The organism is Methylophilus sp. DMC14 (assembly GCF_056314085.1).
In genome coordinates this window covers 1-57,671 of the sequence record NZ_JBQUZA010000009.1, presented here as the reverse complement: position 1 = coordinate 57,671, position 57,671 = coordinate 1, and the positions used below count along the sequence as shown (strand labels likewise).

At 51.7% G+C, this 57,671-nt stretch carries 46 protein-coding genes (1 of these 46 running past the window's edge); 6 read left to right on the top strand and 40 right to left on the bottom strand.

Translation table 11 applies throughout. The features are described from left to right. From ACT53C_RS14190 to ACT53C_RS14155, 8 genes are all read right to left on the bottom strand, one after another. Positions 1–975, bottom strand: the 5' portion of a protein-coding gene (locus ACT53C_RS14190; RefSeq protein ID WP_476147011.1) for a vWA domain-containing protein. The gene continues 57 nt to the left of window position 1, outside the view; only the first 975 of its 1,032 coding nucleotides appear in the window; it begins with the start codon at positions 973–975; its stop codon lies off the left edge, out of view. A gap of 2 nt (positions 976–977) precedes the next feature. Next, complete coding sequence (locus ACT53C_RS14185) at positions 978–1,949, bottom strand: hypothetical protein (RefSeq protein WP_476147009.1); 972 nt, start codon at positions 1,947–1,949, stop codon at positions 978–980. Then, a complete protein-coding gene (locus ACT53C_RS14180) occupies positions 1,946–2,914 on the bottom strand; it encodes a DUF58 domain-containing protein (RefSeq protein ID WP_476147007.1) in 969 nt (322 codons plus the stop codon). Before ACT53C_RS14180 ends, ACT53C_RS14185 begins: the two co-directional genes overlap by 4 nt. Positions 2,915–2,973: 59 nt before the next feature. Beyond that, positions 2,974–3,993 carry an AAA family ATPase gene (locus tag ACT53C_RS14175; RefSeq protein ID WP_476147005.1) on the bottom strand — a complete coding sequence of 340 codons (1,020 nt, stop codon included), beginning with the start codon at positions 3,991–3,993 and terminating at the stop codon, positions 2,974–2,976. Positions 3,994–4,123: 130 nt separating this feature from the next. Continuing rightward, positions 4,124–4,399, bottom strand: coding sequence for a methanol dehydrogenase [cytochrome c] subunit (locus ACT53C_RS14170; RefSeq protein WP_194747393.1), 276 nt, complete (start codon positions 4,397–4,399; stop codon positions 4,124–4,126). Between the two features lie 83 nt (positions 4,400–4,482). Continuing rightward, positions 4,483–5,097, bottom strand: a complete 615-nt coding sequence (moxG, locus tag ACT53C_RS14165; protein ID WP_476147003.1) for a cytochrome c(L), periplasmic — start codon at positions 5,095–5,097, stop codon at positions 4,483–4,485. 37 nt (positions 5,098–5,134) lie between these two features. Continuing rightward, positions 5,135–5,977, bottom strand: coding sequence for a methanol oxidation system protein MoxJ (gene moxJ / locus ACT53C_RS14160; protein ID WP_476147001.1), 843 nt, complete (start codon positions 5,975–5,977; stop codon positions 5,135–5,137). 98 nt (positions 5,978–6,075) lie between these two features. After that, positions 6,076–7,872, bottom strand: coding sequence for a methanol/ethanol family PQQ-dependent dehydrogenase (locus tag ACT53C_RS14155; protein WP_194747397.1), 1,797 nt, complete (start codon positions 7,870–7,872; stop codon positions 6,076–6,078). 292 nt (positions 7,873–8,164) lie between these two features. Between ACT53C_RS14155 and ACT53C_RS14150 the strand changes: the two genes are divergently transcribed. The 5 genes from ACT53C_RS14150 to ACT53C_RS14130 are packed head-to-tail and all read left to right on the top strand — an operon-like array spanning position 8,165 to position 12,692. Next, positions 8,165–9,553, top strand: coding sequence for a sensor histidine kinase (locus tag ACT53C_RS14150; protein ID WP_228518681.1), 1,389 nt, complete (start codon positions 8,165–8,167; stop codon positions 9,551–9,553). Then, positions 9,540–9,893, top strand: a complete 354-nt coding sequence (locus ACT53C_RS14145) for a hypothetical protein (protein ID WP_275357165.1) — start codon at positions 9,540–9,542, stop codon at positions 9,891–9,893. The genes ACT53C_RS14150 and ACT53C_RS14145 overlap by 14 nt, the downstream gene beginning before the upstream one ends. 15 nt (positions 9,894–9,908) lie before the next feature. Beyond that, the gene (locus ACT53C_RS14140; protein ID WP_194747401.1) at positions 9,909–10,541 is read left to right on the top strand and encodes a response regulator; all 633 of its coding nucleotides are present in this window, start codon (positions 9,909–9,911) and stop codon (positions 10,539–10,541) included. Positions 10,542–10,555: 14 nt separating this feature from the next. Continuing rightward, positions 10,556–11,302 carry an ABC transporter permease gene (locus ACT53C_RS14135; protein ID WP_194747403.1) on the top strand — a complete coding sequence of 249 codons (747 nt, stop codon included), beginning with the start codon at positions 10,556–10,558 and terminating at the stop codon, positions 11,300–11,302. After that, positions 11,295–12,692, top strand: a complete 1,398-nt coding sequence (locus ACT53C_RS14130) for a DUF4350 domain-containing protein (protein ID WP_476146997.1) — start codon at positions 11,295–11,297, stop codon at positions 12,690–12,692. Before ACT53C_RS14135 ends, ACT53C_RS14130 begins: the two co-directional genes overlap by 8 nt. A 155-nt stretch (positions 12,693–12,847) precedes the next feature. On the opposite strand, the gene ACT53C_RS14125 is transcribed toward ACT53C_RS14130, so the two are convergent. The 18 genes from ACT53C_RS14125 to epsA all read right to left on the bottom strand — a co-directional run bounded on the left by ACT53C_RS14125 (position 12,848) and on the right by epsA (position 43,936). Further along, positions 12,848–13,390 carry a hypothetical protein gene (locus ACT53C_RS14125; RefSeq protein WP_476146996.1) on the bottom strand — a complete coding sequence of 181 codons (543 nt, stop codon included), beginning with the start codon at positions 13,388–13,390 and terminating at the stop codon, positions 12,848–12,850. A 208-nt stretch (positions 13,391–13,598) separates the two neighbouring features. Then, entirely contained in the window at positions 13,599–14,558 is a 960-nt protein-coding gene (locus ACT53C_RS14120; protein WP_476146994.1) for an EpsD family peptidyl-prolyl cis-trans isomerase, read from the bottom strand. A 119-nt stretch (positions 14,559–14,677) separates the two neighbouring features. Next, a complete protein-coding gene (locus ACT53C_RS14115; protein WP_476146992.1) occupies positions 14,678–15,364 on the bottom strand; it encodes a CAAX prenyl protease-related protein in 687 nt (228 codons plus the stop codon). Between the two features lie 49 nt (positions 15,365–15,413). Continuing rightward, positions 15,414–16,058, bottom strand: a complete 645-nt coding sequence (locus ACT53C_RS14110; RefSeq protein ID WP_476146990.1) for a hypothetical protein — start codon at positions 16,056–16,058, stop codon at positions 15,414–15,416. Positions 16,059–16,094: 36 nt separating this feature from the next. Further along, entirely contained in the window at positions 16,095–17,753 is a 1,659-nt protein-coding gene (locus tag ACT53C_RS14105) for a putative porin (RefSeq protein WP_476146988.1), read from the bottom strand. 53 nt (positions 17,754–17,806) lie between these two features. Further along, a complete protein-coding gene (locus ACT53C_RS14100; protein WP_476146986.1) occupies positions 17,807–18,505 on the bottom strand; it encodes an energy transducer TonB family protein in 699 nt (232 codons plus the stop codon). A 9-nt stretch (positions 18,506–18,514) separates the two neighbouring features. Continuing rightward, positions 18,515–18,919 carry an ExbD/TolR family protein gene (locus ACT53C_RS14095; RefSeq protein ID WP_194747416.1) on the bottom strand — a complete coding sequence of 135 codons (405 nt, stop codon included), beginning with the start codon at positions 18,917–18,919 and terminating at the stop codon, positions 18,515–18,517. A 3-nt stretch (positions 18,920–18,922) separates the two neighbouring features. Then, positions 18,923–19,333, bottom strand: a complete 411-nt coding sequence (locus tag ACT53C_RS14090; RefSeq protein ID WP_018986307.1) for an ExbD/TolR family protein — start codon at positions 19,331–19,333, stop codon at positions 18,923–18,925. Between the two features lie 10 nt (positions 19,334–19,343). Continuing rightward, the gene (locus ACT53C_RS14085) at positions 19,344–21,020 is read right to left on the bottom strand and encodes a DUF2341 domain-containing protein (RefSeq protein WP_476146983.1); all 1,677 of its coding nucleotides are present in this window, start codon (positions 21,018–21,020) and stop codon (positions 19,344–19,346) included. A gap of 154 nt (positions 21,021–21,174) precedes the next feature. Beyond that, a complete protein-coding gene (locus ACT53C_RS14080) occupies positions 21,175–21,684 on the bottom strand; it encodes a PEP-CTERM sorting domain-containing protein (protein WP_476146981.1) in 510 nt (169 codons plus the stop codon). 84 nt (positions 21,685–21,768) lie between these two features. Beyond that, entirely contained in the window at positions 21,769–24,066 is a 2,298-nt protein-coding gene (locus tag ACT53C_RS14075) for a 5'-nucleotidase C-terminal domain-containing protein (protein ID WP_476146979.1), read from the bottom strand. 69 nt (positions 24,067–24,135) lie between these two features. Then, the gene (locus tag ACT53C_RS14070) at positions 24,136–24,903 is read right to left on the bottom strand and encodes a PEP-CTERM sorting domain-containing protein (protein ID WP_476146977.1); all 768 of its coding nucleotides are present in this window, start codon (positions 24,901–24,903) and stop codon (positions 24,136–24,138) included. A 57-nt stretch (positions 24,904–24,960) separates the two neighbouring features. After that, entirely contained in the window at positions 24,961–28,044 is a 3,084-nt protein-coding gene (locus tag ACT53C_RS14065; protein ID WP_476146975.1) for an ExeM/NucH family extracellular endonuclease, read from the bottom strand. A 287-nt stretch (positions 28,045–28,331) separates the two neighbouring features. Further along, the gene (locus ACT53C_RS14060; protein ID WP_476146974.1) at positions 28,332–38,570 is read right to left on the bottom strand and encodes a filamentous haemagglutinin family protein; all 10,239 of its coding nucleotides are present in this window, start codon (positions 38,568–38,570) and stop codon (positions 28,332–28,334) included. A gap of 46 nt (positions 38,571–38,616) precedes the next feature. Beyond that, positions 38,617–40,254 (bottom strand): ShlB/FhaC/HecB family hemolysin secretion/activation protein, encoded by a 1,638-nt coding sequence (locus ACT53C_RS14055; RefSeq protein ID WP_476146972.1) that lies wholly within the window; start codon positions 40,252–40,254, stop codon positions 38,617–38,619. Between the two features lie 262 nt (positions 40,255–40,516). Beyond that, positions 40,517–41,929 carry a hypothetical protein gene (locus ACT53C_RS14050; RefSeq protein WP_476146970.1) on the bottom strand — a complete coding sequence of 471 codons (1,413 nt, stop codon included), beginning with the start codon at positions 41,927–41,929 and terminating at the stop codon, positions 40,517–40,519. Positions 41,930–42,032: 103 nt separating this feature from the next. Next, on the bottom strand, positions 42,033–42,833 hold the full coding sequence (locus ACT53C_RS14045; RefSeq protein WP_476146968.1) for a PEP-CTERM sorting domain-containing protein: 801 nt from the start codon (positions 42,831–42,833) through the stop codon (positions 42,033–42,035). 272 nt (positions 42,834–43,105) lie between these two features. Continuing rightward, complete coding sequence (epsA, locus tag ACT53C_RS14040; protein WP_476146966.1) at positions 43,106–43,936, bottom strand: XrtB/PEP-CTERM-associated transcriptional regulator EpsA; 831 nt, start codon at positions 43,934–43,936, stop codon at positions 43,106–43,108. A 354-nt stretch (positions 43,937–44,290) separates the two neighbouring features. On the opposite strand from epsA, the gene ACT53C_RS14035 reads away from it, so the two are divergent. Next, a complete protein-coding gene (locus ACT53C_RS14035) occupies positions 44,291–44,848 on the top strand; it encodes a lytic transglycosylase domain-containing protein (RefSeq protein ID WP_476146964.1) in 558 nt (185 codons plus the stop codon). On the opposite strand, the gene ACT53C_RS14030 is transcribed toward ACT53C_RS14035, so the two are convergent. The 14 genes from ACT53C_RS14030 to ispD all read right to left on the bottom strand — a co-directional run bounded on the left by ACT53C_RS14030 (position 44,845) and on the right by ispD (position 57,515). Beyond that, on the bottom strand, positions 44,845–45,372 hold the full coding sequence (locus ACT53C_RS14030; RefSeq protein WP_476146962.1) for a type II secretion system protein: 528 nt from the start codon (positions 45,370–45,372) through the stop codon (positions 44,845–44,847). The genes ACT53C_RS14035 and ACT53C_RS14030 overlap by 4 nt on opposite strands. A 23-nt stretch (positions 45,373–45,395) precedes the next feature. After that, positions 45,396–45,788: a type II secretion system protein gene (locus tag ACT53C_RS14025; protein ID WP_476146960.1), complete on the bottom strand. Its 393-nt coding sequence runs from the start codon at positions 45,786–45,788 to the stop codon at positions 45,396–45,398. After that, complete coding sequence (locus ACT53C_RS14020) at positions 45,775–46,281, bottom strand: type II secretion system protein (RefSeq protein ID WP_194747436.1); 507 nt, start codon at positions 46,279–46,281, stop codon at positions 45,775–45,777. Before ACT53C_RS14020 ends, ACT53C_RS14025 begins: the two co-directional genes overlap by 14 nt. Beyond that, complete coding sequence (locus tag ACT53C_RS14015) at positions 46,281–48,263, bottom strand: secretin N-terminal domain-containing protein (protein WP_476147027.1); 1,983 nt, start codon at positions 48,261–48,263, stop codon at positions 46,281–46,283. The genes ACT53C_RS14020 and ACT53C_RS14015 overlap by 1 nt, the downstream gene beginning before the upstream one ends. A gap of 104 nt (positions 48,264–48,367) precedes the next feature. Continuing rightward, complete coding sequence (locus tag ACT53C_RS14010; protein ID WP_476146958.1) at positions 48,368–49,006, bottom strand: hypothetical protein; 639 nt, start codon at positions 49,004–49,006, stop codon at positions 48,368–48,370. After that, a complete protein-coding gene (locus tag ACT53C_RS14005) occupies positions 48,996–49,613 on the bottom strand; it encodes a hypothetical protein (protein ID WP_476146956.1) in 618 nt (205 codons plus the stop codon). Before ACT53C_RS14005 ends, ACT53C_RS14010 begins: the two co-directional genes overlap by 11 nt. Then, entirely contained in the window at positions 49,610–50,188 is a 579-nt protein-coding gene (locus tag ACT53C_RS14000) for a PilN domain-containing protein (RefSeq protein ID WP_476146954.1), read from the bottom strand. Before ACT53C_RS14000 ends, ACT53C_RS14005 begins: the two co-directional genes overlap by 4 nt. Continuing rightward, positions 50,172–51,014, bottom strand: coding sequence for a hypothetical protein (locus tag ACT53C_RS13995; RefSeq protein WP_476146953.1), 843 nt, complete (start codon positions 51,012–51,014; stop codon positions 50,172–50,174). The genes ACT53C_RS14000 and ACT53C_RS13995 overlap by 17 nt, the downstream gene beginning before the upstream one ends. Next, the gene (locus tag ACT53C_RS13990; protein ID WP_275357210.1) at positions 50,995–52,707 is read right to left on the bottom strand and encodes a GspE/PulE family protein; all 1,713 of its coding nucleotides are present in this window, start codon (positions 52,705–52,707) and stop codon (positions 50,995–50,997) included. The genes ACT53C_RS13995 and ACT53C_RS13990 overlap by 20 nt, the downstream gene beginning before the upstream one ends. Next, positions 52,704–53,876 (bottom strand): type II secretion system F family protein, encoded by a 1,173-nt coding sequence (locus ACT53C_RS13985; RefSeq protein WP_476146951.1) that lies wholly within the window; start codon positions 53,874–53,876, stop codon positions 52,704–52,706. The genes ACT53C_RS13990 and ACT53C_RS13985 overlap by 4 nt, the downstream gene beginning before the upstream one ends. Positions 53,877–53,881: 5 nt before the next feature. After that, the gene (gspG, locus tag ACT53C_RS13980) at positions 53,882–54,304 is read right to left on the bottom strand and encodes a type II secretion system major pseudopilin GspG (RefSeq protein WP_275357213.1); all 423 of its coding nucleotides are present in this window, start codon (positions 54,302–54,304) and stop codon (positions 53,882–53,884) included. A gap of 187 nt (positions 54,305–54,491) precedes the next feature. After that, entirely contained in the window at positions 54,492–56,321 is a 1,830-nt protein-coding gene (locus ACT53C_RS13975) for an ABC transporter ATP-binding protein (RefSeq protein ID WP_476146948.1), read from the bottom strand. Between the two features lie 6 nt (positions 56,322–56,327). Continuing rightward, on the bottom strand, positions 56,328–56,810 hold the full coding sequence (ispF, locus tag ACT53C_RS13970) for a 2-C-methyl-D-erythritol 2,4-cyclodiphosphate synthase (protein ID WP_275357215.1): 483 nt from the start codon (positions 56,808–56,810) through the stop codon (positions 56,328–56,330). Positions 56,811–56,822: 12 nt separating this feature from the next. Continuing rightward, complete coding sequence (ispD, locus tag ACT53C_RS13965; protein ID WP_476146946.1) at positions 56,823–57,515, bottom strand: 2-C-methyl-D-erythritol 4-phosphate cytidylyltransferase; 693 nt, start codon at positions 57,513–57,515, stop codon at positions 56,823–56,825. Positions 57,516–57,671: the final 156 nt, after the last annotated feature.

Here is a 57,671-nt window from a genome sequence, read left to right as displayed (position 1 = left end):
CAGCCAGGCCAGGCCATAGGCGTATTGGCTCAAGTCTTGCCGTGCAATCGGTTCCAGGTAACGGGTTGGTTTGTTTTTAAGCTTGGCGATATCGCGCACGGCCGCCATCACCGCCTGCGGATTTTCTGCCTCATACACGTGATAAGGCACATTCAGCGTCTGGAAATAGTCATGCAAGGCCACCTCGGGATAGGCGTCAATATTCTCGCCTTCGGCCAGGCTTTGCTTGAGGGTGACGCCGTTTTCAGAGCGCAGGTAAATCCAGTACAAGGACGCCTGCTGCCGCATAAACATGGCTCGCAGCATGTCCTGGGTTTTGCCATCCAGGTGCGCACCGCCATCCGAGACCAGCACAATGGCACGCGCGCCGGTCACCGGCTGGTCGGCAAAATAATCCAGCGCCATACCGAGCCCCCGTGCCACCGCCGTAAAGCCCATGCCACCGGCTTCGGTCGCGTCGAGTGCGGCTTGCACAAACGCCCGGTCATTACCCAAAGGCGCCGCCAGAATCGGGGAGGTACTAAAGGTCACCATGCCCATCAGATCTTCATGGCCCTGCTTGACCAATGACTTCAACACCTCACGCGCCACCTGCATTTTCGGTTGCCGCGCCTGGGCATCGCCTTTGTTCACAAACGGCTCGTTCATGCTGGCGCTGCGGTCCAGCACAATCATCACATGTGCGCCGCGGCCGATCTTTTCGATGGATTGCGATTTAAGGAACGGGCCACTCAAGGCAATGGCCAGTGCCAGCAGCAAAGTACTTAAACTAATTTTCCAGCTACGTTCCAGCCAGACAGAGAGCGGGTCTTCGGGCAAACCTTGCAAGGCCGGATGCTTGAAATGCCGTTGACCACGCAGGCACCAGGGCAATACGGCCAATGGCAGCAGTAGTAATGGCCATAACTGTGTGAGCCCCCAGGTCTCGCCCCAGCCTGACGCGTTAATCAGGGATTGCTCCCAGGCCTGCCACATGCTTAAGCCACCTCCAGTTGACTCAAGTCTCTGGCTAACTGGGTCAGCAAGGGGATAGAAGCAGTGACCGGCCGCCCAGCAAAAAACGCCTGCTGCACATCGGCGTAAAAGGTCTGTAAGGCTGGCGCATGGGCCAGTAGTCTGGGTTGCTGCTGCATCAACTGCGGCAGATTTTCAGCGGTCACTGCCTGCCCGGCAAATTGATCCATGGCCCGCACCAGCAAGCGCATGGCCTGCAAATGCTCCGTAGCGTCATCCCCTTTGAGTTTGCGGATCTGGCGCCAGGCCTGACGGAAAGGCATGTGTTTTTCCTGCGGTAAGCTGATCCAGCCAGCGACCCAAGCCAGATAAAGCAGCGCCAATGCCAGCACGCTGGCCCAACCCGCCAGTGACCACAGTTGTGGCGCAAGCGGCCAGCTGGGCATAGGCGCATCCGGGTAAAGCTTGACGTGCTCGGCATCAATCCTGGCGGGCAGCAAGCTAGACACAATGACCTTGTCTGGCGGCACATCAACGGTCAACCGTTGTTGAGCGCAGCTGGACTGATCGCAGGTGAATTCAAGATGCAGTTTTTTTAAGGGCAGGATTTTAACCGTGTCGCCGGCAACAAAAATTTGCCAGTCTATCTGCAGGTTAATTACGCGCTCGTTGGCCAGGTCCTCATGTTGCCAATGGGCATCGCGCAACTCAATCGCCTCATTTTGCGCTGGGGCAGGCAAACTGGCCGGATCCAGCACAAAACCGGGCGGGACATGAATCTTGAGATGCTGGGTTGCGATACTACCCAGGGTGTAATCTGCCTCACGCGTGGCGCTTTCTACGCGTATGCTGGCGTGCGTTGTGGCTTGGGTGCTTGCTGTGGTGCTGGCGGCATATGCCAGCGTAGTGGCCGCCAGCAGATACCCTGCAAAAAATGTCGTCAGCCAGCGCGTAAACTGCATCGTGCCCGCAAACCGGTTGCTTGTGTTACTCATGCCATCGTCTCCATCAAGTGTCGGCTCACGTCTTCCGCACGCCAATCCGGGGCTAGCCACAAAGGGGATCTGGCACCCGCCTTAACCAAGGCAAGATTGAGCGACTGCTTTTGCTGCGCGGCATCCGCGGCGATCTGTGCGCGCAACTTGCGCCGCAATAGCCAGCTGCGCTCCTGGCCGGTTTCCATATCGCGCAAGCGTGCCCAGCCAAACGCAGGCAAATCCTCAAACGCTGAGGTATCGCGGAACACCACCGGCACCACATCATGTGGCTGAGCCGCACGCATGGTGGCTTGCAATAATGCCGCAGGCCAGAAAAAATCAGAGATGAGGAATACCAGCGCACGCCGGGAACCGATAGCCTCAATCGCCGCAGGGAGCGCGCTGGCGGTATGGCCCTGATCAGCGCCTTGACTGCTTGCCTGCTGCCAATAGCCATTAAACAGGCCATGCACCTGATGCGCGGTGCCAGGCTGAAAACTGGGCAAGCGTTGCAAACTGGCAGGCAAATGGTCACTGGCGGCGTGCATACCGAAGCCATCGCCCTGGCGCGTTACCGACCACGCGAGCGACGCGACAAAACGGGTCAGGCGCTGTTGCAAGTCTTGGGCAGAAGGGCCCTGAAAAAATAAGGAGCTGGAAACATCCACAATGGCATAGACATGAATAGCCGCACGTTCCAGATAAGTCCTGACCAGCCATTGCTGCGGCTGCGTGCGGATACTGGCGCGGATATCAATCCGTTTGGGATCTGGGCAAGCCAGTAAAGAAGCATAGCCAGCGAAGTCAGTGCCGTTGCCATGATGCTTGGTGAGTGTGGCGCCCGCGTGATAGCTGTGTGCCCGCCAGGGCACCGGATAAAAGAACTGGCGCGGTTCGAAAGTGGTTGGTTCAGCGGCAACGGTGGACGGCGGCACGTGCCCTTGCCCTGCCTGTTGCGCCATGGACTGACTTGACACTACCATGATTGACTCACACCCATCCACACACCAGTCGCGATCATTGCTTGAACCTGCCTCCCCGCTTAGGGCGCAGAGACTTTATCCAGCACGGCTTGCAGCAATTGCGGGGCAATCCGCTCATGCTGCAAGGCATAGGCGCCGCTCAAAAACACGCGGTGCGTCACCACATACGGCCAGACGGCGCGGATATCATCCGGGGTCAGGTAATCGCGCCCTTCCAGCCAGGCACGCGTACGCGCACTGCGCATTAACATGGCCATGCCACGTGGGCTGGCGCCCCCGGCCAACAAGCGGCTCATATCCACCTCGGGCAGGCTGATGCCTGCTGCCAATGGGTCTTTGAGCACCCGCCAGAGTTCTACCGCATACTCCTGCAAAGCCAGCTCGGCACGCACGGTGTTTTGCACCTGTGCAGCCAGCGCATTTAGCTGATCGTAAGGGGTGAGGCCTGACGGCAACTGGCCGACCAGTGCATCCACATCATAAAAGCGGGTATCAAACATCAGTGCCCGTTGCAGCTCGCGTGCGTCTGGCGCCTTCACCGAAATTTCCATCAGGAAACGGTCACGTGCCGCCGCCGGGATTTCAAACGTCTCTTCACGCTCCAGCCGGTTACGGTCGGCAAATACGGTCAGGTGCGGAAAATGATATTCACGGTTAAAAGCATTGACCGAGCGCTCAGCCATCAGGCGCAGAAACAAGGCATGGGCTTGTGGTCGGGCGCGGTTGATTTCGTTGAAAAAGAACACCGAAAGCGCCTCTTCATGCTGCAACAGGGGGCCGGGTTTCACCGCTGCCTGCCCCTGCTCGTTGATATAGGCATGGTATAAAAAGTCACTCGGCATGAGGTCAATCGCGCCCTCAATACGCTGATAACCCCCGCCCAGCAATTGCGCTGCCGCGCGTAACAGCGTGGTTTTACCCACGCCAACGTCGCCTTCGAGCAACACATGGCCACGTGAAAAAATGGCAATGGTGAGCGCCCTGACTTGCTCAGGCATGCCAACCACCACACTGTTTAATGCTTGCTCAAACGCCAGCGCACCGTCACGCCACGCGGCCAAATCCATTTGTTTTTCCATACACCATCCATGATTCAGAATGAAACAGGCCACTATCGACTGCACGCAATCGACACCGGGTTGCCACATACACAGGAAGGTGAAAACTGACACCGGAAACGATGTCAGCTTCCTAGGGGGGAATTTAAGATTACTTCACGTCAAATACGAAGTTGCCGCTGGATTTGGCGTTTGCAATGCGTTTTGCATTACGCGCATCCATGGCTTTGATGGCTTCCTCTTGCTTGTTAAGCTCTACCGGATCATGTTTCGGGTCGTATTTGGAACCCGCAATTTTTTCCGGATAGCCAGGTTTGGCTTCCCAGCAGTTACCTGGCTCTTTACAATTTTGACCATCGTAAGCCAGAGCCTGATTGGACACTGCCAACACACCAGCCACGGCCAGTAATGTCATTACGTGTTTCATCACTTTTCTCCTTAATCACAAATTAGCTGGTGTCTATTTTTCAATTATCAGAGGGCCACCAGCCTCACCCTCTGCTAAGCCGGTTAACTGTGAGGCGTTGCCGCGCCACCGTTTTTAAGGTTTTCTTCCTCCTGATGACGGATCCAGGCCATGATATGAATAATTTCATCCACTTGAAGACGGCCCTGTTGCGGCCCCATCATGCCGTTCGCCCCGCCATAAATGGTTTCAAAGATGCCTTTGTCGGTTTGATTTTTAGGGTAGGTCCAGTATTCATCTGTCAGCGCAGGTCCTAACTTGCCTTCAGCCAGGTGACCATGACAACCAGAACAGGCGGTAGAGAAAATCGTATAGCCTTTTTTGATCGCTTCAGGATCGGAGCGGTAAGGATTTTCACCGGTGGCTAAAAAATGCTTGGCCTCAGGGGTAAAGGTCTCACCATCCATAGGCGTAATGTTCAATACATCGCCCGAAATCGTGCCGCGGAACTCTAATGGCGGACCGTCTTTCAACGCGACATGGACGGCAGTGGCTGGGGTGGCAGGCGCGTCTGCTTTAGCCGCAGAAGGACTCGCAGCAGATTCATCTTTAGCGCAGGCCACCGTCAGGAAAGCAGCCATGACCAAGCCTGTCAGACCCAAAGCCATGGTCAGTGGTTGACGCAGGCGGCGTAAATGCGGTTGTTGAGATTCTTTCAATTCAAACTCCAAAACTTAATTAACAAAACAGTGTGGCTTATTGCAAACTCAACAGAGGAATGCCTTCATCCTTGAGGATGGCAGTTATCTCTGCGCCATGCGCATCAATCACACGATTCAAAGCATCCACCAGCTCGGGGTGCTGCTTGCTGACACCCATGACCACGTTGTAGTGCATGGGGATTTTTTCACCGTTGGTTTTTTTGGCGGTGTCTTCGACAATCACCATATTCAACGGCACTTCGGAAGCACGCACATAACGCGCAGCTTCGGGTGCCCACAACATCGCCATATGCAGGTGCATATTGACCACATCATTCACCAGCCGTGAAGGCTCGACGTGGATGTAACGGTTGCGGGTGGACTGGAAATTCTGGATTTCAGTAAAGTAGTCAAACATGTCGTCAAAACGGTTGATTTGCAGCAACATGTTTTTACCGGGGCTATCTGGCATCACACCGATACGGAAATTTTTCTCTTTGAGGTAGGGATGATCCCAGGAGGTCACATCAATTTCACGGTCTTTGCGTGTGATAAACACGTAAGCTGAACGGTAGTAAGGTTTGGTCGTCAGCACACGCGGATCATTCGGATCGGTGCCAATCAACACATCACATTTACCTGCTTCCATGTCTTTTTGCAGGGTGAGTGGATTGGTCCACCAGAAATAGTTAATTGGCAGATTCATGGCCTTGCCAATCACATTTGCAATCTTGTTTTCAAAGCCCTCTTGCTTGTCATTTGAAAAAGGCAGCTCAGACTTACCAGCACAGACATTGAGCGCATTTGCAGCCACGGCAGGCAACGCCAACAGACTGAATGCCAACGTGAGGCAGGCGCTAACCCAGCCAGCACGGACTCTTTTTACATCAGGAAACATATTTGCTCTCTTCACTCTAGGGCTGAGAACAGGGTGACCGGCCCGTCTTGCGACCGACGGCCACCCTGCACACTACATCAACAGGTTCAGGACTTGACTTACAGGCTGAACACCATCAGGCCACCGCCCATTTGTGTGTGGTTTTGCAGTTCTTTGAACGCACCAACCGCACCCAAACCAGCACTTGGGTCTGTCAGGTCAAATACCAGACCAACGCCTGGCCAGCCACCGACACCGTACATGCTGCCGACGTATTGTTTACCCTTGAAGGAGTAAGTCATTGGAGATCCGATACCACCAGATGGCATCTTGAAGTTCCACAGCTCTTTACCGTCTTTGTTATCCAACGCTTTCAGGTAACCATCCAGTGTTGCGTACCAAACCAGGCCGCCTTTGGTGTACAAAGTACCGCCCCAAGCTGCAAATTTCTCCCACTTGGTCCATTTGGCTTTACCAGTGGTCAAGTCAAATGCACGGATCTGACCCATTTCTTTCTTGGTTGGGCCATTCGGGCCAGGGTACATCGCCAGAGTTGCACCGACGAAGAACTGACCGGCACGGTATGGCAGCATGAACGGCTCCCAGTCCATACAAATGTGGTTCAGACCTGCGTACAAGGTACGGCTTTCTGGGTCGTAAGAGTCAACACCCTGGTTGTGGAAGCCCATCGCAGATGGACAAATGTTGGTGCCTTTGTGGTCCATACGGGTTGCAAACTCTGGATCACGCACTGGTGTGCCTGATTTCAGGTCCACTTTCTTGAACACGTTCACGGCTGGGTCGACTTTTTCAGCCACGATCAGCTTGCCGTTTTCACGGTTCAGCGTGTACAAGATACCGTTACGGTCAATGTGGCTGAGCAGCGGTGTCATCTTGCCGTCAACAGGTTGGTCAGTCAGCACCATCTGGTTCACACCAGCAAAGTCCCACTCGTCATGAGGTGTCTTTTGGTAACCCCATTTAGCCATTCCGGTGTCGAGGTCACGACCCCAGATAGTCATGGTCCACTTGTTGTCGCCAGGACGCATGGTTTCGTTCCATGGTGCTGGGTTGCCGGAACCGTAGTAGAACAGGTTCAACTTAGGATCGTAAGCATACCAACCCCAGTTAGTACCGCCACCGATTTTCCAGGCATCGCCTTCCCAGGTTTTGAGGCCCAGGCCAAATTGACCGTAGTGTGGGTTTTCTTTGTTGAAGTCTTTTGCCAAACGGATGGACTCGTCAGAACCGGTTGCGAACGCACGCCATTTCAGTTCACCTGTTTTCAGGTCCAGTGCGTTAACCGCACCACGCACACCCAGCTCAGCGCCAGAACAACCGATCAAGACCGTGTCTTTGGCGACAAACGGTGCCTGTGTCAATGTCTGACCGACTTTCGGATCACACATTTCCACTTCCCAGTTCACCTTACCGGTTTTGGCATCCAACGCCAGTACATGGCCATTGGCTTGTTTCTTCACGATTTGACCCGCGCCGTAAGCCAGACCACGGTCTACCACGTCACAGCACATCACTGCTTTGGTAGAAGCATCTTGCTTAGGTTTGTGTTGCCAAACAATTTTGCCTGGATCGTTCAGATTCAAAGCATAAGTGTTATTTGGGAAAGCGGAGTGGATATACATCATGTCGCCGATGACCAATGGCGCACCTTCGTGACCATTGAGCACACCGGTAGAGAATGACCAGGCTGCTTTCACATTTTTAACGTTGGATTTGTTAATTTGTGCCAGCGGGCTGTTGTGCTGGCTATAATAGCCACCGGTTGCCACAGGCCAAGCCCCTGGGGTGTTCAATGCCTTGTCCAGGTCAGCATCCGCAAATGCCAGACCAGAAACGCTGGCAAACAAGCCTCCAACCAAAGCGCCAACAATGGCACGTGTTGAATTGTTTTTCATACGATCTCCTAATCTCTCAAGAATGAGTTTGATGTGTTGTTGCAGTCACCCCCCCGAATGCTGCACTTCACGACCGAAATTGTTAATAATTTGTAACATTGGCAATAGATGAAACATTCCCTATCATCTATTCAAGAATTCATCATCGCATCACACCCCACAACGGGAATCTTTCACTACAGCCAGCCTAAGGATGTGGTCTATAGTGGCGCACATTCACTTGGCGCAAATTGACCGCCAACACCGTCAATAGCAGATGTGCTCTGCGCTGACTGAGTGGATCTTTCAAGTCATGCATTCATATCATTGGTCTATGCCATTCTTTAGGGTATTTCATCAGCTCGGCCATCTCAGTCGGGCCAGTCGTGACACGCTTATCGTGATCGCAGGCGTGGCCGTCACCTTTGTGCTGTCATCCGCATTCGACCTGGCAGAACGTGTGAACGCCTGGCTACTCACCTATGAATATGCGCAATTAGACGAAGTCCCGCTGACACTGTTTGTATTGGTGTTGCTCAGTGTGTGGTTCAGTCAGCGCCGCTGGCGTGAGATTCATGCCGAAATCCAGCGCCGCAAACAGACCGAGGCGCGCCTGAGTAGCAGCCAGCAGCTCTATAAAACCTTGTTTGATGGAGATTTGACCGGGAATGTAGTGCTGGACCTGGAAGGCAACATCGGCATGCACAACCGCGCCTTTGAGCGTATTTGCCGCCCACTGAGCCACAACCGCAATACACGTGAGTTGTTCAGCTTTGACTGGCTGCCATTTATTGTGCAATTGCAACAGCAGCAGGAAATCAATTTCAACAAGCTGCAAATCCGCCGCCCGGATGGCCTGCCGTGTTATGTGAGTGCCCGCTTTGTTTACATGGCGCCCAGCGACAACCAGGCCGCACAAATCCATGGGTATCTGGTAGATATGACCGAGCAATGCCTAGTCGAGCAGGACCTGGAACGTACCCTGAAAGAAAACCGTGTGCTGGCGCGCCATGCCATGCAGGTGCAGGAGCATGAGCGCAAATATATTGCCAGCGAGATTCATGACGAAACCGGGCAATACCTGACAGCGATCCGTATGGATGCACTCACCCTGCAAAAAAGCACGCCGGAGCAGGCGCATGTGATTGCGGTCAGAATCGCCTCCAATACGCAACACGTCCAGCAATCCATCCGCGCCCTGATCAAGCATCTGCGCCCACCCGCGCTGGATTCACTGGGCCTGGTCGGTGCCATCGAGCGACTGGTGAGTGACTGGAAAAAACTCAATCCGCGCGTGGATTGCCATTTGATGCTGGATACCGGCGAGCATGCCTTAAACGAAGATATCAATATCGTGGCGTTTCGCGTGACGCAAGAGGCGCTGACCAATATTGCACGTCACGCCCAGGCCACCGAAGTCTGGATCGATTTGCAGGTGATCCAGCGTCAGGACAAATGGTGGTTGCAGATTGAAGTACGTGACAATGGCAAAGGCATGGATACTTCACTGGCCACCGAAGGCGTCGGCCTGGTCGGCATGCGCGAACGCATCGAATCCCTGCATGGCAGCTTCAAGCTCATGAGTGGCTTGCAAGCCGGCACCTTGATTACTGGCCTATTGCCCTTGCAGGCACACCCGCAGGCTTTGCCTGCCTCTTCCTTACCCACCAACCCGGGAGTCAATGACTATGCAACATCCTAAATGGCCAGGCCTGATCGTACTGCTGTTCCCTTTTTCGCTCGCAGCCAAAGACCTCAACACGCTAGAGCAACCCTTCTTGCAGGCTTATAGCGGAAAATCCCGCCAATTTGTCGAAGAGCAACTGGGCAAACCGGTGAAAAAAGAAGTGGCCGTTAAACCCCATAACGCTGACCAGATCCTGCAGGAAAAAGGTCAAGCGACGGCAGGCGAAGGTGACAGCGTTGAAATGTGGTATTACCAGGGCAAGATTCAATATGCGCCAAATAAATATTTCAATACCGCCGAACTCACATTTGCCAACGACAAATGTGTGAACATCACCTTTGCCAACAAGAAGTAAGGAGTCGTACGCGTCATGGCCAAAGTAATGATCGCAGATGACCACGCCATGCTCAGGCAAGGCTTGCGGACCATGTTGGAGCAGGCCAACCACCAGGTCACGCAAGATGCATTGAGTGGCGAAGAAGCCTGCCTGCTGGTGGAAAAAAACCACCCGGACTTGCTGATCCTCGATCTGGACATGCCTGGCATAGGGGGGCTGGAAACGCTAAAACGCATTTTGCACCGCAAGCCGCAGATGCGCGTGTTGATTTTTAGCATGCATGATGACTGCATCTATGCCACGCGCGCGATTCAAGCAGGCGCACGCGGCTATGTGACCAAAACTGAGCCGCCAGAAGTAGTGCTGGAAGCGGTGCAGAAAATCCTCAAGGGCGGCCGCTATATCAATAACGAACTGGCACAGAGTTTGTCCATGTATCACCTGGAAAGCCAGGAAAACCCGATCCAGAAACTCTCGCCACGCGAGTTTGAGGTGTTCAGACGCATTGCCCAAGGGGAGGCGCTGGCAGCGATTGCCAAGGCCATGCATATTGGCTATAAAACCGTCGCCAACATCCAGACCAGTGTGCGGCAAAAGCTAGGCGTCGAAACCACTGGCCAGCTGGTGCATATTGCCGTGCGTTTTGGCATTATCAAGGGCTTGTAAGCGCAGGGTTGCCCATGATACTGATCATCGCCCGTAAAGAATTACGCAGCCTGTTTGCCACACCCATGGGCTGGCTGGTGCTGGCCATCTTTCAGGCCATTGTTGGCACTTATTACAGCCTGAGTTTTAACCAGTATTTCGAGATCATGCAAAGCGCGCATTGGCAGGTGCAGCGTATCGGCCTCACCCAGTTTATGGCGGAAGGTGTGTTTGGTGTGGCAGCCGTGCTGATGCTGTTTGTGGTGCCACTGGTGAGCATGAAGCTGATCAGTGAAGAGCGCAAAAACCAGACCATGGCCTTGCTCATGAGCGCGCCACTCAGCATGACTGAACTGATTCTGGGCAAGCTGCTAGGCATCCTCAGCTATTTGAGTCTGTTAATTCTCAGCATGGTGCTGATGATCGCGCTGCTGCTGCCCTGGGCAGAAATTGACCTGCCCTATCTGCTCACACATGCGTTTGGCTTATGGTTATTGATGCTAGCCAGCAGTGCACTCGGGCTCTATATTTCTTGCCTGACCGCCAACCCTATCCTGGCAGCATTCTGCAGCCTGACCGCGCTGACTTTTTGGCTGTTGCTGGATAAGTTTTTCAGCGACGACCACCAGGCCCTGTTTCATGATTTTTCACTGATGCAGCATTACCGCCAGTTTGCGCTGGGAATTCTCAATAGCTACGACATTCTGTTTTTTGTCTTGTTTGCCGGCTTTTTTGTGCTGCTGGCGATCCGGCGTTTACATGCGGACCGACTGTATGGCTAATACACCCAAAGACACCTCCACCGTCCCTGCTTTACGCCAGCGCCTGGCTCATTGGTGGCAGCACAAACTGGCCGTGCCTGCGCTGCTCATGCTGGCACTGGGACTGGGCTGGCTGGCCTGGCAGTTTCATGCCACGGCAGATACCACACACAATCATCGCAACACCTTATCTGCCACCAGCCAGCAGGTTCTCAACGACCTGCCGGGGCAGATAGAGATTATCGCGTTTTGCAGCAACAGCCCGTTCAAGGGCCGCTATTTCCGCAAGTCGATTGTGGCGCTGGTGCAGCGCTATCAGCAGCAACACCGCGGCATACATCTGCAATTTATTGATCCGGCCACCGCACCTACGCTGGCCAGAGAGTGGCAGATTAAAAAAGAAGGCGAAATGCTGATCCGCTATGCCGGCCAGCAGCAGCGCCTGTATTTGCCTTACACCGAAGAAGCCTTTACCAATGCCTTACTCAGCCTGCAGCATGGCGAACGCGCCCCGCTGCAATTTCTCGCGGCCCATGCATTGCATGACACGCATGGCACTGGTTTGAGCCAATTGGCACAAGCCCTACAAAATGCAGGCATCCCCGTCTTGACCGGAGACCTGCCAGCCACGCCAGCGAAAACCTTACCAAGTTTGGTCCTGGCCGGGAGCGACAAACCCTACTCGCCTGCACAAATCGCGGCGATTCGCCAACATGTGCAACAGGGCGGCAACCTGGTTTGGCTCACCACCTCGCCACAGGCACAGGGCTTGCAAGCACTGGCACAAGACCTGCGCCTGACCATTAGCCCAGGCATAGTCATTGATCCCGTCAATCGCCAGTTTGATATTCCCCTGCATGATTTAAGTACCCAGCGCTATGGCGCACGCGGACCAACGCAGGAATTTGGCTTGCGCACCTTCTTCAACCAGGCGCATGCAATAGAGCACCAGCGCATCCCGAATGACCCGTGGCAAAGCCTGCCGCTAGTGGCCGCCGCAGAGCAAGGCTGGGTGAGCGCAAGCTATCAGCCCGCCCATCCGGCGCCCTCCGCCATGACCTTTAATGCCACCAAAGATACGCCCGGCCCGGCCACGCTGATGCTGGCATTGGAAAAACCCCTAGCCTCGGGCAACAAACAACGCATTCTGGTCATCGCGAGCCCAGACTTTTTTTCTAACCAGCAAATCCAGCGCGGCGGCAACCTGGCACTCAGTCTGCAAAGCCTGCAATGGGTCGTGAATAACCAGCCTACCGTCAGCCTGCCCGTGACGCCACTCCGCGATACTGTGATTGCATTACCGACGCAGCGTACCTGGCTGATGCTGCTGTTTAACGGGTTTCAGTTTGGACTGCCATTGGCCTTGCTGCTCGCTGGCGGCTGGGCCTGGCGCAGAAAACAGCGCGCTTGAGGTAAGGTTAAAGGTTAGTGCGTTCAGAGGATTGAGAGGACGCTTGATAACCGCAAGATAATCAGTGAGATTGATGATTGAATCTATTTCATACGGCGGACTGAAGACGAGTCCGCCCTACACGGGCTAATCCTAGCAGACCTGAAGTTGCCATCTTATTTATCCTTGTTAACATTTAAAAAGCTATAAAACCGTGAGTACCAAATTGCAAGCAATCCTAATATGAAAAAACCTATTGAAAGAGGGTGAAAATTAATCAACCATAACTCTTGGTAATGCTTAAGGACTTCATTTTTTGAATAGCAGTCAACTGCATGACCATTAAGTTTCACTTCAGCGACCATATAATCTTTGGCAAATATGCCACCAACATTCCTAGCAAAAAGAACTTGCACAGGGGCTTGCTCACTGATAAGCGCAAGACTTTCACGCGTTTCACAAAAGGACGCGTTGTTAACACCAAATTGAGCGTAGCTGTAAGAAAACCAGGGATATATGTACAGATCATGGTCAAAAACGGTTTTATTTTTATGAGGATTAGGGACTCTAATTACATATTTGCCACCTCTGACGTTTCTTTTTTCTATTACCCCTGAAATTGTGTAAGTGTCATGCATATCCAAGTTTATTTTTGGCATATACCAAAACGTTGTCCAAATAAGCGTTAGCACCAGCTTTAGAAGAGTTTTCTTGTTCACATCAATAGCCCTCGTAGGGCGGACTCGTCTACAGTCCGCCATATGTTTTGGCTTCAACAAACAACCTATCAATTTGCATAACGCAAACGCCCTTCCATGCCAATTAAACACCGGAATCTACATCCTCACATAGCGTATAAAAAAGCCCCGCAATATGCAGGGCTTTTGTTGATTTGGCAGGTCTGCCATTCCGTTGGCAAGTCGATGCTTACAAGCCGGACAAACCTTTTTCAATCGCCTGATTATGTGTGGCTTCTGTTGGCGATGTTGGTGCAACCGCCGCAGGTTCTGGTTTGGCTGCAGGGACTGCAGGCGCAGTGGTGTCAGCGTTCAGGGTCATTTTAGAGAAGTCGCCATAAAACTCAACCTTGGCCTCTTTGCGCAAACTCGCAACCTCATTCTTGATCAGTGTTTGCTGTCCAGAGTTGACCAGGAACTGCTGGATCACTGGTTTGGCATTGTCAAAATTGACTGGCTGGCGATCAACTTTGGCCAGATACAGTAACACCAGCGCTTGTGGGCTCTTGACCACCAAGGTATCGCCGGCTTTCAATGCGTTAAGCTGCTTGAGCAATTCGAGTGGCAACTGCTCGGCGGCTTTGCGGCTGGCATTTACGTTAAAGACGTATTTATTGTCTTGCAGCCATTTAGCAATATCTTCTGGCGTTTTGGCGGCATTAATGCCTGCTTCAATCTCGTTAACATGTTGTGTGCCATCCTGTACAGCAAACTCCTGGATCACATACACATTACGCTCGCTGAATAATTCTGGATGCGTATCATAAAACTTTTGAATCTCATCGGCAGAAGGTGTGGCTTGCTTGGATGCCACTTTTTGCATATAAGCTTGTGCTAACACTTGCTGTTTGGTGGCTTCCAGGACTTGTAACACGTTAGGGTCACGGTCCAGCTTTTCGTCCACAGACTTTTGCTTGAGCAATTCCATGTCCACCATTTGCTGCAGCACTTTTTCAGATGCGGCTTTCACTTGCGACTGGTCCAGCTTGCCCAGTTTGGACAAAGCAAAATTCAACTGATGGACAGTAATTTCACTACCATTCACCTTGGCAACCACCTGGGAGCCGCCTTTGCTGGCTTCATCATGTTTGCTGCAACCTGCCATCACCAGCATCAGTGCTGGTACGATCAATGCGATTTTCTTCATCATCACCCTTTAATATTCGCTATTTTTAACTTCTGTTGCGATCACTCGCAACCTGATAACGGTTTTTAATCCGCAGTCTTGAGACAGACGCGCTGTTCAAGACAAACGCTTACACACCCGGTTCACCAATATTGCCAATGGTCACCAAACACTACCCACGCCCCTAAGAGCGCATTGGTGGTGACATGCGCAATGATAGCGACCCAAAGCACCTGGAAATGACGGTATAACCAGGCATATACCAACCCTGCCAACAACCCTGCAAACCAGAGCTGATGCTCCACAGCGAATAATACGCTACTTAGCAGGATTGCATAAGTCGTGACTGCGGCAGGTGACACAGTCATAAAACCGTTCGCATCCAGCCTGCGCATCAGATACGAACGCCAGAACAGTTCTTCAATTACAGGCACAACCAACGCCGAGCCTGCCCAACGGCAACTCAACCAGAACCAGTCAGCACTGGTCTGCAAAGGCATCGCTGCAGCATTCTGGGTTTCGCTGCCCCCCAGCCAGCCAGGATAAGGCGCAATCCACAGCACAAACACCAACACGCCCGCCAGCAAAGCAACCCCGATCTGCGCGCGCGCAGGTTTGTCTTTCAACTCGCGATAATCGGCTTTAAAGTAGATCAGGAGCCACAAGGCCAGCAAGCAGCGACACAAATACGCCGCTTGGCCCGCCACACCCAGCGCAGTGAAGAGCTCCACTAACCACGGTTGCAAGGCCAATAGCAGAATAAAGCCGATAAACGGGAAGATACGCGCACATTCTGCGCGCGTGAACCAGTGATCAATTAACCGCATCATGCAGGAAAGCCTATCATCAAACTTTCTACCTGCCTATGCTTGAAGCCATTTAAGGTGTTGCGACCTTGTCGACCTTGTTTTCCAGTAACTGACTGTGCTTTTCTTGCAGGATGTTTTCCAGCTCAACCCGCTTGAGTTGAAAAAACGGTTCTGAGCGCATGGCTTTCTGGTAGACGCTGGCATTGTCATACAAATTGACCAATTCATGCCCATATGCATACAAGCGGCTGTTTTTTTCTTCACAGCTAGTCAGCTTCTGTTGACTGTCATTGACCTTGGAGAGTAACTGTTTACGTTGCTGCTCGTTGCTTTCCTGCGTCGTATGCGCAAGCTTGAGTTGTTGCTCGGCGGCTTCAAGTTGCTGGGTTTTTTCGGTAAGTTGGGTTTGCAACTGTTTGAGTTGTGTGGATAACGCGTCTTTTTCCTGCAACAGTTTCTGGTTGTCAGACTGCAGATGCTGATTGCGTTTGACCTCGCCTTGCAATTTGGCTGAATGTGAACGCTGAGCGGACTGTGCCTGATCCAGCGCTTGCGACAAGCCCTTTTTCTCTTGCTCAAACTGCGATTGCAAGGCAGCTTTTTCCGCCTCCATATCCTGCTTCATTTTTTGCATCAGGATGGCGGCGCGTTTGGCCGATTTGTCCTGCTTTTCGGCAGCAACAGCGCCTTGTGAGGCTTGGACTAAAAAAACCATCAGCAATGCTTGAATCCATCGTTTCATACGCAGGCCTTAAAATCTTGCGTTCAAGTCAACAACCAAACTGTCAATCGACAGCTTGGGACCACTGATGGCATCAGTGCTGATCCAACGGGTGGTCAACCATGCATTATCGCCGATACCGTAATGTCCACCGAGGAAAAAGCCTTTGGCATCCGTGCCGCCCAGATGGAAGTTGTTGTCTGTAAAGCCATCAATCACCGCATCCGCTTCCAAGTATTTATAGCCACCAAAGACTTGCCAGTCCGCACGTTTTTTAACCAACGATTTCCCAACCATCAAAGAGACTTGATAGCCCTCATTTTCTTTCTGATAAAGGTTATTGGTACGGCGTAATATTTCTTGCTGGTCAAAGCCTATATTTTGGACATATTCGCCCTGTAAAATGACATGAATAGGATCAAAAGTCATCAAGTCAACCTGACCATTCAAACTAATCAGTTGAAACTTGGAGGCCAAGCCACAAGGCCCAGCAAAACCGCTCACGATACTGCCACAAGCGACGCCACCAGGCACATTGGCATCAATACTGAAAGTATTGTTGCCTTTTTGACGCCATGGCATGGCAGTAGCATCATAGAGGCCAGGAAATGACGCGGGGTTCAAACGGCCTTCAACATTCTTGAAATCATAGTAAGCCATCCCTAACCGGACTGTACTATGGTTGTTCGCTGTCCATTCCACCCCAGCTTGTGCACCATACATCCATTTATCTCTGGCAAAGTTGGTGTCCGAGCTGTTAACACTTTGGATGGGAAACGCCCCGACACTAGAGAGAAACTGCCAGCGGTCATTAATTTTGGGGTTCATGTTGGCCACGAAGCCATCCAGTGCCAAGCCCGGATCCCAAATCAGGTCGGTCTCTACCGTCTGGTTAGTGGTATAGAATGGATTCTCAAACCGACCGCCTGTCAGCGTGAACCAGTCATTGACTTTGGCGGTCAAGAAGGCTCGATCCAGGCCAATGGTATATTTACCCTCTGAGAACCCTTCGGTTTGGTTAGGACTCACAGGGGCACTCAGTTGACCGGTAGTGAACCGGATGCCACCATCTATCCAGCTGTTGACATGAATATTGGCACCAAATCTCGCCCTCACACGCTCACGCTCTTGGTCTTCTGTGGTGTTGTTGACCTGGATATTACGCACTTGAGAGCTTCTAAGGATCGCTGGTAATGTATTGTCAGATGCAAACTGGTCATACTGATAGCGTAACCTCAGGTCACCATTCCACTCAATCCGGTCTATCCAGTCAGGCAGTGCCAAGCGCTCACCGGCCTTATAATTGAGTTTCTTCATCACTTCTTGTTCTATCTCAGCCCGCATTTCATTTTTGATATGCTCAGGGACATACTGCACACGGATCGATTTATGTTGACCAGATTCTGCAGTCTGATCTGGATTGGATTCGTCCGTCTGGGCAGTCGCCGCAGAGGCTGCTTGCGCTTCCTGCGCCTTCTGTTTTGCTTGTTGCGCCTGCTTCAACAGGGCATCTGCTTTGTCTTTGGACAGCACGCCCTCTTGCACCAACAACTCGATCAGACTCAGTGTGGTGGCACGCACTTCTTCCAGTGACTCGCGCTCTCCAGCGGCACTCACACCAGACTGGCTAGCAAAAATAGCGGCCAGCGCCAGTGAAATCTTCCAGTTTCTTAATTTGATTTGCATCATTATTCCCTGTTTGCTCTGTATCTACGATGACATTGCCCATCTTCAATTTTTGGTTATGACATATTCTGCGAGGTCACCCTGATCACCACTTTGCGCGGCATATCTTCGGGCGCCTTGTCGCCTAAAGGCGGGATCCTGGCTAATACCTTGCGTAACAAGGCATCGGTTTCAGGGTTACCACTTGAATCCAATAATTCGGCACGCTCAATATCGCCATTGGCATTCAAGTAAACTTTGACCTCAATCTGATATTTGGCTTTTGCCAGCTCAGGATCCGTCGCTAACACTTTTTTGACCTGACCATCAATCTTGCTGGTAAACCAGGCAAACGCGGCCATATTCTTTTTGCCGCCAATCTTGGTACTCACCTCGCCGCCCTTGTACTCGTTATTCACGGCACCTGCTTGGAACGGACTTGGGCCATCCCCTGCAGCGCCTTCCATCTTGAGGGTCTCGGCAGGTGGTGCTTCAACCGGTTTGGGCTCCGGGGCTTTAGGCGCCTCTTTTGGCTGCTCTTTCGGCGTTTCCTTGGGCGGCTCTTTAGGGGGGGGGGGCGGAGGTGGCGGCGGCGTATCAGGCAGCAACTTCACAGTAGTGATTTGTTTTTTCTGTGTCGGCCCACCCGAGAACAATTTCTTGATGCCATAGGCGATACCGGCCAACACCGCCAACACCAGCACCAAGATCAGGATGCGGGTTGCCCACAGGGGTGCAGGTTGCACCTGGGTGTCCGTGGAAAGGTTATCTTCCATCACCATCCCCTAGGTCCCAATTTTGCCGGTGACCAGGCCGACGTTTTCAATTTGCAGGCGGTTGACCAGGTCAATCACGCCAATAACCCCGGCATAAGGCGCTTGCGGCTGGCCTTTGATCATGACGTTGAATTTCGGGTCCATGGCCTTGGCCTGATTCAGCTGTGTTTCCAGCTCGGCCATGGTCACGCCAACCCCATTGATGGTGAGCGTGCCGCCCTGCTGCACCTGCACGATTTTGATATCGTGCTTTTCGGTGCTGGGCTTGTTAGATGGCTTGGGCAGATTCATGGTCAGGCCTTGCACACCAGCCGTGGTCATCAGGATAAAAATCACCAGCAGCACATAGGCCAGGTCCAACATGGGCGTAATGTTGATGGTGTCGTATGGTTGAGCGTCGTTCTGGACTTGCATGGCTTACTCCACCACTTTCTTGGTCACCAGGCCGACTTCAGTAATGTCCAGCCGCTTACAGATTTCCAGCACCTCAGAGACCTTTTCATAATGGGCAGCGGCATCGCCTTTGAGCACCACCGGCAGCTCGGGATTGCTGCTTTTATATTGCGCCAAGCGTTGCTCGAGCTGCGCCATATCCACCGGGAACGCATCAAGGTAGACACTGCCATCACTGGTGACGGTAATCGCGCGCATTTGCGGTTTGGCCAATGCAGCAGAGTTCACCGTGTGTGGCATGTCGACTTTGACGCCTTGCACGGAGGCGGTAGTCATGATGATAAAAATCACCAGCAGTACGTACGCCAAGTCCAGCATGGGCGTAATGTTGATCTCATCGTAGAGCTGGTTCTCTTCTTTGACGCCTTCTGACATCGCTTATGCCTTATTCCTTACCGTACAGTTCAGCGGTACGGGTAATGAACTCATCGACAAAAATCTGCATGGCGATGGTGATGTTTTTGACACGGCTGGCCAGATAGTTGTAGCCAAACAGGGCAGGAATCGCCACGCCCAGGCCAGCCACCGTGGCCAGCAAGGCGGCCGCAATCCCCGGCGCAATCGCGTTCACGTTAACGTCACCGGCGGCAGCAATGGCAGCAAAGGTGATCATCACACCCACCACAGTCCCCAACAGGCCCAGGAAAGGTCCACCGGAAATCGCAATGGTCAGCAACACCATCATGCTGTTCATGCGCTGGGTTTCACGGACCAGATCGGCATCCACAGCGGCCTTGATCGCATCAATTGAGGCGCCGCCCAAAGCCACTTTGCCATCCACTTCACGTTTTTTGATTTCACGTAAGCCCGCTTTGTACAAGCCAAACAGATTGGAGTGGGTGTAGCTACCGGTTTTGTCCAGTGCCAGCAAGTCAGCAGCATTAGACTGTTGAAAGCGCTTGAGAAACAGGTCATTGTCTTTGTCAGTACGGCTCACCAGGCGTGCTTTGCTCACCATCACCCAGGCGCTGATGGCGAACATCACCGCCAGAATCGCGATCACCACTTTGGCGTCCACGGTCAGGCTGTTGATCAGAATGCCCATGTAGTTGGCTTCGCCGCCTTCGCCCTCTTCTTCCTCACCGGCAGCCGCCACTTTCACCATGCTGGCATCCGCGCCTTGTGATTGGGCAACCAAGGTCAACCAAGCGGCACTGCGGGCCGTATTGGCAAGCTGCAATTCATCGACTTCAGCATTCAGGTTTTCGCCCAACGTGAATGTCGCGGCCGCTTGCGCATCGGTCACAGCGACTTGACCAGCGACTTGGCCATTCAGGTAAATCAAAGCTTGGCCAGCCTGAAACACCAACGCCACATGCTGCCATTGACCGGCCTTTAACTCACCCGCTTTGGTCGTTGCGCTGCCAGCCTGCATGGACAAGGCGCTGCCATCCAGCTGCAGGCTGACGTTCCCGCTTTTGAACAGGACCGCGGTTTGTGGCAAGCCGACCGGCTTGACCCAGACGGACCAAGTGCTGCCATTGGCCAACACTGGCACAGCTGGCAAAGTCAATGCCAATGGGCTGTTATTCAGTACAGCACTTTCTGCAATCAACCCGGCTTTTTGTACAGTCGCGTTGCCGCTAGCCGTGAGCTGGCTTGGGCCACTATCTTTGAGCAATCCACTTTCAGAAAAAGCAAAACGGGCTAACAATGCAGGATCATTAAGCGCCTGCGCATCACTGGCCGCTGTTGCGGACTCATTACCCGCTGCCACGCTGATAAACAATTCTTTATTGGCAGAAGAGACTTGTGGCAACACCACCCAAGCCACGGCCAATTCGTTGACGGCATCATATTTTTCCAGGGTAAACTTGAGTTCAGTTTTGTCATCTGCGGCAATAAAGCGTAAATCGGCACCATCAACATTGGCGCTGGTGAAATCAAAATTGCCAGAATGCAGACGCACCAGCACGGGCGCCTGATTGACTGCCTCTTTGATATTAGTAGTGTCTATGCTGATTTTTTGCTGGCTAGCCCAGTCTTTGTTCCATGCGGCCACGCCAGAAGCAGAGAATGTGAGCCCTAAAATTGCAACCAATAAACCAAGTGTGTTCTTCATAGTTTTGCTGACAAGTGAATTTGAGCAGCAAGTCTAAAGAGAGAATGTTGCAGTCACATTAAGACAGGACTAGTCGGACTAGTTTTTTCTGACACGTAGCCAGAAAGCAAAAAAGCCCGGCGAACCGGGCTTTATCTTGCATCTACAAACCGCGTTATGACTGACGGCGTGCAGCGATCCAGCCAATGATCCCCAGGCCCAGCAACATCAGACCAGACTGGGTAGGCTCTGGCACAGCGGCTGCATAAGTCAGGCTGCCAGTCCCAGAACGACCCAAGGTCGTGTCATACGCAAAAAAAGCATCGGAGGCATCGGCACTGCCCGCGATAAAGCTAAAGCCAATCGCCGGGCTGTTGGAATCCACAGACCACTCAATGCCAGTAAATACGCCATCTTGAAACACAGCCGTCGCACTGGATAATGAAGGCGTACCCAGGTCAAACAGGCTGCTGCCAAATTTGAAGTTCAAGCTGCTCAGGTTAATTAACTCAGTGCCGCTGGACAGCAGGCCAGCGTCATCAAAGCTGAATAAGCCTTGGTAGCTGGTGCCATTGTAATAACCGGAATCCACCAGGCCATTAAACTGCAGGGATTGAATGGCCGCTTGCGCAGGCATCACCACTGCCAGCAAGGCCACCAAGGTGAGTTTTTTGATCATATTCATTGCAATATTCCTCTAGAAAACTTTGAAATAGTAAAACTTTTAATAGTAAAAGTATGCATTAGTAAAACTGTGAAAACTTGAGCATTACAGTGTGAAATCACGGGCAGGGATCACTTGTTTTGCCGTCAGGCCTTTGAGCGTCACCAACGGTTTTGCGGCCGCAGGGCCTGCAGCACCGTCACTGTCTACCCAAAGCTGCACACCGCCGGTCACATCCACCAGGCGCAGATAGCCACCAGTCAATGCAGTATTGGCAGAAACGCCCAGTGAAGCCAGCAAAGCGGTCAACTGCACTTTGTCGGCATAAGGGGTAAAGTCAGTGATGGTGTCGCCAGCTTCACGCAGGCTGCTGTAAACAAACACGTCGTTGCCTGCACCACCCGTCAGCGTATCCACGCCCAGGCCACCGTTAATGATGTCGTCACCCGCAGTGCCTACCAGCACATCACGGCCAGCCGTGCCCGTGCGGGTCACACCAGCAGTCGAGCTGGCAATCGCCAGATCAATCAAACGGCCACCTTTGTCGTACTGGTTTTCCAGGCCATACAGGTTGGTGGTGATTTCATCGCCATCGGCATTGTTCAAGCGACCCAGGCCACCTTCAGACTTAGGAGTTTGGATGTAATTGGCTAATGCCTCTTGATAGGTGATCGTGAATGGGCTGTTTTCAAACACCACACCATTGGCTGCAAACGGGTAACCATCGCCACCAGCGGCAGTAAAGTCTATGGTGGTGAAGGAGAAGGTGTGGCTATTGTTGACGACCACACCGTTATCAATCAGTACGGTGCCGTCATCCAGCACCACACGTTGAATGCGGCTCCCTGTGCCTTGCGTGGTCCTGGCCGGGTTGCGGCTGTCGTAGATCACTTGCATGCCAGAAATCTGGGCATAGCGGCCATTGGCACGGCCAGTCGGGCTGGTGTCACCATAACCGTGTTCCAGCAAGTCTTTGAGCTGGGTCGCGTTCATAGAAGGCGCGCGTTTAACCAGGTTGGTAAACGGCAGGATATTAAAGGTGTCACCGACAGAGACATTGCCAGCCGCAGCGATATTGGTACGGATACCGCCACCGTTCTGAATCGCCACATCAGTTTTACCGGCAAAACGCATCGCGTCAGCCACCAGATCGCCCAAGCCAGTTTCAGCATTACGCACCCCTGCCACAAAAGTGCATGGCAAGGCAGAACAGGACGTATGTGTTGGGCCGTTTAGTTTCACCGCAGTGGTGCCGATGATTTGTGCATTGAGCGCATTGATATAATTTTGCACGGGTGTCACCACCTTGCTTTGCAAAGTCGCATCACCAGCCACGCGGTCAGGATCGGCTGTAGCACCAGACACACGCATCATCTTGCTCGACTCCACCCCGGTAAATGTGCCGTTGGCATCATCAATGCTAAAGTTGAGCTGGCCCACATAGCGGTTACCAAAATGGCTGGTCATCACTGGTACATTTCGTCCATTGGCATCAACCGCATAGACCGGATCAGAGTTATAGGTTGCTGCCACACCGCCGTTGATCAGCAGGTCATCTGGATCCACCATGAGTTCATGGCCGCCACCAGACAATACCAGGTCTACCCCCGTCAATGCCGGGATCACGATATCGATCTCATTCGCTGCATTTTGCAGATGGCTCATCATGATGACGGTCGTCACCCCTTGCTCATTCCGCAGACGGTTGACTTCAGCCTGGATCAGAGGAATTAAAGCTTGCAGGTTTTGTGCATCGGTGTGGTTAGCATCGTAGCCAATCACGCTGACTGCACCCGGTGAAGAAATGGTAGGCAACAGAGGAGTAGTCGCCCCGACCAGGCCAATTTTATGCCCGGCTGCGGTGGTGATCACTTTGGAAGGTGCCACTTGACCACTGGCTTTTAAAGCACTGAATTCAGCCGTGGCGTTAAAGTCTAGGTTGCTAGAAAGATAGGTACTGCCAGATACTTTGGCAAAACGCGCCGCCATTTGTGGCCCGAGGTCAAACTCGTGGTTGCCAAATACCATGGCATCAAAGCCAATCTGGCGCAAGGCAATCGCGTCATAAAAATCCTGGCCACCATCACTATAGCTGGTAGACAGGTTATTCAGGCTGGCCGTGAAACGTGGCCCAGGCAAAAAGGCATCGCCCGCATTGAGTTTAAGTACGGTGCGGCCTTGCGCAATCGCCGCCGTTTCGGCATTTTTGATCACGGTCGCCAGGCGGTCCACGCCACCATAAAATGAAATTGCCTGGGCACTGGTGTCGCGCAGGTTACCCTGTGCAGACAGCAACCAAGTTTCCTGATCCCCCACATGCAACAGGGTCACGCCCTCAGCCCACACGCTGTTGGCAGTCATGGCCAAGGCCACGCATGCCGCTAATTGTTTCAGTTTAAACATGCTTTTCTCCACAAAGTGTCATGCGTTTGCATGACACTTATGACAAATAGTTAATAGACGTTTGAGCGATTAACGGGCTTGACGGCGGCGGACCAGTGCCAACACACCTAAACCGGCCAGCAACATACCTACACTGTCAGCTTCAGGCACAGGTGTGACCGCTGCAACGGTAAAAGCAGTCGTGTTGGGGACCAAGGCAGCAGAGTTGCTGTTATCGACGGTATCGACTTTCCAGTTATCTACATTCGCCACCTGTGATTTGTAATCTGCAAAGCTATTCAAACCATTACGCACGCCGTTATATTCAGCATAGTCTGGCTCGCTAGAAGCCCCCGCCTTATCAGTCAGCTCAATCGCATTTACGCCCTTGGTCAAGCCAGTGTTGGTTAAAGGGCCGTCTGCATCGAACTTGCCATTGGTAATCGCGGTCAAGAAAGTAGTTGGTGCTGTGGCACTGTTACCCAGGTAGGCATACACCGTTTCTTTGGCGTTAGAAATCCCCCAGTTAGTATTACCACTCACGCTGACGCGGGACAACACGCCGGTGGAGGCAGACAGGCTGGTTTTGTCATAGGCGGAAAAACGCACCACAGTACCCGCGCTCACAGCATTGCTGGACACCCACTGGTTATAGCTTTCGCCACTGTTGAAAGCGCTGCCAGTCCATTCGTTGTCGCTGAAGAAAATGGTGGTGTTGGCGGCGATATCGACAAAGGTCACAAATGACAAACCATCTTCATCGGCATTAAACGCAGTGAACATGATGTCACCGGCATTCAGGGCCGCATTGGCTTGGCTAGACAGCAACAAAGCTGCCATTAAACTGATTTTTTTCATCTTAAATATCCTCTCACTCGGTTTGTTAAAAACAACTTATTGATTTGTTATGGTTGATTACCAGCGCACATCGCGTTGTGCATCCAGTTGATTCATGGCTAATCCTTTCAGCGTGACCAGTGGTCTGGCGGTGGCCGTCCCTCCTGTGCCATCGGCATCGATTTGCAATTGCACGCCGCCTGATACGCTCACCCAGCGGGCGAAGCCATCGGCAAACGGCTGGCTGCCGCTGTAACCCAGGCTTTGCAGCAGTTCGCTGATCTGCAACTGGTCTTCACCTGGCGTAAAGTCGGTAATGGTGTCAGTGGCATCACGCATGCTCTGGTAAACAAAGGTATCGCGCCCGGCCAGACCAGTGAGGGTGTCTGCACCCAAGCCGCCGGTGAGCACGTCATCGCCTGCGGTGCCGGTCAGCGTATCGCGCTGATTCGTGCCATTGACTGTTTTCACCAATTGCACGCCGACAATCACCGGGTCATGATCTGATGAGCGGTATGGACTATCGCTATACAGGTCTTGCGGTTTGAATTCGGTGTTGTAATCAATCACCATCGGTTCGTCGGCATTGATGTGCCAGTGCGTGGTACCAGTCACTTGCGCTGCCATACTGCTGCTGGCCAATGCGTGATCGATATAGCCAGACTCGCCATCAAACACATAGGAGTAATCACTGTCGCCACTAAAGCGGGCAATTTGATCCTGCAAGCCGCCTGCAGTCAGGGTGAGGATAGGATCTTCTTTGCCATAGCTATTGAGGTCACCGATCACCACTACATCCTGATCACCCGCTTGCGCTTGCACGGTATTGATGAATTGCAACAGACGATCTGCCTGGGCGATACGACGGCTGTTGTAGCAGCCCTGACCATCGCCCTGATCGGCATCACTACCTGAAGCATCAGAGCAACTTTTGGATTTAAAGTGGTTGACGATCACTGTGAATTTTTCACCATTGGCCGCCTTGAAGGTTTGTACCAAGGGTGGACGGTTGTTGATCGCATCGTTATCAGACAAAGCTGCTGCTGCCGGGGTCAACTTGGCAGGCTTGTAGATCATCGCCACTTTGATCGCGTCAGTCCCTGTGCCAGTGACTGGATCAGCAATCGCCGCATAAGTATTAGCACCCACCGCGGCATTCAAACCATCGACCAGATTTTGTACAGCGGTGCTGCCGTTGTTCTGGATTTCCATCAGGCCCACCACGTCCGCATTGATTGCACTTAAGGCGCGGATGATTTTGTTACGCTGGCGGTTAAACTCGGCCAGGTTGTTGGCACCGCGGCAGTTAGAGGCAGAAACACTGCCGCCCAGGCTGCAGCCCTGACCAGTTTGGCCGCTCGCTGTGGCGCCATTGGCAAAGGTGGTGAAGTAATTCAGCACGTTAAAGCTGGCAATCTTGAGATTGCCTGGCAGGCTGGTAGGCGCAGCCGTACGTGGGTTTTCACGCTGGAACTGCACAGGCTCAGTCGGATTCAACTTGTAATCGCGAGGGCCGGTGCTAGACGCCGTGATCAGGCCATAATCAATCACCCCAGTCAGGTTTTCTACCACATCGCCAGCGCGCAAGGTATTGTCTTCACCAATAAACGGGATCGGGTTCGGGTTTTGCGCATTGCTGCCGTCATCGAGCACCAAACGGCGGCGGGCATTCTCATCTGCCAGCTGCGCTGCTGCCGCTGAGTTGGCTGAGTACAGATTGCTAGGCTTGAGCATGCGGCCATCTGCAGACAAAGTCACCTGGCCATAACGGCCCAAAAAGTAATTCTGTGAGGCGGTCATGGGGGTGGTGATACGCACCAGCATGCCTTCGTAGGCTTCCAGATCACCCTCTGTCACTTCAGGCAGGCTAATGTCGGTCGGCAAGATGACATTGTTGCTGCTTAATACTTGCAAACCACTCACATTCACCAGCTCAGTGACGGTATTGAACTCAGTCACATTGGCGGTCAGGCGGATTTTTTGGCCTTTGCTGACGGTGGGTGTCACGCCAGAGCCCAAATACACAAACACACCGTCTGACGTCTGTGGATTGCCGTCACCGCTCGCATCTTGCAGGTAAAACCCATTCAAACCTGGGAACACAGCGGTGACCACACCCTCAGTGGTGACGGTTTGCCCATTCAGTGGGCTGACAGAGGCGGTGCCCAATGCGCTGCCCTGAATCTGGTAAATACGCGTGATATTGCTGTTTTTGATCGTGATATTGACCGTACAAGTCGCGGTCTGCGCTTCGTTATTGGCAAACTGGATATCGGCCGTATATTGTCCGGCTGGCAGGCTGCCATCCAGTTGCAAAGCGGCGCTGGCAGACTGGCCGTCACTACTTGCTGCGGTAAAGTTAACCAGGCTGACACCATTGGGCGCATTTGAAGCCAGGGTCGCGGCATTCACTACACTGTCAGCATCCGACGCCTGCACCTGGCCTGCACCTGCCTCGCCCACTTGCAGCGTGATCGCCGGGCATGAGGTCACAATCGGTTGATTACCGGTGCTGCCACCCCCTGTATTGCCGCCACCGCACACATTCACCGCTGCGCTGCTATTACGTGGCGCAGGCGTGCCAGCGACAAAGTCGCTGCTGTTCTGGTTGGTATCCTCGCAACCGTCGCCTTTGCGCAACAAGGCCTTGCTGCTGCTAATCGCCGGCGCCGCGGAACCCTCAGCAAAGTTAGCCGTACCATAGCCCACCAGATCAGCAATCTGCGCCAACTGGCTGCTGCTACATGGATTAGAGCTACCGTTACAAGTCAGGCCAGTACTGCTCTTGACCAGCACCACCTTGCCATTGGTGCCACTCACATCCGTCGCATTATTGGCCGCATCCGTAGTTGGCAAGGCTGAACCGTTAGCCGCGCTACGCAAACCCACTAAGTAATATTGACCAGCTTGCAACAAGCCAGACAGGGTAGTCACCCCATTGGCAGAAAAATTCCCTGTCCCTGTCGCGCTGGCATACTGCACAGACCAGCCGCTGATATCTACTGCAGCGCTACCGTTGTTGAATAACTCAACGTAGTCCTGGTTATACACACTACCCTGACCGCCATACACCTGGCTAATCACCACCTCGGCATGTAAAGGGAGACTTAAAGAAGACCAGCCCAGACAAGCCAGCAACCAATGCATTTTTTTTAGTTTCATTCAGAACTCCGTCGTTATCCGCTCACGTAAAATCCTGAATACTTTAGCAACTTAGATTGCTGCCAATATTAATTTTGCTGGTAGAACACTAGGCAGGTTGGACTATAAAAATAGATTGAAATGGGCAGAGCGTTGTATTTTTTTAGTCTTATCCAGTGAGCAGGCACTAGTCCTTTTGCCCTGGTTCAAAGTGATATAAGCCCCATGCAAGCATAGGGCACCTCAGGCTGAGCTAAAGAAAAACGCCCACCGAATGGGGTGGGCGTTTTAACGGGATCAATAAAATATTAGTCTTCTAGACGGATGGTTTTAACCGTCACGATCGCAGGCAACTCTTTAGGCGCTACATTCTGGTTAGTCATCTGGTTGGCGAGATTTTCCGTCATGGAATTCGTCACCCCCGCTGCAGTATTGCTGACGTTAGCCACAGCGCCGGCAAGACTACCCGTGTCTGCCGCGGGTACGCCGTTGGAGCTACCCACCGCCGTAATATTGCTGGCGTTGCTGATGACTTGCGCGCCAACGAACAAGTTACCCCCAGAAGAAACACCCGCCTCGCCTGCGTCCAACGTACCACGAGGGGCCGCCAAATAAATAGTTCCAGCCTCAGGGCCCTTGGGTCCAGTCGGCCCATCAGGATCATACGTAGAGGTACTTAAGCCACTCCCTGTAGCAACCCCCTTGACCTCCACGCGGATATTGCCATCGTTATCAGGGTTAACCACACGTTGTGGCGCCGATACCGCATCTTTAGAGCCTCGTCCAGCGTTGATATCACCATGGCTAACCCAGGCACTCAAGTCACCTCCATATAAAGTGGATACCTTAGACTGGTTAACCTGAAAGCCCTTATCCGCGTAGACATTAATGTTTCCGCCACGCTCTGTGACAATCCCAATGTCATGAGTAAGTGCAGGACCGGCTGCCACGCCGGCATTCAATATCCCGCCTGGCACCATGATATTAATATCAGCATCACGCGCAGTTCGTATCTGGCTTTGATACATCAAGATATCGCCTTTGTAATCACTGCGCGGGAACAAGCTGGCAATCTCAGCATCCCCTCTCGCCGTTTGAGCCGTCAATGAATAATCTTTCGTGGCGTAAACCATCTCCTGTCGGAAAACCGCGTAAGCCAAGGGTGCCTGGTCATCCGTACTTAGCGCCAGATATTGCTGCATTGCATCATTTGCGGCCAACGGCTTGCCAGTACGCTGCTGCATAAAGTTTGTCACCAGATTAGTGACCGTTGCTCGATAAGCGACAAAGTCCTCTTTGCTGACATTCACAGGTCCACTACCATTCGGGTCTATATACTGCTTAACAAATGAACCAACATCGGCGCCTTCACTGCCCACACCAGCCAATAGGGTCACATTAGCCCCCTTTAATGGCAAGTTAGCATTGACATTATTAGCCACTGACTGAATGCCGCTGGTGTTACCCAAGTCAATATTCCGCCCAGCCTGCACGATCAAATCACCAGGGCCACTAATATTCACTGCTGCCGACTCAAATCCGTTTTGCATTACAAAATCATTGCCTGCTTTGATCATGGAAACATCGCCTGGGTTGTTGTTCTGGATCGAAGCACTCAGTGAGACATTATTTCCAGCGGAGATATACACCTGTTTTGATGATAGCAGGCCTAACAGACTAGAAGCGCCCGAGGCAGGGCTCCCTGTCAGGTTAACGTCTCCAGCCTGGGCAATCAGTACTAATGGCTTCGTATCGCCTAAATGTAAGGGCACTGTGGTATGCCCATCTTTTATCGTATTTAACTGGCTAATAACAGAACTATTATTCGCTGACCCAGCTAATGGGTTTTGTATATTCAAAATACTTGAGATATCAGCTTCAGACAAAATAATTTGAGCAACAGGACTGGTAGTAGCACCCAAAGTCATCCCTGTGATGTCGCCTTGTGCCATCAGTTCAAGCTGACTTTGGCTTGAGGGGGACATGATCATTCGATAAAGATTGATATCACCACTAAATGAAGACCCATGTACCTGAGGTGGGTGAATCGCCCCTAACATCGCATTTGAAGTAGCAGCAGTGTAATTATTTCTCGACAAACTAGTAGCATTACCAAACATATTGGCACTATAAAGACCAGCATTTGGCAAACTTGCTTTCACGGAAGGATTTGCAAGTTTTTGCGCATCCTCTTGCCCTAAGGTCAAGTCACCAGCCAGCGCACTGACATTTAATGCACTGCTATTGCCATACGTATCAAAAAAACTGCTATTTTCTGGTTTACTATCAATAGTGCCCGCCTGAACCCATAACGTAGGGTTAAATACCGTTTCAATACGCAGATTTTTACCGGCAGTCACGTCAGCACTTGCATCTTGCAGAGCAATGACAGTGCCCATCGCATTTGGTGATTTATTAATGCTCCCAGTTGCATGAATATCCAATTGACCACGACCAACATAATAGACACCATTCGTAATATCACCACCGCTATTAATCAAGACATCGCCACCACCATTCACCAAGGTTGTGAATACGGTTTTTCCATTTTGATCAATTGTAGTGGCAGTTTGGGCATTGGTCGCAGAAGAGGCTGACAGATTAGTGATATTGCCTGCCGCATTCACAGTCACATTCCCACCACCCAAGGCAGCAACACCCTGATTAAACAAGTCATTTCTTACCCACCAACTGGTATCCGCACCGTTCCCTCCTTGACGGAGTAACCATTGGTTAACCGTTTGCACGGTAGGCGATCCAGCAATATTCCCTTTAGAAGACAATGAGATATCGCCTCCGCCATACATATAGCTAGCATCGCTGTAGCCATTTATATTAAAGGGCGCCAACTTAAATGTATTTGAATTGTTTTTATCCGGAATATAGCCGATGTCCACAAAGGTACCTTTATGGAATCCAGCTAAATCTGCAGCCTGTTTGCCAATGGTATAAATAGCTGCGTTAGTGGCCATTATCATATCTCCGCCTGAGGCAATAGAGATATCACCTGTGCCAGTTCTGATCATCTTTCCACTACTTAAATTAAAAGAACCAGTGCCCGCTATCGTTTCCATCAGATTAGCTGCGCTGTAGTCGGCACCCGCAACCAGTTGAAAGTTGAATGTCGAGGAACTCGGTTGAAATACAGCGTTACTCAGATTAGAGCTAAAGCCATCACTCAGGCTACCATTCAGTGTCAAATTACCACTAGATAGCAATGCCAGCGTTCCGCCTTTTCCAGTGATCAAATTGCCAAAGTTGCGCATATTTTGGTCTGCCGCCACACTCATCGCAGTAGGTGAAGTCCCGGTGGTACTTTTCACAATGATATATGGCAGCACCCGGATGGTTGCACCATCTTGAGTCGCCTGATAGCTACCGGCCGTCGTGTTGGCATTGTAAAAACTGTTGGTATCGGTAACGAGTCCCGTAATACTGCTGTTGAAAACAGTTGACGTATAGGTACGCATGCCTTCTACATCCACCTCAGTAGCCCCACGCACCGCACCGGTCGTATTAAACGCTACGTTGACAGTATTCGCAGTATCTTTGCCACTCGTGCCGCGGCGCCCTACCAATGTCACACTACCGCCCGCACCATCTACACCTATTTGATTATGCTCAGTCGCTTTATAGCCACTGACATCAATCAAGGCGCCTTGATCAGCCGACACCGCATTCACACTGGCTGTGCTGCTAGAGGATAACAAGACCGTGCCGCCGGAACCAGTTTGTAAGTCACTGGCAGTTTGATTTGCCTGCTGGCCACGGGCGGTAATTTTTGCTGTATTCGCCAGAGAAACCAGGCCATTGGCATAAATAGCCACATCGCCGCCTTGGGCGCCATCCGCATTAATGGTGCCTGCTATATTGGCATTGCCTTTATCTACCCCGAGCGTAAACTGCTGTGCCGTGACAGTGTCCCCTGCAGCAATGGTCACATTGCCATTACGCACACGCATGTCACGGGACTGATTAAAGTCCGCAGTTTCAAGCGCCTGGTTAACTGCGCTGAAATTATCCATGCGCCCCACATCCAGCTGGAAGGAGCCGGTTTTCTCGCCTGCAACTGCTGTGGCTTTCAAGCTGCCATCGGCCACAATAAATTGCCCGTTAGTCGCGTTTACCGTCAATTTACCCGCGGCCCCTTTGGTGGTACCACCAGAAACATCCACCAGCGCATTCTGTTGTACCACCACATTCCCCGTGGCAGAAGCAAGGGTCACTTTGCCTGCATCTGTGGTATCCGAGTGCGTGACATCAAACTGTTTTGTTGCAGATTGTGTGCTGACGCGTGCACCAGAGGCCACGACTAAATCACCGTTATTAGACTTAGCCGTGAATTGACCCGCCAGCAACTCGATGTTGCCGCCCAAGGTCGTCTGCTGTGCCGTTAAAGTCACATTCGCCCCAACACCACTGGTCGTCGCAGCAGGGAGTCCATTGCGTGTGGTTTGCAAGTTACCCACGGCATTCACTACATAGTTCGCGCCTGAGGTTGCGGTGATCACAGCACTGTTCAGGGTGGTATTGGCAGCATTGATATTTAACTGGCCACTATCGCGCATGGTGATGGCTTTATCCGCATTCAGCTGCACGGCATCAAAGCCTGCAATATTAAAGCCCTGGCTTGCACCAGTGCCCACGCTGGCGCTACCCAGTATCAGATTCTGTGTGTTCAAGGCCAAGTTCGAGGTACCAGCATCGGTTGGCTGATTAAACACAGTACCCAAGGTATTGGTCAGTGTCAGCGTGTTAGCCAAAATATTGATATCACCTACCCCGTGATGCGACAAGCCACTGCTATTAAAGGTGAGGTTGAGTTGACGATCGCCAAAACTCACGCTGCCGTAGACATCAATATTTTGATAACTGTTAAAGATAAAGTTACTTAAAGTGCCATAGGATTGCAAAGTAGTTTGGTCTATGGTCGTTCCCGCCCCGGTTGGATTATTCCCCAGGACAAACTGATTTGCCCCCAATGTTAAAGAGCCTCCGCTGGCAACGGTCAGGCTACCGGATTTATCCGCTGACTGTGTCGCATCCATGACTGCAGAACGCGCGGCACTCACACTAGCGCCTTGCGCAATTGTGATCACCCCACTCTGGTTATTGGCATTGGTACGGGAATAATTGAAGTCATTATTTGCCGAAACCGCCAGCAATGTCCCTGCGCCGCTGGTGTTGAGTACTCTGGTTCCGGCCGCCCCGTTGCTGGCCGTGGTGGTAATCACCGCACCACTATTCACGTTAATATTATCAGTAGCAGTGACAATCAGCTCACCCATGCGTACCTGATGATCGGCATCATTCGAGAAGGTAACTTGCGTGGCTTCAGTGTTAATCGTTTGCGCGTTACCGTTGACTGTGCGGGTGCCCCCCAATAACACACTATCGGCATCAATTTGATTCAACTGAGCCGCTTTAATTTGCAAGACCCCAGCTTGGCTGCTGCCTCTTTCGGAAACGACTTGAATATTGCTAGATGAGATATCAACGAGCGCACCCTTGCCGCCCGCACCTGCTTTAGTCGCGATGACACCATCCAGATTCAATTGGTCACGTGCAGCAATTGTCAGCTGCCCGGCATCTGCGGCCAAGGGCGCAGTAATTGTGTTATTGGTAATCGCCTGCTGATTTAAAAATGCATTGGCATAAGTGATTTTATATTCCGCCGGGCCTTTATAGTTTTTAGTCCCAGCATTGTCATAAAACACTTTGCCATTCAATATCTCAAAGCTGGTATATTGGCCTCGGCTGCTACCATCCAACTGAGTAATATAACCTGAACTGAGGGTAGAGCCGTCCAATTGGGCTGTTTGTGTATTTAGCGGCAATGGTGAACCATCCACCTTAACTAAATACGCGCCTGGCATCAAGGCATAGTGCGCAGGCAGTAGCGTATACTTGCCTGCACTCAAACCATTGCCGCCAGCCAAATAGATCGCCTGCCCCAAGCGCACATCAGAACTAGCAAACATATTGTAATCATATGGGGCATATTGATTGCCTAGCGATGGCAAGACTGCATAATAGCCTTGAGTATTCAAAATATCAGTCGAGCCACCGATGCCCTGTATCCACTCAAACGCCTGGGTATCACCACCGCCAGAGATATCCAATCTGGCATTTTGCTGCAGATCAACATTGATCCCGTTCACATGGATATTTTTTCCATCAAATGAAGCCTGACTTGTAAGATTATTTTCGGCAATACTCATTTTACTGCCACCTAAGACTGTCACCGCATAAGGGAGCAAACTACCCTCTGCTGACACAGAAGTGAGACTCCCTGAGCCAAAGGTAATGTTTTGTGCTTTACCCAACTGAGCCGTCAAGGGATCATATTTACCAAAGTTAATACTGCCTAATGGTGCCCTGAGCACCCCATTCTGGTTAATATTATCTGCACTCAGCGTTAAGTTGGCGTAAGCAGACAACGGCATGCTGGATGATCGGCCTTGAGAGTTCTGTACTGTAATACTGCTATTATTGCCAGCCGCATCAACCCTAAACGTATTGCCGGTTGCTGAATAGACTTGGGCAGCATCCATTGTGATTGCCTGCGGTGCAACGAGCGCGCCTACGCCGTTAAGACTACCTATTTGACCGCGCAATCGAATATCTGAACGGCTATTTAAATTCAGTTGTGCGATGTTGGTGGCGGCCACACTACCGACCACATCAATAAAATTGGCATTGATATTGAGTGCGCCAACACCAGCCAGTACATCATTATCTGTCAATGTGGCACCAGTGTTATTTGCTAGGATAACCTGTGAAGCCTGAATATTGGCTGCGCCACTAATCGCACTGGCATCCAGTTTAATGGTAGAGGGAGCGGCAAGCGTAAGCCCTTGCTCCAGCACAAGATTGCTATTTTTGAGCGTATTAACATTTTTGATGGCAAGATTCACATTATCAAATCCGCCTTGTGAAATCTGTGCCTGCGAAATCTGCCCTTTACCCGCGGCATTTGTGAGTGGCAGATTACTTGCTGAAGTATCAATCAGGTTACTGACATCGCCGCCAGCTGTATTCCCCGCCGCCAGCAACTTTTTATCTTGCGTCACCGTTAAGATACGCTGGCCATTAGGGTAAAACAACGGACTATCAGGCGTTTCAGCGCCGATCGCACTCTCACCGCCAAGCGTAACCGTCAACGTTCCTGCAGCCGACTGCCCAGCCGCTTTACCAAATAATGTCCCATCAATGGCCAGGCCATCTCGCCCGATCAGCGAAATAGTACCAGCTGCGCCATCCACCTGCTGACGACTGTAGCCAGTGGTCGTTTGTAAATCTACAGCACCAGAAACCCCTGAAACATCAACGACACTGCCTTGTTTTAAAATCAGCACGCCATTATCCGTTTCGAGCGTCACACTACCGGCATTGGTCACTTGTGCGCCTCTCAAGTTGCCATCGGTACTCGGCGGCTGTATATACTGACCGCTCGCAGCAATACGTGCATTTTCGCCTACAAACAAGCTCAACGTATTATTAAAAGTGCCATAAGGCACAGTTACATTTCCATCCTGAGTAAGATCGTGAGTGATAGCTAATTTAACATTCGCTGCCGGGGCAATAATGTCACCCAAAACAGTCATTTGACCTTTTGAAGCCAGGCTAACATCCCCGCGTGCACCGGCTAGCTGAATCGGAGCATCAGTGAGAATCGCAGCATGCTCATTCAACAACAACTGATTCCCTGCATTCACGCTCAAAGAGACTGGATTACGCGCAAAAACCGGTGACATGGTCACGTTTGTCAGTGCACCAATATCACTTCCACTGCTGGCAGACGTATACCCGCCAGTTAAAACACGGGTAGTCTCGGTCGGATGAATGAGGGTTGCATGGTCGGCATCATCTCCAATTTTGACCGAACCCAAAGCGCGATGACTATTGTCAATCACATAGCCCGAAAAGCCCCCTTGCTTAAAAAAGCCTTCAGAAAGCCACAGTGTATCTGCCACTTGTGGATTAGTGCCGCCAAGCTGGATATTCTGCACCACACTTGCGCCCTGCCCGTCGCCTTGTAAAGCAACTGTTAATTTCCCTCCGCGAGTGCTACCTTGCGCAGAACTCAAACCGTAAGAGGTAATAACGCCCTCTGGTGACTGATTTTGCGCAAGCGTCACCGCCACATCTCCGCCATGCCCGCTACTCAACGAGCCATCACGTTTAACCCATGCGCCCGCACTCGCGTCTATCGTTGCACCATTTTGCATGATCAGCCCATCAGTGACAGTCACATTGCCACCATTGGTGACAATTGGATTAACCATTGCCCCGCTGACACCAAGCAAATCATTAGTAAACAACCCGGTACTGCTGACCTTCACGCCCTCACCAAGCACAACATTGGCATTTTGGCTTGCACCTAGGCTAATATTGCCACCAGCAACCCGAATATCCTGATTGACATTCACACCACTACCACCGACGATCTTGATACTTCCCGTCGGGCTAGCCTCAAGCCGTGTATTGATATTCACAGCTGCTGAAATAGCACTGACATTTAAATGATTCACGCCGTTGGAAAGTACATCAACGTTGAGTTCAACCGTTTTCTTTTTCTGATCATCTAATAGGCTATCGCTTGTAAAGTCATTAGGTAGCCAATTTATGGCATTCGTAATGTTAAATTGACCAGCTCCACCATAAGTAATGCCTAAGGTGCCACCAGAGGGAAAGCCGACAGCGGAAAAATCTCCACGTTGAAAAGTGCCGATGGTGGTTGCTGCAAATAAACTTCCTTGCAAAGCCAATTGTTGACCAGCAGTAATATTCACTGCCCCAGCATTATGACCTTCGATATAACCTGGCTGGTATTGACCATCATTATTGCCAACTAAGCTCCAGCTTTTAGTAACATTCCAGTTTTGGTCTGTCACTTCATACTGATCATTAATCTGTGAATAAGGCACTCCCGCAACTGCCTGAGAAGCACTCACCCACTGGCCGTTAAAAAACAGGCGACTTTCACGGATATTGCCAGACAAATAGGTAGTTGTCCCCGCAGACGTATTGATAGATGAACCCGCACGTGTAATCACGGTATCCCCGGTCATGCTCACACTACCGCCATCAGTCATCAGTTCTGCCACTGTCTTTTGCTGAGATTGCATAGCAGCGTTAATCGCTGCCTGACCAATAATAGAAGTGCCCTTGCGCGCATCCAGATATAAGGTTTTACCCAGCAAGTTACTGCCTCGCAGGGCTGGAGAATCATTCAATTGCTGAGAGTAGAGCTGTATAGTCAGCTGGTTGCGTGACATAGGTGCCACTGCATCCACCCCTGAAACATCAATAGCCGCATTGTTACCCAGGTAAATTTTAGTCGTACCGGTATTCGTTTTACCTGTAATTTCTACATTGCCACTATTAGCCACAATACGGCCATCTATCGTAATATCCTGCCCCTGAATCTTTACCTGAGACTTGGTCACCGTCTGTGCATTTTTCACAAGCTCAGGGTTGTTTACATCCACCTCGACAGTGGTTTTACTCCCTTGTGACAACATCACACTGCCATAAGTATTACTACCTGGAGTGTCTTTTTTGCTGATGTCATAAGCATTCAAGTAAATAGAGCCATTGGCACGCACGGTTGTCTTTGCCGAGATCAGCCCAGACTGATTAACGGCAAGTCCCACCAATGTGGCATTGCCACTGCCAACAACAATCTGCCCCAGATTTTTGGCTGCCCCTCCTGAGGTAACCTCTACCAGCAAACCAGGAATGGTTTTATCAGCTTCCAAGTAAATCGACTTCCCGGCAGCCAAAATCACCTGCCCGTCAGGCGCTTGAATGAGTCCACTATTAGTGACATCTGGCGCCATGAGTAAGATACGACCACCTGTGGCTGCATTCAGTCTAGCGTTTTGCGCTACGTCTATGCTTCCCACCATGCCAACAAAAGCGGGATTATTTCTATCGGACAAAATGCCACCTTGATACATGGACTCAATCCCGTTATCAAGCGTAGTCGCCGTTAACGAACCCACATTGACCTGTGCACCTTGCCCAAAGTAGATGCCGTTCTGATTCACAATATATACATGACCGTTGGAGTTAATGCTGCCATAAATCTGGCTAGCCGCATTGCCCATCACATGGTTGAGCACGCTCGAGGTTGTATTGGGCATATTAAAATCAACCCTGGCATTCGCACCCACATTAAATGCGTCCCATTGGATAATCGCTTTATTGGTAGTTGAGTTGACCCCTAATCTGCCAGCGATACTGGCATCGAATGAAGCGTTGCCATAGGTCACCACTGGTCGCACTGGTAGTGCGCCTGGTGGCAAAGGGTCATTTGCTAGCACTGCCGTAGAAAAGCTTGATAAACAACCCGCCAGCCACAATATGGCAGTACCTGCTGCCAACCGCCAGCAAGGTTGTGAGGTGGCTGATTGCGCCGCAGCACTTGTTCCAGACAGCGGGCCTGATGACTGGCCTAGCTGAGACTTGGCAATTTCAGCAATCGGCACCAGCATCCCCACGCGGCGGCTGAAAACGAGTTTGAAGCGCAGTTTATTCATTTGGAATACCCTTTAATACATGCTTAACAACAATTAATCCCAAGTGTTACCAGTCAAAGCCTAGACGGAACAGTATCCGCTCGTGCCCCTGGCCCACATACTGGACTGACCGCAATACATGGGCAAAATCGAGCTGTGCATAGACGCCATGCGGTGCTTTTAAATGCACGCCAAGCCCGGTAGAGGCCAAGTGAAAAGTCTCGGTTTGCTTAGGGAGAGGATTATTGACACCGGCGGTGCCATAGTCATAAAAAATGAGGCTTTGCAGGGTACCGGCAAATGGCAACATCGCAGGGTGTGTTTCCGGCGAACGAAGCTCCACTTTGGCATTCAGGCCATAATCGCCTAAAGCATTGGCTTCAAGGTAGCCCCGCACGGTTTGCAACCCACCTAAAAAGTACTGTTCGTTTGAAATCAGGTTATCGCGGGTCATTTGCCCGCCCAGCGCACCATACAGCTCCCAGCCTTGAGCAAAACGGTGGGTATGCGCCAATTCAGTTCTGAGGTACATATAACTGCCACTGCCATCAAAGCGCTTGCGCTGGAACTGAGTTTCGTCATTACCCAAGCCTCGAAGTGAGAAGTTGAGGTTAAGATCCAGTTTGGTTGTGCTGGCAGCACTATTCAAGTTGGCACTGTAGCCAATCAAAAACGGGGTATATTGAATCGGGACATTGAGCGCATCAGAGCCTAATATTTTGGTCGACTGTTGAAAGTCTTTATAGTCCACACCCAAGGTCAGGTTGTGATAAAAATTATCGACGTTAGGCAAGGGATGGATATATCTGAAGCCATAGATATTACCGTTACCAACGACGCTGATATCCCCTACTGCACTGACGTCACTCTTTGAAACCACCATATATGAGGCAAAGTAATCCCCTTCGTAAGGGATGACATAGGTGCCGGAAAATACTTTGGTCTGTGCGGTATCTTCCGGTGTCACCTGGAAGCCAATATTGAGGCTATGATCTGATTGCCACAGGTTGTCGTAACGCAAGTTACCGGACAAGCGTGTATGGGTCGTATTGGGGTTGTAGCGGTTGTTGTACTCCATGCTGGCATGCACAGGCAGTTTGTCATCCACCCGCAAATCCACGTCCACCATGCCTGGCGTTTTACCGGGCCGCAAGATAGGCGCAACGACTCTATCCTGGCTAGTATTCACAGCAGCAATTTGTTTTTGCACGGTGGGGAAGTGGGGAACATTGCCTTCTTTGAACTCTGTGACACGAGTCTTGATTTTGCCCAGAGAGTGATACTTGGAGCCGACCACGGCGAGTTTCTCAACCTTGCCTTCCAATACCTCCAGTTGCACGACGCCGGCGTTGACTTCCTGCTCTGGAATGTTGACAAAAACGGTTAAATACCCCGCTTTATGGAATGCTGTTTCTAGTGCAGTGCGTGCTTTTTCTACATCGTCAATTGAACGATTTTCGCCCAAATAAGGGTAAACCGCTTTTTCTACCTCGGTCACTGACAGCACCGTATTCCCATTGATCACATACTCAAAGATATTAAAAAGGTCTTTTTTTTCAGTCGCTTGTGAAGTGGCCTGCCCATCAACCTCCGCCCCCCAAGCATTGACTTTGTCAGGCAATGTAGACTGAGGCTGCTCTTCAGCAACGCCCGCCGAAGACCATAAACTACACAACACAAATAGCACACGAAACAACAATTGCATCCCCTCGGAAGAATGGAAACCGGGCTTTAAACCCTTTTATAACGGCTTGCCATTTTGAGAGAACCACGTGTCACAAAGATGAAATACGGACTAGTCCGCTGACCATTTTTGATAGTCAATCTGGGCTATTGTGAACACGCTTTCCTATGTTTCATTAAGCGATGATGAAACTGTATAGATGCGCGCAGCCATAAAAAAAGCACACCCGGTAGGGTGTGCTTTATTGAGCATGTATAGCAGCTTGTGGCTGCCAACAGTCTGATTAGAACAAGATTTGTTGAGCTTGGCAGTTGTTACCAAAGCGTGAACCACGAGCCACTTGTACACCAGCCGCGCAGGAAGAACCTGACAGTGGGTTCAGTGTCATGCCACGTGGAACATCGCTACATGGTACGTTTTGGAAAGCGCTGGTGATATCTTTGATCACTTGTGAACCAAATGGGCTCGCAGTGTTAGCAATGAAGTTCACCATCTCGATATGGTAGTTGTAGATACCATTTGCAGCTGTGTAACGGCCATTCAAATCAGCTGGCGCACCGCTACCTGGCACTGCAGTTTCTGGGTGTACGCCATCCAGTTTGATGTAACGGTAGCCAGCATTAGTACTACTACTCTCTGTACGCCAGTTGTTCTCCAAAGACATCACACCAATGATGAAGTTAGAAGTGTTGAAACGGCCTTTCAATGTGCCTGTAGAAGAATCTTCAGTCACAATGATCGTGCTTGTAGAGTCAGAAGCACCGAATGGGTTCAATGCACCACCGATAGATGGGTCACCATTGCATGGGTTTTTCAGGAAGAAAGCATTCGAAGATGCTTGTGTACCTGAAGAGCTGGTCCGACGGCCGATGTAAATATTTTTACCAGAGCCCAGCGAACCTAACAATACGGACCAGTCTGGAATGGTGCCAGAAACGATAGAAGCGTATTGTGTGCTAGAGATGCTTGGCGCATTGGCTGGCAAAAAGTTAGGATCGCTAGAAGCCGCTGTTGCAGCATCAGCATAAATACCTTGAGCAGCTTGCATTGCGCGATACAGAGCAGTAGAAACCACAACACCGAATACTTGGCCGTAGTTAGCAGCACTTTGTGTACCAACAGAAGACACATCTTTACCAAACAAAGCAGACTCTACGTCAGAAAAGCCGCCATCTGGCAAGGTTGGTGCAGCGTCAGCAGCTGTTGCGCCAACAACAGCAGTACACTTGTTGTATACAGTCACAGCAGGTTGATTAGTGCCAGCGGAGAATGTAGATCCAGCTTGCAAGGCACAAGTGCTGCTTGAGCTATCAATGGCTTTTACACGTGACAATTGCAGACCATCAATGTGTGGCGCAAATGCGTTGTAAGAACCACCATCAATGGTGTGATACATCACAGACACTTTACCGCCACGAGTACAAGCATAAGCCATAAAGTTACCGGAGGAACCTGGCTTAACAACACCAGTTGAAGACAAAGTATTGAAAGAGGCTACAGTACCGGCATCACAGCCATCTGCAAAGCCTTGAAACACGTTGTAGGTAGGCGCAGAGTTACCGGAAATCCAAGCCTCTTGCAATTTACCTGCTTTACGTGCGTTGGCCACATCAGCTGGGGTAACAGCCGCCGCCATGGCTTGACCAGCCATTACAGTGGCCGCAACAGCCAATACCAATTGATTCATTTTAAACATTTTTCGCTTCCTTTTTTAAAGTAAACAGATGAGTGTCTTGACCGGTGCACTTTTGGCGCACCGGCGCTTTCATGGCTATTTGAATAATAAATTAAGTAATAAATTAAGCTTTACGGCGACGAGCAACCGCAGCAACCGCAGCCAAACCTGCAAACATCATGGCATAGGTATCAGCCTCAGGTACTGGAATCACTGTTGTAGGAACAGTGAATGACAGAACGCCTGCACTGCTCAGCGCGAAAGTGTAGTTACCTGCTGTGTTACCCAATACAGTGGTTGAGATAGGAGCGGTACTGCTTGCACCTGACAACAGCTTCAATACTGTCATGGAAGTATCCAATGGGTTAGTAGAGTCATAACCAGAGGCATTTACACGACCAGTTGAACCGTAAGCTTTAGCAGCACCAGCATAAGGAAAGCCAGAAGTACCTACTGAAGAATCTGTAGCAGAGTTTGCATTCAGGTAAGTATCAAAATTGGTGATGGTGTTTGTCAATTGAGTTGTCAATTGCAAGTTGGTATTAGAAGTAGAACCTACATTTGCACGAGTAATGATAATGCCGCGTGCGCCAACACCGTTGCCTGTACCATCACCAGCGTAAACAGCCCAGGAAGTATCAGCAGCTTGTGCAGTTGCCCAGAAAGTGCTCCATGTGCTACCAAAGTTGTTAGCGATATCCCATGTAAAAGCACCACCTTTGGACTGAGCATCACTCACCAAAGTGTCAAATTGTGAATAGGTATAGCCCAAGTTAAATACCGAAGAAATACCATCCTTAAAGTCGATCAAGGTCAGCACCATGCTGGAATCACCACTCGCAGCAGTAGAAATCGCTGCTTGTGCAGGGACTGTTGCAGCAGACAACATCAAAGCAGCCGCCAACATTTTTAATTGAAATTTCATAAACTTCTCCCAGAGTAAAAACAAAAATTAAAGAAAGAGCAAAACCAAAGAACCGTCAAAGCAATACGACTTAAAAGCCCAAATGAATCTTAAAGGGGATGCATGACATCGCTATTTTTTGCCATAGTCTGATCAGACTAGAGGTCAAGAAGCCCTTTAAAAGCTTTTTGATTTTAGAGAGTAAATATGACGTAACGAGGGAAGGAACTAGTCCTATCGGACTAGGTAAGGTGAGACATCAATGAGCACATGAAGGAAGAGTCAAAGCATGCTTACCGCTTATGATTGATCAACCCCAGTTTAAGTGCCTTACTGGCCGCCTGGCTGCGGTTTTCCACATCCAGTTTACGCAGGATATTCTGAACATGGTTTTTAACCGTCAGCGGACTCACCTGCATGATGCTGCCAATTTCCCAATTGGTTTTTCCAGATTGCAACCACTCAAGCACCTCAATTTCGCGCTTGCTGAGTGGCTTGACCCGTCCGTTTTTACTGGTCGTTAACACAGAGGGGGATTTGTTGGACGTCACTTTTACAATTGCACAGTGCAAGTGCGGCATGAGCAATTCAAGCAGGTGGGCGGTACGTGCATTTGCAGGCGAACTGAGGCGACCAAACATCATCACGGTGGCGATACGACTGTGCTCGTTGCCAAATCCATGCACCACAAACCGTTTCAGCTCCGAAGCAAGCATACTTGCTTCATCCACCAGCTCAATAGCATAGTGGCTATTGATTTGACTAGTATGATCAGTGGTATAAAACAAAGGCATGCCCAATTTGGACCACTGAACAAACGCCTGGTTGACCAAACCATCTTGATCATGCAATACCAGATCAAATTGGCTATCTCCAAAATAACGGCTAGAGGTCAAGTATTCGTAATCATAGCTTGCACGCTCCATGCCGCGGACACCGATGATGATCACTTCATGTGCAAGCAGGCATTGAAACCCACGTTGCAGCCAATTAAACAAATGTGCACGATTTTGCAGGCGAAGTGACTCTTCGATCACCTCCATAAATAAGACGCGCTGCTCTTCGTTCAGCGCCAATGTCCATTGATCATTGGCCTGATCGTTCCCTGTGATTGCTGTGTCCATGTGTTGTGCACATTGATATTAATGTGCAGCAAGTGTGCTCAAAATTTGTGACAAAAAAATGATTGCGCAGCGTCAGTTTGTTGATGAATTAATGACAACGGATTAATACATGGACTATTGGTTAAGAGGTTAAACATTCATTTAATTAGACTAGAAGCCAGTATCAGCGCTGGTTAGTACGTGCATACCGAGAAACAACGCTCGTCTGAATACCACCAGTCCGGCTGTCTTGGGAGTGTCATCTACCTATGCGATCATAGCTGCATGGTAATGAATACTCGCAAATTGCATGTATTTCTGCTGCTATCCTTAGTGGTTTGCAGTCAACCATCCTACGCCGGAAGCATTGAAACGATGCCTGGCCACATTGTGCTTGATCCATCAGATGAGTCGGAAATCGTAATCAGCAATACAGTATTTGATGACACAGAAACTGAGCAGGCAATCCAGGACGCTGGACGCAATACACGCGCAGGGTCCGGCTGGTCGACAGAGAGCTTGCCTTATCAGGCAGAAGTACAAGCGGCTGCGCAAGTCACACAATTGGAACCTGCGCTGATTCATGCCGTGATCGCCACCGAGTCTGGCTACAATGCCAAAGCCACTTCACCTAAGGGGGCTTACGGCTTGATGCAGGTGATGCCGGCCACCGCAAAAGCACTGACGCCTACCCCGGTTAGGGCCTGGTCGGCCTCGCAGCAAATTTTATGGGGATCGCGCTATTTGAAGCAACTCATGGACTTGTTTGAAGGCGATGTGGTGCTAGCGCTCGCTGCTTACAATGCGGGCCCGCAAGCAGTCAAATCGCATCAGCGGACGGTACCGCCGTATGCAGAGACTCAACAATATGTGCCTAAAGTATTGCGCTACTATCAAGTATTCAAGACCCGACTCATCCCGCCCCTGCATTAGCGATTGGCCCAAGCCTCTTCCAACCCGGCCAGGCTATTCGGTTCATATACAAACTTCCAGTCCCTGTAATGCTTGGCCGCCTGGAAGTCGGCCTGCGCATCCTGAAAACCATTGCGACGGATGGGCACAAGCGTAGACGGACTGTAAACGCCGATGATGCGCCCGTCCTTGAGGATCATGCGCATGCCCTGCTTGACCGCAAAAGGGTCTGCGTACACTTTGCGCAGATGCCTTTTAGGCACAGGAAACCGTTTGTCTTCTAACAGCTCTTCCAGACTCGCCGGGTATTGTTTAACGGCTTGCGGCGTAGATTCATAATAGCGGCCGATTGCCAGCCGGTAAGCCTCTCCCACCTCAAGCAAGAGGGCCTCATTGCTACGCTGGGACTGTTGCTGCCAAAGGCTGGCCGCGCCCTGCATGGCAATGGCGGCAATCGCCAAGGTGACCATGATGCCTAAATACGAAAAGCCGCGCAGGAATATGCCGCCACGCGGATAGGTGACTGGTGGTTTAACAGGTCTCATATCAAGCGACATAGCCCAGCCTCTTACCAATCGGTATAGGCGCTGCCATCCGAAGCCTGTCCAGTCGCACTGCTATGCAAGGTATAAACGCCACCCAGCAAAGGCAGCTCTGGCGGCGTAATTACCCAGCTATCGTTATGCTCCGAGATAGGGTCCCAAGGTAACTTGTCCAGATAGCGCTTATCCACTAGCTCCTGCAAGCTTTCCGGGTATTGCCCCTGGTCCGCATAAAACTCATCCAGCGCCTTGCGCGTGGTGATTAACTGTTGTTTGAGCGCCTGCTCTTTGGCGCGTTGTACGCCAGAAAAATAGCGCGGCAGTGCCAGCGACAGTAACAAGGCTAAAATCGACAGCACCACCAATAACTCCACCAGCGTGAAGCCACGCCACCGCCGCCAACGATTACCACTGCGCATAGGGAACTCCATTCAGGCCGATGCGCGGGCTCAGTGAATACACATCATAGACATCCTGGTTATAGCGCGGCTGGTCGGGTGGACTGTCATAACTACGCAAGCCCCAAGCCGCCACTGGCGCAGTGTCGTCGCGCTTGTTGAGCATGGGATCAAAAGGGATGCGCCTTAAAAAACGTAATTTTTTATGCTTGGGGTCTTTAAGATCGTCGACGCCCTCGACCAACACTTGCAAATTGGGCGGGTAACCGCTGGCATCTGAATTTTTTTTCACCCGGCCATCCTCCGCAGCCTTTTTATAGGCATCAATCGCGCGGCGGATATCATGCAAATGTGTACGCAATTGTTGTTCTTTTTGCCGCTGCACGGTGACTTGTATCATGGGCGTGGCAATGCTGGCCATGATGGCGATAATCGCCAGCGACACCATGAGCTCAATCAACGTGAATCCACAGCCTGGGCAAGCACTAGACTGCAAGCACGCGCGTTGGCGCATCAGGGGATCTCCTTGGGCGCTGGCAAACTGGTCGTGCCCTGTTCGGGCAAGTCCCTGATATTGTTTGAAAGACCATCCGCTGAGGGCGTCGCTTGTGGCGCGGCGTTTGTATTGGCCGGTGCCGTGTCTGGCGCCGGTAAGGCCGGTAAGGCCGGTTCGGGCGGCGGCGCAGCGTCAGGCGTATCATTGGTGGGCGCATCATTGCCAGCGGGTTCATTCACAGGCGGGCTGCTGACCTCATTCAACTCATTTTGCCGCTGTAACTGTATCTCACGGATTTGCTGGCTACGCGTGAGAGAAGGCGCAGCTGGCATGCTGTTCACCAGTGGTTTATCTGAAATCACGCTGTCGGTGCCACTCCAATACTCGGAGAAGGTGGCTTCCGGCAAGGTCACATTGCTGATGATCTTGGGCGTAATCGCCAGCACAATTTCTGTTTTACTCTTGTCATTAGTGTTGTTTGAAAACAGGCGACCCAATATCGGGATTTCGCCCAGCCCAGGTAGTTTGGTTGCATTCTTACGCTCGGAATCCTGGATCAGCCCGGCCAGAATCTGCGTTTCGCCGTGTTTGAGCCGTAGCATGGTACTGGCATTACGAGTACCAATATTGTAGACCTTTGAGTTATTGCTCAAGGTCACAGCCTCGCCCAGTGAACTGACTTCGAGATTCACCTTGATGCTGACAAAATCATCCAGCATGATGCGCGGCTCGACCTCGAGCTTGAGGCCAACATCGACATAGGACACGCTCTCGGAAGTCCCCACATTGGCCGTGGTATTGGTGGTGATCACAGGCACCTTGTTGCCCACCAGCACTTTGGCTTTTTCGTTATTTTTGACGCGGATACGTGGGTTAGATAATAGATTCAAATCACTGTTGGTCGTTTGAAATTGGACTCCAGGATTCGGACTGACACCGATATTACTTGAATTGATACTTCTCAGCGCTTGCAAGGTTAAGGGGCTGTTAAGCACGGTCAATGACGTAGGGTAATTAATCCCCAGTTGTTGCAGCTTACCGCGCGTGACCTCCATGACTTCAATTTCAAGCATTACTTCCGGGTCGGCGATATCCTGCGCCTTGATCATTTTTTCTGCCAGCGCCAGTACTTCAGGCTTATCACGCAACACCAACATGTTTAAGCGCTCATCGACATACACATCACGGATTTTTAAAATCGTCCGTAACATATCCGCGCACTGCTTGGCACTGGTGTTGGCAAAATAAAAGTTACGGATCAACAAATCCTGATAATCCTTGTTTTTTTGCTGGGTGGCCGGATACACCAACACGCTGGTGGGGGACAGTACTTTTTTCTGCAAACCGTTGCTGGTCAGCACCATTTCCACCGCCTCTTCAATCGGCATTTTTTTGACAAATACCGAGGCCTTGGTCTCAGCTTTAATGTCTTTATCCAGCACAAAATTAATCCCGGTGGCTTTGGACAATGCCTCGAACACCACCTTGATATTGGCATCACGCAATTCCAGCGTGACCGGTTTGCTGATGGCCGTTTGCAATTGCGGCAGGCTGGCACGCGCACGTGGTTCCATGGCAATCAATTGCTTTTCCAGCGCCTGCGCTTCGGTGTTGGTCGGTTGCTCCAGCAAAATATCCTGCACTTCCTTAAGTGCCTGCTTGGGCTGATTCATATGTTGCTTGGCAAGCTCTAACTGCTTGCGCAACACGATTTCTCGATCACTGGCTCGCGCATAATCCAGTGCCTTAGGATGATGAGAATCCATTGTCAACACACGACCATAGAGCTGTTTGGCCGTGGCAACATCCCCTGCGGCATCAGCGACCTCAGCTTCGGCCAACAGACTGTTGATCGCCAGCTCACGCTCACGGTACCAGCGGCTACGCAAGGTCACATCAGCCGGATGCGCTGATACCTGTTGTGCAAGCTCGTGCACCCTGCCATCTGGTGTCGTCGCGGTCAGTTGGGGTGGGAATAGCCCACATGCAGACAACAGCATGGTGCAAACCGCCGATGGCAGCCAGCCGGGTACATTTGATAATAAACGCAAACAGGGCCTCATGCGCACATTAGGCGATAGGCGCGGAATCGTGTTCAAAACTCTCATTGGTTTAATATTTCTTCTGTTGGATTATTGTCCGGCTCAACCTGGCGCGGGATTGCACTAGCTGCCGCTTTGCTTTTACTCAACACCACCCCTTTGTTTAATGGCAGGTAGGTGAAATACACCGCCTGCATATCCTCGCGGTCCAAGCGCCATTGCGTATCGACCTGTGAGCCCAGTTTGGGCATCAACATCTTTTTCTGCTGCATTAAAATCACCAAGTCGCCCCCCGGCATCTCCTTGAGACTACCGACATAGCTATAAGGCAAAGGCGGCGCCTGCGGCGGAGGCGGTGGGGGCGGCTTGACCGGGGGCGGTAACCATTCATGCGCCGCAAATAGCACCTGCGCAGGCTTGCCCGCGGGTAACTGGCGCTTGAAATACGCGGCCTCTGGCATGGCAGCGGTTTCCACTTGAGGGCTGGCAGTTTGACTGCTCGCCACACGCGCTGACGGCTGATGCGTATCCGCGCTGACTGGCACAGACTCAGCCACTGCTACTTTCTTGGCAGGTCTGACCGCAACCAGATCAAGCTCCGCTTGAGGCGCTGCCGACCATTGCCAGTAGACCAAGCCCAGCGTCAACAGCAAGGCCAGCCAAATCACGGGCGAAGTCGAGGATTTGGCGCTAACTGCCATGCTTGCGCCCTCCCCGGATAAACACTGAAAACGTCAACGTCGCGTCCAGCATCGGCTGCATGGTCTCGTTTTTGCGCAACTCGAGGCCAGTCAAGGCCATAGCAGGATATTGCCGCAACACATCGACAATAAACTGCCGGCAAGTCAGGTAATCGGTCTGAATATTGAAGCGCATGTCATATTGCTGAATCTCCTGCGTGGCGTCACTGGCGGCATGCAGTTGCCACTGGTAATCGCCCACATTCAAGGCCATCTGGCGTTTTTGCGCCAGGCGCGCAATCTGCATCATGCGTGGCGACAGGTCGGCAAACTCTGGTAATTGCTGCCATAAGGCGGCCAGGTATTCCGGCGCACTTTCGCTCACCTCCGGTTTGACAATGGTGGTTGAGACCTTGGCCACAGGTGCTACCGGTTGGCTCTCAAGTTGCTGGATGGCTTGCGTGAGCAAAGTAATTTGCGTGGTTGTGGCAGACTGCTGCTGCGACAACACGCCCCATAAGATGAGCAACAAGACGCTCACGAGCATGGGCAGCCAGCCAAGATACCAGGCCGCACGCCGTAGCAGCCAGACCATAGTCAGGGCCGAAAACATACGTGCCGATTTCATGGTTGCCAGCCCCCCTGAATTTCGAAGCTGACCGGGCGCTGCGGATGGCTGTCATTGACCTGGTGTTTTTGCAAATGCACCTCATGCAGCGTCGTCAGGCCTTGCAAATGACTCACATAATTCAATAACGCCGCGTAGCTCTTCGCCTCGCCCGACAATACAAATTGGCCGCGATTGGCATCAGGGGTCAATTGCAACAACGCGATATCGGCGACCTGGCTCGCTTCTAGCGCCTGCAACAAGTCAAACCAGCGCACATTGAGTTGCTGCACAATTTTTTGCGCTGCCTTTTGTTGCGGCTGGCTTAATACCGCTACCGGCTTGATGTTGGCTTGACTGAGTGGGTGTTGCTCAGTACGCGGTGCAGCGCCCTGCATTGCGGACTGCTGCTCGGTCAGTTGCTGCTGCCGCGCTGTGAGTAACTGCAAGTGCGCGGTTTGCTCGGCCTCTTCGGCATAGGTGAGCCATACCGTCATCAATAATGCTGCCACCAGCGCCAGTCCTGGCCAACGCACACATTGCCAGCCAAATAACGGACGCGCAAAATCCATATGATACTCAGGCTGCGGCCACATGACTGACCTCCTGACGCAACTGAGTGAGTGGTCTCGCTGATGGCAACAGCTGCCAGTTGACCTGACCCGCCAAAGCTTGTTTGAGATGATGACCGGTATTTAACGCCCTGTGGTTGCCGGGCTCGGTTACCCAGTAACACGCTGACGCCTGCACGCCCAGCAAGGTACGCTCACGCAACACCCAGTCTGCCATGGTTTCCACTGCCTGCAGAGAGGCCGCCAGCCCGGCCACATGCATAATACGCCCTTGCTCAAGCTGCAACAGCCTGAGCATTTGCGGCTCTGCGGTTAGCACGGTGCCGGTCTTGGGCAGCCGGGTGTTGGCCCACAAGGCGCAAGCATAGGCTTGCACCTGCCATTGCAGGGCATGCGGACGTAACAACGCAGTCCAATCCAGTGTCTGCAACACCGGGATAGCCACCAGCAGGCTATCTTGTGGTTGGCAAACATCCTGTAAGCGGAAAGGCCAGCTACGTGCGGCTTCACCATAAGTTTGCATAAGCATGGCGCGCGCATAGGCTTGCTGATCCTGTCCGCTCCAGTCAAATGCCTGCAGACCTTGAGTCATGGCAGGCAAGCGCATCAGATGCACATGCTGGTCAGCGAGATAGAGTTCTATCTTTTGCCAGCGTGTGGCTGGCAACTGTGCCAGCACTGCCTGTAATGCTGGCTGCAGCGCAAGCGCATCTGCGCCTGACCAGGCAGTCGTCGCAAAGACAGGGGACGAAGCAAAGCCCGCCGGAATATGTTCGGCCTGCAACTGGTCAGACAACACCAGGATCCGCGTCAGGCCAAGTACGCTGAACTCAGGCAACAAACGTGACACGGTTAACCTCCTGCAAACTGGTCATGCCTTCAGCCACGGCGCTGATCGCCGCCTCGCGGATGGTACGCATGCCATTTCTGGCAGCCGCCTCTTTCAACTGGCGGATCGGCTGGCGGGCAATAATCATCTCGCGCAACTCGTCATTAAGCACCAGTATTTCGGCCACCGCTTTACGGCCTTTGTAACCCGTGCCGCGGCAATGGCCACAGCCTTGGGCATGCATAAACTGCATGCTGGCGGCCTGCTCAGCGCTTAAGCCAGAGGCACTGAGCAAGTCAGCATCCGGCACAAACGGCTCGGCACAATGCGGGCACAAGGCGCGCACCAGGCGCTGGGCAATAATGCCATTCACGGCTGAGACAAAATGGTAAGGGTCTACGCCCATATGCATGAAACGGCCGATGACATCGAGCACACTGTTGGCATGCACGGTAGAAAACACCAGATGGCCAGTCAGCGCCGCTTGCACGGCAATTTGTGCAGTCTCGGCATCGCGGATTTCACCCACCATGATCTTGTCCGGGTCATGCCGCAGAATTGACCGCAAGCCGCGCGCAAAGGTCAGGCCTTTTTTCTCATTGACCGGGATTTGCAGCACGCCAGGCAACTGGTACTCAACCGGATCTTCAATGGTGATGATCTTGTCAAACCCTGTATTCACCTCTGAAATGGCGGCATATAAGGAGGTGGTTTTACCACTGCCGGTTGGGCCAGTGACTAGCACCATGCCATACGGCTCGCTGGCTAATTTGCGGAATCTGGCAATCACATCGGCATCAAAGCCAAGCGCTTTCAAACTCAAGCCTTGCGCCTGCTCGGTCAAGGCCTTGCGGTCCAGCACCCGCAGTACGGCATCCTCGCCAAACGCACTGGGCATGATAGAGACACGGAAATCAATCAGGCGGCCCATGGCATGCACTTTAAAGCGGCCATCTTGCGGAATCCGGCGTTCGGCAATATCGAGTTGCGCCATGACCTTGATCCGCGAAATAGCCTGCTCGGCACTGTCCAGACCGGGGCTATTGGCGATACTGGCCATCACGCCGTCAATCCGGTATTTCACGGCCAGACCGCCTGCATGCGTTTCGAGGTGGATATCGCTGGCGCCTGTTTTGAGGGCATCATATAAGGTGGAGTTAATCAGCTTGACGATGGGGTTGGCATCTTCGTGAATGGACTTGAGCGAGAGCTGCATGACCAGCTCGTCCTCGCCTTCTTGCATTTGCTCACTGGGCAAACCTACGCCATCCATGGCGCGCATGGTTTCTTCTTCGCCCGCGAGGTAGGCGCTAATCTCCAGCCGATGTGCCAACTGCCAGACAAACGGCTGTTTTACGGCATGCTGTACCCACAACGGCAGTTGGCGGTTAAACGGGTCAGCAAACACCAGAATGAGTGTTTTTTGCGCGTCATAAAACGCCAGACACTCTTTTTGCTGCGCTTCGTTATAACTGATGACCTCAAAAGCCACCTGCCACTCGCGCATATCGCGCATGGTGGCGACCGGGTAATGCAGCAAGTCAGCCAGTTGGCTCACCAGGATTTCCGTGTCCACCGGGAGCAAGTCTTCGAGCACCTCGATCACGCGCCGTTGCTGTTGCAAGGCCTGCGTTTGTGCTTGCGATAATAGTTCTGCAGAGAGCGACTGTAGTGGCTCAGCAGGCACGTGCTGATTGGGGAGAGGCTGGTTCATTGAATTTGTCCTGCCAGTTCAAAAATTGGCATATACAGCAACAGCACCACCACGCCGATCACCAGGCCAATAAACAGCATGAGCAAGGGCTCAAACAGCCGGGTAAACCAGTCTATCCAGCGTGCCAGCTCTTCATCATAAAAGCTGGCGATGCGGTCCATCATTTGTGCCACATTGCCCCCGCGTTCGCCCACCAGCAACATGCGCTCGCCAATCGGCGTCGTCATGCCGTTGACCTGGAAAGCCTGTGACAGGGGTTGCCCCTGGCTAATCATGGTTTGTGCCTGCTTGAGACTCAGCGCAAGACTGCTATCCAGCAATCCTTCCAGCGAATCAAGCGCCACCATCACTGGGGTCCCCCCCGCCAGCAACATCCCCAACGTGCGGTAAAAGCGTGCCAATTGATAGAGTTGCAGCTTTTCACCGATGGCAGGAATACGCCACAAGGTGCGTAACATCCACTGCCGCATGGCTGGATGTTTCAACAACAGGACCAGCATGACCAATACACTGACCAGTAGCGTCAACATGAGCTCGCCATGCTGCGCAATCAGGCTGCCCCATTGCAGCATCAGCTGCGACATCCAAGGCAAGTCTGCCCCCGTGCCTTCGTAGACGCTGCTGAATTTAGGCACGACAAAGCCCATCAAAAACGCAATGACCAAGCCGCCAACCACGATGAGCAGCAGCGGGTAAATTGACGCGCTGACGATTTTCTTTTTGAGTAATGACACCTGATTGTCATAGGCGATATAGCGAGACAAGGCATTGCCCAGGTCCCCAGTGCGCTCGGCAGCTTTCACCGTGGCGATATAGAGAGGCGGAAATACAACAGACTGCCGTTCTAGGGCCGCAGAAAAAGACTTACCCTGCTGTAGTGATTGCAAGATGCCTTGCAAAACACCACGCGTGTGATCCTGCCGCAAAGCCAGTGCATCAATGGCTTCGACGAGGTTCAAGCCGGAATCGAGCAAGGCCAGCAACTCCTGGCTGAACAAAGCCAACGGAAACGCCTGACGCTTGGCTATTTTGCCCTGCTTTTGTGCCTGCAGCGAGACCAGCAACAAGCCTTTCGCCTTTAACTGGGCGTAAGCATCCTGCTCATCATCGGCTTGCAGCTCCACCATGGTCAGGGTGCTGCCATTCAACACTTTTGCCTGATAGTGCATGGCATTTACCAGTTGCTGATATCCTGCGCTTCATCACTGCCACCCACCTGGCCATCCTTACCCAGGCTGTAGAGATCATACTCGCCGTGCTGGCCGGGCATGCGGTATTGGTAAGGCTTGCCCCAAGGGTCGTTGGGCACTTCTTTTTTCAAATAAGGGCCGGCCCAGTTTGGCTGGTTATCTGGGTTATTCATCAGGGCCGTCAAGCCTTGTTCAGTACTCGGATAATGCCCGACATCCAGACGGAACTGATCCAGAGCCTGCTCCAGCGCCGCAATCTGCGCTTTGGCCGTTTTGACTTCTGACTTGCCAATCTGCTGGAAATATTTGGGGCCGACATAGCCGGCCAACAGACCGATAATGACCATCACCACCAATAACTCCAGCAAGGTAAACCCGCGATTACAACGGACAGCAAGACTAGCCATCGAAAATACTCCATGAAAATTTGATGACAATACTAAGCAGATTAGATTGCAGAAAAGTGGCGGTAATATGACAGACTGTCACAATTGAACAGAGGCGATGCCAAGCACAGCCATAAAAAAATCAGGCCGAATGGCCTGATGATTGAAACGTGATATTAGAAAAGGAACCGTCTGGGAATTGCACGGGCTATTCGCCCAGAAAGCCACCACTCTGATGCGTCCATAATTTGGCGTAAATCCCATCTTGCGCCAACAAGGCCTGATGGGTGCCGGTTTCGACCACCCGCCCCTGATCGAGCACAATCAAGCGGTCCATGGCTGCAATGGTGGACAAGCGGTGTGCAATCGCAATGACGGTTTTACCTTCCATCAACTGCGACAAATGATGTTGAATAGCGACCTCGACTTCAGAATCCAGGGCACTGGTGGCCTCATCCAGCACCAGAATGGGTGCATTTTTCAGCATGACACGGGCAATGGCAATGCGCTGCCGCTGGCCACCGGACAGCTTAACCCCGCGCTCACCGACATGGGCGTCATAGCCGGTACGGCCTTTGGCGTCGCGCAAGGTGAGGATAAATTCATGTGCCTCGGCCCGCTTGGCAGCCACTATCATCTCTTCATCGCTTGCATCTGGGCGGCCATATAAAATATTTTCCCTGACGGAGCGGTGTAATAGAGAAGTATCCTGGGTCACCATGCCAATCTGTTGCCGCAAGGAGTCTTGTTTCACTGAGGCGATCGATTGCCCATCGATACGAATATGCCCGGCTTGAATGTCATAAAACCGCATCAGCAAATTGACGATGCTAGACTTGCCCGCGCCAGAGCGGCCGACCAGGCCGACACGCTCTCCGGGGCGGATATGCAAATCAAACTGCTTCAAGAGCGGTGGTTGCTTGTCATAAGCAAACTCCACTTTCTCAAATACGACTTCACCCTTAGGGACGTTTAACGCGACGGCATCTGGCTGATCGAGCACGCGGTTTTCAATCGACAACGTATTCATGCCATCTTGTACGGTGCCAATTTGCTCGTACAACGAGGTCAGCTCCCACATAACCCAATGTGAAATGCCATTTAAGCGCAAGCTCATCGCCATTACGGCCGCAACCGCACCGGCAGCGACCAGGCTCTGTGACCACAGCCATAGCACCATGCTGCCACTGGCAATGATCAAACACATATTTAAAAAGTGATTGATACTCTCGACACAGCTTACCATGCGCATTTGCCCATGCACGGTATCCAGAAACTCCTGCATGGCCGATTTCGCATAGCTGGCCTCGCGCCCGGCATGCGAAAACAGTTTAACCGTGGAAATATTGGTATAGGCATCCGTAATCCGGCCGGTCATCAGGGAGCGCGCATCTGCCTGATGCTGTGACACTTTGGCCAAACGCGGAATAAAATAAACCAGCGCGCAGGCATACAAGCTTAACCAACCTAAAAACGGCAAAACCATCCAAGGATGAAAGCTGCCCACCACCGTGACGATGGTAGTGAAATACAGCAACACATACACCATGATATCGGCCAGAATAAACCACACCTCGCGCACAGCCAATGCAGTCTGCATCACTTTCGCGGACACGCGGCCAGCAAACTCGTCCTGATAAAACCCCATGCTTTGATTGAGCATATGCTGATGAAACTGCCAGCGCAAACGCATTGGGAAGTTACCGGCCAATGTCTGATGCTTGAGTAAGGTCTGGAACAGAATGACCACGGTACTGCCAACCAATACCGCCGCCACTAGCCATAATGTAGATTGATGCGTCGTCCATAATTGTGCCGGTTGGATGGCTGTCAACTTATCGACCACCTTGCCCATCAAGGCAAACAGCAAAGCCTCAAACGAGCCGATACACGCTGTCAGCAGCGTCATAATTAAAATATAACGGCGCATCCCATACGAACAGGCCCACATAAAAGGCCAGAAACGCGTAGGTAAGCGCCTCAGGATTTCGGCAGGAAACGGCGAAACCAGTGCTTCAAAACGGCTAAACAATCGCATCATCAACTACTTGGAATACACAGTACAAACGGCTTCTGCCGCAATACCTTCACTGCGGCCAGTGAAGCCCAGCTTTTCAGTCGTCGTCGCTTTGACGTTGACCTGTTCAATTGCCACATCGCAATCACTGGCAATATTCATACACATCTGCGAAGTATGCTTGCCCAATCGTGGCGCCTCACATATCACCGTGGCATCAATGTTACCAACCAGATAACCCTTGTCATGCAGCAAGCGCACCACATGCCGCAGAAGCTCGCGTGAATCTATGCCTTTAAAGCGCATATCTGTTGGTGGAAAATGCTTACCGATATCTCCCAATGCGACAGCCCCTAACAAGGCATCACAAATAGCGTGTAACAGGACATCTGCATCGGAATGCCCATCCAGCCCATGACTGTGCGGGATATTCACGCCACCGATAATGCAATCCCGCCCGGTTACTAGGGCGTGCACGTCAAAACCGTGCCCAATTCTCACAGGAATCATACTTTTTGCTTTCTATGACTGGCTCATCTGCATCAACGCAGCAACCACTTGCAGGTCGTCAGGATAAGTGACTTTCATGTTTTTAAGGCTACCTTGGACTAGTTTTGGGTGATGTCCCATCCACTCCATGGCTTGCGCTTCATCGGTAGGTTGTTTTTCGATCGAGTGACTGAGCGCAGATTGCAACTCCGCATATCTGAACATTTGTGGCGTTTGAGCCTGCCATAAATGATTACGCGGGATGGTCTCTGCAATCGTGGTCTGCGTCCCGGCACGCTTTAGCGTATCGGCCAGCGGCAAAGCCAGAATCGCTCCCGTATCCTCATCACCTACGCTGTCTATTAACCGTAATAGCATCTCATGATCTATGCCAGGCCGCGCGGCATCATGCACAAGAATCCAGTCTCGCGCCTGAACTTGAGTATTCAGGGCACGCAATCCGTTTAGCACACTTTCAGCGCGAGTCGCGCCACCACACAGCAGCACGCGTGTTTTCTGGCATCCCGCAAGTAAAGCCGGTTGCCAGTCCTGATCATGCTCTGCGATAACCACCGAAATGCTAGCGATGGCTGCAAACGACTCAAATGTCTGGATTACATGCTTCAACAGCGGCTCACCATTCAATGGTAAATACTGTTTCGGTCGTGATGATTGCATACGCGAACCACGACCAGCACTGGGGATTAAGACATGGTATTGAGACATCGTGTCATTTTAACATGTCTCTTTTAAGGCTTTATGCTCACATGTCTATTCCGCTGAAACTCTTGTCGAGAGTTCTTGATAGCCCGAACGGGTCAATGACATACGCCTGTGTATTTTTTAAGATGTATGTAAAAGAGGGAGAAGCAACAGATCAAC

Coding starts and splice junctions, on each gene's coding strand:
- ACT53C_RS14155 (WP_194747397.1), bottom strand. CDS start 7,872: ATGAAAAACAATTCAACACGTGCCATTGTTGGCGCTTTGGTTGGAGGC.
- ACT53C_RS14010 (WP_476146958.1), bottom strand. CDS start 49,006: ATGGCAGTTAGCGCCAAATCCTCGACTTCGCCCGTGATTTGGCTGGCC.
- ACT53C_RS14025 (WP_476146960.1), bottom strand. CDS start 45,788: ATGCGCAGTGGTAATCGTTGGCGGCGGTGGCGTGGCTTCACGCTGGTG.
- ACT53C_RS14110 (WP_476146990.1), bottom strand. CDS start 16,058: ATGGTTTTTTTAGTCCAAGCCTCACAAGGCGCTGTTGCTGCCGAAAAG.
- ACT53C_RS14080 (WP_476146981.1), bottom strand. CDS start 21,684: ATGAATATGATCAAAAAACTCACCTTGGTGGCCTTGCTGGCAGTGGTG.
- ispD (WP_476146946.1), bottom strand. CDS start 57,515: ATGTCTCAATACCATGTCTTAATCCCCAGTGCTGGTCGTGGTTCGCGT.
- ACT53C_RS13990 (WP_275357210.1), bottom strand. CDS start 52,707: ATGAACCAGCCTCTCCCCAATCAGCACGTGCCTGCTGAGCCACTACAG.
- ACT53C_RS14095 (WP_194747416.1), bottom strand. CDS start 18,919: ATGCAAGTCCAGAACGACGCTCAACCATACGACACCATCAACATTACG.
- ACT53C_RS14005 (WP_476146956.1), bottom strand. CDS start 49,613: ATGAAATCGGCACGTATGTTTTCGGCCCTGACTATGGTCTGGCTGCTA.
- moxJ (WP_476147001.1), bottom strand. CDS start 5,977: ATGTTTCCTGATGTAAAAAGAGTCCGTGCTGGCTGGGTTAGCGCCTGC.
- ispF (WP_275357215.1), bottom strand. CDS start 56,810: ATGATTCCTGTGAGAATTGGGCACGGTTTTGACGTGCACGCCCTAGTA.
- ACT53C_RS14065 (WP_476146975.1), bottom strand. CDS start 28,044: ATGAAACTAAAAAAAATGCATTGGTTGCTGGCTTGTCTGGGCTGGTCT.
- ACT53C_RS14000 (WP_476146954.1), bottom strand. CDS start 50,188: ATGTGGCCGCAGCCTGAGTATCATATGGATTTTGCGCGTCCGTTATTT.
- ACT53C_RS14100 (WP_476146986.1), bottom strand. CDS start 18,505: ATGGAAGATAACCTTTCCACGGACACCCAGGTGCAACCTGCACCCCTG.
- ACT53C_RS14185 (WP_476147009.1), bottom strand. CDS start 1,949: ATGAGTAACACAAGCAACCGGTTTGCGGGCACGATGCAGTTTACGCGC.
- ACT53C_RS14075 (WP_476146979.1), bottom strand. CDS start 24,066: ATGTTTAAACTGAAACAATTAGCGGCATGCGTGGCCTTGGCCATGACT.
- ACT53C_RS14145 (WP_275357165.1), top strand. CDS start 9,540: ATGCAACATCCTAAATGGCCAGGCCTGATCGTACTGCTGTTCCCTTTT.
- ACT53C_RS14150 (WP_228518681.1), top strand. CDS start 8,165: ATGCATTCATATCATTGGTCTATGCCATTCTTTAGGGTATTTCATCAG.
- ACT53C_RS14135 (WP_194747403.1), top strand. CDS start 10,556: ATGATACTGATCATCGCCCGTAAAGAATTACGCAGCCTGTTTGCCACA.
- gspG (WP_275357213.1), bottom strand. CDS start 54,304: ATGGCTAGTCTTGCTGTCCGTTGTAATCGCGGGTTTACCTTGCTGGAG.
- ACT53C_RS13985 (WP_476146951.1), bottom strand. CDS start 53,876: ATGCACTATCAGGCAAAAGTGTTGAATGGCAGCACCCTGACCATGGTG.
- ACT53C_RS14015 (WP_476147027.1), bottom strand. CDS start 48,263: ATGCTGTTGTCTGCATGTGGGCTATTCCCACCCCAACTGACCGCGACG.
- ACT53C_RS14170 (WP_194747393.1), bottom strand. CDS start 4,399: ATGAAACACGTAATGACATTACTGGCCGTGGCTGGTGTGTTGGCAGTG.
- ACT53C_RS14130 (WP_476146997.1), top strand. CDS start 11,295: ATGGCTAATACACCCAAAGACACCTCCACCGTCCCTGCTTTACGCCAG.
- ACT53C_RS14105 (WP_476146988.1), bottom strand. CDS start 17,753: ATGATGCAAATCAAATTAAGAAACTGGAAGATTTCACTGGCGCTGGCC.
- ACT53C_RS14055 (WP_476146972.1), bottom strand. CDS start 40,254: ATGCAATTGTTGTTTCGTGTGCTATTTGTGTTGTGTAGTTTATGGTCT.
- ACT53C_RS14115 (WP_476146992.1), bottom strand. CDS start 15,364: ATGATGCGGTTAATTGATCACTGGTTCACGCGCGCAGAATGTGCGCGT.
- ACT53C_RS14020 (WP_194747436.1), bottom strand. CDS start 46,281: ATGCGCCAACGCGCGTGCTTGCAGTCTAGTGCTTGCCCAGGCTGTGGA.
- ACT53C_RS14120 (WP_476146994.1), bottom strand. CDS start 14,558: ATGATGAAGAAAATCGCATTGATCGTACCAGCACTGATGCTGGTGATG.
- ACT53C_RS14090 (WP_018986307.1), bottom strand. CDS start 19,333: ATGTCAGAAGGCGTCAAAGAAGAGAACCAGCTCTACGATGAGATCAAC.
- ACT53C_RS14060 (WP_476146974.1), bottom strand. CDS start 38,570: ATGAATAAACTGCGCTTCAAACTCGTTTTCAGCCGCCGCGTGGGGATG.
- ACT53C_RS14140 (WP_194747401.1), top strand. CDS start 9,909: ATGGCCAAAGTAATGATCGCAGATGACCACGCCATGCTCAGGCAAGGC.
- ACT53C_RS14050 (WP_476146970.1), bottom strand. CDS start 41,929: ATGTTTAAAATGAATCAATTGGTATTGGCTGTTGCGGCCACTGTAATG.
- ACT53C_RS13975 (WP_476146948.1), bottom strand. CDS start 56,321: ATGCGATTGTTTAGCCGTTTTGAAGCACTGGTTTCGCCGTTTCCTGCC.
- ACT53C_RS14180 (WP_476147007.1), bottom strand. CDS start 2,914: ATGGTAGTGTCAAGTCAGTCCATGGCGCAACAGGCAGGGCAAGGGCAC.
- epsA (WP_476146966.1), bottom strand. CDS start 43,936: ATGGACACAGCAATCACAGGGAACGATCAGGCCAATGATCAATGGACA.
- ACT53C_RS14070 (WP_476146977.1), bottom strand. CDS start 24,903: ATGAAAAAAATCAGTTTAATGGCAGCTTTGTTGCTGTCTAGCCAAGCC.
- ACT53C_RS14175 (WP_476147005.1), bottom strand. CDS start 3,993: ATGGAAAAACAAATGGATTTGGCCGCGTGGCGTGACGGTGCGCTGGCG.
- ACT53C_RS14045 (WP_476146968.1), bottom strand. CDS start 42,833: ATGAAATTTCAATTAAAAATGTTGGCGGCTGCTTTGATGTTGTCTGCT.
- ACT53C_RS14085 (WP_476146983.1), bottom strand. CDS start 21,020: ATGAAGAACACACTTGGTTTATTGGTTGCAATTTTAGGGCTCACATTC.
- ACT53C_RS14035 (WP_476146964.1), top strand. CDS start 44,291: ATGCCTGGCCACATTGTGCTTGATCCATCAGATGAGTCGGAAATCGTA.
- ACT53C_RS14030 (WP_476146962.1), bottom strand. CDS start 45,372: ATGAGACCTGTTAAACCACCAGTCACCTATCCGCGTGGCGGCATATTC.